This window comes from Hymenobacter fodinae (assembly GCF_004745825.1).
GTDB classification, from domain to species: domain Bacteria; phylum Bacteroidota; class Bacteroidia; order Cytophagales; family Hymenobacteraceae; genus Hymenobacter; species Hymenobacter fodinae.
This window is the reverse complement of the sequence record NZ_SRLA01000002.1, coordinates 285,032-342,702: the sequence shown is the minus strand read 5'-3', so window position 1 is coordinate 342,702 and position 57,671 is coordinate 285,032. Positions and strand designations below refer to the sequence as shown.

The following is a 57,671-nucleotide window of genomic DNA, read 5'->3' as shown; positions in this document are numbered from 1 at the left end:
ACTGCACTGTCAGGGCATATCTACGAATAGTCTTCATAATGCGGTTTTGTCTTTTTGAAATATTTTTAACTATTGACGAGTTTGATTGAAATAATTTTATCTTAAAAGGCTAAATACTACCATATAAGCAATACAAAGCTTCGCCTAACAATTTGCTCTCCTGACAGTCGCTGGCATGAGTAGCTCGTTATTTTTGCTTTGCTTGATGAGCAGCACAGTTATTAGGTAGCCGGTATATTTGAGTGTATGAACCGGCGTATCATTTCGCGTGGCCTAGCGGCCCTAGGCCTCGTGCTGCTGCTGTTGCTAGGCCTGGATTGGTGGTTTCCGCTGCCAGCCGCGCCGCAGTACTCGCCTATTGTGCTGGCCGCTGACGGCACCGTGCTGCACGCCTACCTCAACCCCACCCAGAAGTGGCGGATGAAAACCGAGCTGCGCGAGATTACGCCGGTGCTACGCAAGGCCATTCTGGAAAAAGAAGACCGGTGGTTCCGTTGGCATTGGGGCGTGAATCCCGTAGCCCTGGTGCAAGCAGCGGGGCGCAACCTGTTTGGCTCGGGCCGCACCACGGGGGCCAGTACCATCACCATGCAGGTGGCCCGACTGCTGGAGCCCAAGGAGCGCACTGTTGGTAATAAGCTGCTGGAAATGCTGCGAGCCACACAGCTAGAACTGCATTACAGCAAGGATGAAATTCTGCAGCTCTACCTGAACTTAGTGCCCTACGGCGGCAACGTGGAAGGCGTCAAGTCAGTGGCGCTGCTCTACTTCCAGCAAACCCCCGACTACCTCTCTCTGGCCCAGACCGTCACGCTGGCCATCATCCCGAACAGGCCTAGGGGCTTGGTGCTGGGCAAAAACAATGCGGCCGTGCTGCAGGAGCGCAACCGCTGGCTCCGGCGCTTCGGCGAGGCGGGCTTGTTTCCGAAACAGGACGTGGCAGATGCCCTGCTGGAACCCTTGGATGTGCAGCGCCACGCCGCTCCGGCCCTGGCACCTCATCTCTCGCGGCGGCTGGTGCGGCAGTACCCCCGGCAGGCCATCATCCGGAGTGGCCTAGAACGCAGCAAGCAAGCCAAGGCCGAAGACCTGACCCTGGGCTACGTGCGCCGCCTCTATGAGCTGGGCATCACGCAGGCGGCCGTGCTGGTTGTGAACAACCGCACCCGGCAGGTAGAGGCCTACGTGGGCTCGGCCGACTTCCGCGACTTTGCCAGCCGGGGGCAGAACGATGGCGTGCTGGCCGTCCGCTCGCCGGGCAGTACCCTCAAGCCCTTCTTGTATGCGCTGGCTATGGACAGAGGCCTAGTTACGCCCAAACAACTGCTGCCCGATGTGCCCACCAACTTTCAGGGGTACCGCCCCGAGAACTTCGATAAGCACTGCAACGGGGAAGTGACACTGGAGCGCGCCCTGGCCTACTCGCTTAATATCCCAGCGGTACGTGTGCTCAATCAGCTGGGCGTGCCCACCTTCACCGATAAACTCCACCAGGCTGGTTTCCAGAGTGTGACGCGCAACCGTACGCGGCTGGGGCTCAGTAGCATTTTGGGCGGCTGTGGGGCCAGCCTGGAGGAACTGACCAACCTGTACGTGACGCTGGCTGACGGGGGGCAATATGAGCGGTTACAACTCGTCTCGCCCTCAACCTCCCTCTCCAGAAAAGGAGGAAACCAAAATGAAACGCCCGGTCAACAACTTCTTTCACCCTCCGCCGCATTTCTCGTTACCGAAATCCTGAGCCAACTCACGCGGCCCGACCTGCCCATCAACGCGGCCAGCAGCATGCGCCTGCCTAAAGTGGCCTGGAAAACCGGTACCAGCTACGGCCGTCGCGACGCCTGGAGCATTGGCTACAACAAGCAATACACCATTGGGGTGTGGGTGGGCAATTTCAGCGGGCAGGGCAGCCCGGCGCTTACGGGTGCCGACGTGGCTACGCCCTTGCTTTTTGACCTGTTTAATACCCTAGCCTACAACTCACCCAACGACTGGTTTGTGCCCCCGGCCGCGCTCGACTTCCGGCTGGTATGCGCCGAGAGTGGCCTAGTGCCGGGCGAAAATTGCCCAAATCAGGTAATCGATTACTTCCTGCCCAACGTGAGCAACGGGCAGCGCTGCCAGCACACGCGGGAAGTGTTGGTTTCGGCAGATGGGAGTTTCACCTACTGCCGGGCCTGTGCGCCAGCCGCTGGGTATCGGCGTGAGTTATACCCTAATTTATTGCCAGAAGTAGCGGCCTATAAGGAAGCACAGGGCATTCCGTACCGCCGCCTGCCTCCCCACAACCCGCAATGCCAGCTGGTGCGTGGAGGGCAGGAGCGCGCGCCATCTATCACTTCGCCCACTGCCAACACCGAGTACGTGCTCAACCGCCACGACAAGCAGCAGCTGCTACTCACCTGCACCACCGACAATGAGGTGCGCCAAGTGTTCTGGTATGTCAACGACAAATTCCTGCGCGCCGCCACCGCCACCGAGCGCGTGTTCATTCAGCCGCCGCCCGGTCCGCTGAAAATTTCCTGCGCCGATGACCACGGTCGCAATACCGATGTACTGATCACGGTGACGGAGCTCGACTAGGCCTGTAATAGAGCTGCCCACACCCCTCTCCTAGTGGGTCGGGTGAGGACAAAGGGCACACAAGACGGTGTAATAACTCTGCTTCCACACCTGAAGCACGAGTGACCTGGCTATGCTATGTCCAGCGCTTCGGTCAGCTAGGCCACTTTGGCGACAGGCAGATACCAGGGGCCATGAACGCTAGGCAAAGCCTTGTACCACCTCCGACTATTTACTCTGCTACCTGGCAGTATCCCTCCCTGTGGCATCCTGAAAACATACAGCTGTTAGTTAAAATCATTTTAATGCAGGTATAACCTTTTAGCAAGATGCTGGTTTACCAGCCTTGTAATCCTACCCAGGAGAAGTATCCAGTCCTAAAAAAGCTTAATCGGATACTAACCTGACTATCAAGAGGTGCGCAAGTTTTTGAAATTAAAATAACGGTTGTGGGCAGCGTGCGGGCCAGTAAGAGTGTCCTTGCGCGTGATGTCTGGAACGAGGACTGGCCTACGCGTTGGCCAGCGAGATTTGAGCTACGCAGTGCAGTAGCTGCTTTTACTAGAATATGAAACATATGAAACGGGCGCTTCGGCTACTGCTGGGTCTACTTCTGTTAGCCCCAGCCTGGTCGTGGGCACAGCCTACGGCCCCTCCTCCCCCCAATGGCCAGCTTACGCTGGAGCAGTGCTTGCAAGTTGCCCTGCAAAATCAACCCGTATTGCGGCAGGCCCGCATTGATGAGGAAACCAACGAAGCCAACATCCGCATTGGTCTGGCCGCCTGGCTTCCGCAAATCAACCTCAACGCCACCGGCCAACATTATTTTCAGTTGCCTTACACCGTGTTTCCGAATGCGGAAGGCGTGAGCGTACCCCGGCAAATTGGTCTTAAGAACACCTCTACCGTAGGCCTAGCTGGCACCCAGGCTCTCTATAATAACGATGTGCTCCTGGCTCTGCGCAGTGCCCGCCCCTCGCGGCAGTTTTACCAGCAGAACACTATCGGGGTGCGCATTGATGTGGTGAGCGACGTGAGCAAGGCCTTCTACGACGTACTGCTCTCCCAGCGCCAGCTCGATGTGCTAAATGAGGACATTGTGCGGCTGCAGCGTAGCCTGAAGGATGCCAAAGCCCGCTACGATGCCGGCATCGTGGACAAAACCGATTATAAGCAGGCCGAAATTCTACTGAACAACTCCGTGGCAGCGCGCAAGCAGGCCATTGAGGCCATCAAAGCCAAGTCGGCGTACCTGAAGGAACTGATGGGTGTAGCGGGCAACCAGCCCATGACTTTACAGTACGACACCTTGAAGTTGATGCGCGAGGCCATTTTGGATACTACGGTGGCCCTCGACCCCACCAACCGCATTGAGCTGCAGCAACTGCAAACTCAGAAAGTGCTGCAGGAGGCCCAGATCAGCTACTACCGCTACGGGTTTCTGCCTTCGCTCTCGGCGTTTGGCAACTACAATGCGGTATTCCAGAACAACAACTTCCGCGACCTGTATAGCCAGCGTTTCCCCAACTCCTACGCGGGCCTGCAGCTGAGCTTGCCCATTTTTCAGGGCACCCGGCGCCTCCAGAACCTGCGGCGCGTACGCCTCCTCGATCAGCGCATCGACCAGGATATCATTGCCGCGCGTAACCGCATCAACACCGAGTTTGAGCAGGCGCTATCTACCTACAAAGGCTATTACACCGACTACCTCATTGGGCAGCGCAACCTCGCCTTGTCGAAAGAAGTGTACTCGGTGGTGGACTTGCAGTACCGGGAAGGCATCAAGACCTATCTCGACGTGATTGTGGCCCAGACTACGCTGCGCACGGCCCAGCTCAACTATTACAGCGCCCTTTTCCAGGTACTCAGCAGCAAAGTTGATTTGCTGCGCGCCCAGGGCAATTTGCCCACTTCCTTCTAAGCCTCCGCTGCCTCCCGTATGTATATGAAGAAGACCCTTATTGCCCTTTCGTACGCCGCCGGTCTGTTTGCCGCGGCTAGCTGTGGCAAAAAAGAAGATGAAAAAGCGGCTGGTCCGCCGCCCGCTACACCCGTTACGCTGGTAGAAGCCAAAGCCACCGACGCCGTATACTACGACGAGTACCCGTCTACGGTAGTAGCCATTAACAATGTGGAGCTGCGCAGCCAGGTGGCGGGCTTCATCACTAATATCTTCTTCAAGGAAGGAGATGTGGTGCAGAAGGGCAAAACGCTCTACGAAATTGACCGCCGCAAGTACCAGGCTGCGTACCAGCAGGCCCTGGCAGGCCTACGCAGCACCCAGGCCACCGTGCAGAACGCCCAGGTTAACCTGAACCGCTACGAGCGCCTGCTGGAGCAAGACGCCGTAGCCCGCCAGATTGTGGACAACGCCCGCACGAACTACGCCACGGCGCAGGCGCAGGTAGGCGTGGCTCAGGCCAACGTAGCCGCCGCCCGCACCGACCTCGACTACTCCCTGATTAAAGCGCCTTTCTCGGGCCGCATCGGCATCTCGCAGGTGCGCCTGGGCTCCCAGGTTAGCCCCGGTTCTACCCTGCTCAACACCATCAGCGCTGAGGACCCCATGGGCGTTGACTTCGTAATTACGGAGGCTGACCTGAACCGCTTTGCCGATTTGCAGCGCCAGGGCGGCGGAAAAGGCGACTCTACTTTCCGCCTCGTTCTGCCCGACGGCACGGCCTATAACGAGCCGGGACGCATCCTCGCCATCGACCGCGGCGTAAACCAGCAGACGGGTACCGTGCAGATTCGGGTGCAGTTCGCCAATCCCAAGCGCCAGCTGAAAGATGGTATGAGCACCGTGCTGCGCGTGCTTAACCGGCAGTCGGGCCGCCGGGTGGTAGTGCCCTTCAAGGCCGTGGTAGAGCAAATGGGCGAAAACTTCATTTTCGTGGCCGGCGACAGCAGCAAGGCTCACCAGCGCAAAGTGCAGCTGGGCCCGCGCCTGCGCGACCAGATTGTGGTAATGGAAGGCATTAAGGCCGGCGACCAAGTAGTAACAGAGGGTCTGCAGCGCTTGCGCGACGGCGGCCAGATTCAGACCGGCGCTCCGGCTGGAGCCAACACCCAGGGCACGGGCACCGGCAACGGTACTCCCCCGGCGGGCGGCAGCGCCAAATAAGAAAGAAGTTATAGGTCGTCTGGTTGAGCCCGCGGCACCGCAAGCTTGCATCCAAAATACCTTGGGTGCTGCGGCCAAAGCCTTCTGTTCCGCTTGTGCAACAGCCACTTTGGCCAAGCTCAGCCAGACGTTCTGAATTCGCTGATTGCAAACTGCCCTCAGCTAACCGCTCAGATATATGATTGCAGAAACCTTTATCCGGCGCCCCGTTACTGCCATTGTCACCTCCCTGGTGATAGTGATGGTGGGGGTGCTGGCCATCCTGAACTTGCCCGTAGGCCAGTATCCGGAAATTACGCCGCCCACGGTATCGGTGAGCGGCACCTACACCGGCGCCGATGCCCAAACCGTGGAGCAAACGGTGGCCACGCCCGTGGAAGTGCAGGTAAACGGCACACCCGGCATGACCTATCTGCAAAGCAATAGCACCAGCAACGGGCAGATGAGCATGACGGTGAACTTTGAGGTAGGCACCGACATCAACATTGCCGCCCTCGACGTGCAGAACCGCGTGGGCATTGCCCTGCCCACCCTGCCCCAGGAGGTGCAGCGCCTAGGCCTGGTAGTGCGTAAACGGAACCCCAGCATTCTGATGCTGGTGGCCCTGTACGCGCCCAACGGCACGCACAACACCACCTTCCTCGACAACTACGCCAACGTCTTCATTAAGGACGCTTTGCTGCGTACTAAGGGCGTGGGTGATATTGTATCGCGCGCCGATGACTTCTCGATGCGCGTGTGGCTCAACCCCGATAAGCTTTCTCAGCTGGGCGTAACGGCCCAGGAGGTAACGGCCGCCATTCAGGAGCAAAACGCCCAGATTGCAGCCGGCTCCATTGGGGCCCCTCCTGCCCAGCGCGGCCAGACGTTTGAATACATCGTGTTCGTGAAAGGCCGCCTCACCGATACCGAGGAGTTTGGCAACGTGGTGGTAAAAACCCGGCCCGAAGACGGCTCGGTAGTGTACCTGAAGGATGTGGCTCGCCTGGAGCTCGGCAAGTTCAACTACGCCAACAACTCCTTCGTGGACGGCAAACGGGCCGCTTATCTGCTCGTGTACCAGGCTCCCGGCGCCAACGCTCTGGAGACTTACGAGAATGTAAACAACACCATGGAGCAGCTCAAGAAGCAGTTCCCCGCCGACTTGGCCTACGTGGTGCCGTTTGAGGCGGCTTCGGTAGTAAAAGTGTCAATCGAGGAAGTGCTGCACACGCTGGTTGAAGCCCTGGTGCTGGTAATTATTGTAGTGTTCCTGTTCCTGCAGAGCTGGAGGTCCACGCTCATTCCGGTGCTGGCTATTCCGGTTTCTATCATCGGCACGTTCATCATGTTTATCCCGCTGGGTTTCACCATCAATACCCTCACCATGTTCGGCTTTGTGCTGGCCATTGGTATTGTGGTGGACGACGCCATTGTGGTGGTGGAGGCCGTGGAGCACAACATGAACGAGCGAGGCATGAACCCGCTGGATGCGACCCTAACGGCCATGCGCGAAATCTCGGCCCCGGTTATTGCCATTGCCCTGATTCTGGCGGCCGTGTTCGTGCCGGTAGGTTTCATTCCGGGCATCACGGGTCGCCTGTATCAGCAGTTCGCCATCACCATTGCCATTTCGGTGATTATCTCGGCTTTCGTAGCCTTGTCGCTCACGCCGGCTTTGTGCGTGCTGCTGCTCAAGCCCCACAAGCGCGGTGAGAACTCTAAGGGCCTCGACAAGCTGTTTTACAAGTTCAACACCTGGTTTGACAAGGTGACGAACAAGTACGGTAACGGTGTGCAGCGCGGCATCAAGCACTCCCGCTTTGTAGTCATCATCCTGATCTGCATTGTGGCGGGTACTGGCCTACTGTTCGCTAAGAAGCCCGGCGGCTTTATCCCAACGGAAGATGAAGGCCGTATCATCGTTACCTTCAACCTGCCCGAGGCCGCCTCTACCGAGCGCACAGTGAGCACGCTGAACGAGGTGATGAAAGAGCTGAGCCAGATCAAAGGCATTCGGCACTACGCGGGTCTGGGCGGTCTGAACGCCGTTAACTTCTCCTCCAAATCGAACAGCGGTACCGTGTTTTGCCAGCTCGAGCCTTGGGAAGAGCGCAAGGACAAAGAGTTGCAGCTGCAGAGCCTGATTGCTACCGTGCAGCAGCGCCTAAGCCGCCTGCGGGAAGCCAACATCGTGGTTATTTCGCCCCCCGCTATTCCGGGCCTGGGTAACACGGGAGGTTTCTCCTTCGTGCTGCAAGAGCGTGAGGCCGGCGGCGACATTAAGAACTTCGATGCCCAGCTCCAGAACTTCCTGGGCGCCCTGCGGAAGCGGCCCGAAATTGCGGCTCCCTTCTCGTTCTTCACCGCCAACACGCCCGGTTATCAGCTCACCATCGACCGGGAAAAGGCCAAGAAGCTGGGTGTATCCATCTCCGATATTGGTACTTCCCTGCGCACCTACCTGGGTAGTGCCTACGTGAACGACTTCACGGTGTACGGCCGCAACTTTAGGGTTGTAACCCAGGCCGACTCCATGTACCGCGCCGATATTAGCAACCTAGGCCAGTATTACGTGCGCAACAGCTCCGGTGGCATGGTGCCGCTCAGCACGCTCACCAGCTACCAGCGCACCGAATCGGCTCCGCTTATTTCGCACTATAACTTGTTCCGGTCAGCGGAAATCAACGGTAACGCCGCCCCTGGCTACAGCTCCGGTGATGCCATCAAGGCCCTGCAGGAAACGGCTGCTCAGTCGTTGCCCGCCGGCTACGGATTTGAGTTTTCGGGCCTGACCCGTGAAGAATTGCTGGCCGGCGGCCAAACGGTGTACATTTTTGCCCTGTCGTTGGCCTTCGTGTTCTTGTTCCTGGCGGCCCTGTATGAAAGCTGGTCGGTGCCGTTCTCGGTGCTGCTGGCAGTGCCGGTGGGTGCCTTCGGGGCTATTCTGGCGCTTACCTTCCTGCCCAAGCTCACCAACAACGTGTACGCGCAGATTGGTCTGATCACGCTTATTGGTTTGTCAGCTAAAAACGCCATTCTGATTATCGAATTCGCTAAGGAGCGGGTAGACAAAGGCATGCCGCTGGTAGATGCCACCTTAGAAGCCGTGCGCCTGCGCTTGCGCCCCATCGTCATGACCTCGCTGGCCTTCATTCTGGGTGTATTGCCGCTGGTATTCGCATCTGGCGCTGGTGCCCAGAGCCGCCAAACCATTGGCTGGACGGTGCTGGGTGGTATGCTGTCGGCTACGCTGCTGGCCATCTTCATCGTGCCGGTGCTGTACGTGCTCATCACGCGCTTTGCCTACGGTAAAGAGAAGCTAGCTGAGCTAGAAGCCAATTATAAGCCCGACGAAGAGCACGGCGGCCCGAAAGAAGAAGGCGCCGGTGAAGGCGACCACTCCGCCGTGCCCAGCCCCGCCTAGGCCTGTACCATAGCCACGGCACCTAGTTGCCCGTAGCCGGAAAGCCCCAGTGGCCGATACTGCTCCAGTTGAGCTGTCGGTGCCATTGGGGCTTTTTCGTGGGCGTGGGTGGCGACTGGCCTACAGTGGTCCAGCACATTTTCCCTTGTACACTAAGGGTTATTTGAACCCACCGCAGCGCTTAATTTAGCGTATTATCACTGTCATATATTCTACTAACCTAAATAGCCATTTCGTAGAAAATAGCATAAACATTATGCTAATAAAATTAGTATAAACCATCGAGAATACCGAACTTGAGGTCATCAAACTACCCTACTTCGCATGTCTGATTTCGCTTATGCTTACGCCCGCCCTTCTGCGCTGGAAGCCCGCCCGGAAGGCAATTCGTTGTTATTATCTGCTTTTGCCGAAGAGGCCGTCGAGTCTGATGCTTCCTGTTTTTTCTGGGGTAGACTGCGTAACTCCTGGCTGGCGGCTCGCGGGCTAAGTACTTTAGCCAAAGTGGTAGCCTCGCGGTTCGTACCCCAAAGCGCCGCCCTCCGCGACCCAATTGTAACGGCGGGAGCAGGCTTGCTGCGTTTTGAGGCCTTTTCTTCGTGCAACGGCGTGTACGCCCGCCTAGATTTAGGCCCCGATGCCTTGGACGGCGAGTTCCTGAGTAGCGGCACCACCAACGTCGATTTCAACGAGCCCATGGTAAATGCCCTGGCCCGGATTTCACGCACTGAGCCGGTGCTACTGTCGGTAGGTGAGAAGGAGGTGGTGCTGGAGCGGGCTGAGGGCCGCGTAACGGAGCGCAAAGTAGCCCTGCCCGAACGCTGGATTAAAGGCCTCACGGCGGTGCAAGCCTACCTGGCTCTGATGGAGGAAAAGATGCGCCTGACCCGCGTGCAAGCTGTGCAGTTGGTGCAGGGCCTCCCAGCGGGTGCCGCTAAAGCCGATGTGTTTCTGGTGCTGCGCGGCCCGCGGCCCAGCTTTTCGCCGGTGGCTACGGCGGGCTCGGTGCGGGTAGGCGGCGCGCACCGGCTACGGCTGCTGGAAGGCCTGCTGCCCCTCTGCGAAGCTTTGCGCGTGTACGCCACCCCCGACGGGCAGGCCTCGGCGTTTGTGCTGGAGCTGGGCGGCGGGCAACAGTTTGTGCTTGCATTGTCGGCGGATGTGTGGCGCGGATTTTCGGGGGAAGGCAACCAGCTAGATGCCCTGATGGAGGAACTACCCACCGAGTGGATTGCCGGCGCCAACAACCTGTTCCGAGGCAACGAAACCTTCAACCCTACCCTCTTCGCTCACGAAAACGGCCTCGACCCGGCCACCGTGGATAAGCTCTGCGCCAGCCTTTCGGCCATGGGCCTGCTGGGCTTCGATTTGGTTGATAACCACTATTTCTACCGCCGCCTCCCCTTCAAAACGCAACGGATTCTGAGCTTGAACCCGCGCCTAAAGAATGCCCGGGCCCTGCTGGCCGCCGCCGACGGGGTGCAGCTGGTGGGAGTAGGTGAAAATGGGCGCACCCAGGCTCAGGTGCGCGGCAGCGGGGTGTGGCACACCGTGCTGGTAGGTGTGAGCCAGCCTCCGCAGTGCACCTGCACTTGGTTCAGTGAGCACCAAGGGCAGCGTGGCCCGTGCAAGCACATTCTGGCCGCCCAACTACAGTTCGCCTAGGCCACTGCCCCCTAGTATTATCTATTCGTAAGGCCGCACGAACTGCGGCGCAAGTCCTGCTAGTGAATGACTACTGTTGAAACCTTCGAGCATATAATTCGCCACCAGAGCGGCCGGGAACTGGTGCCGTTCCTGAGCACCCTCGGCAAGTCTGATATTGTGCCGGTACGGCAAAAAACCAAGAGCCTGTTGCGGGAGCTGGACCGCTATGTGCACACGGAGGTGAAGCCGGGCCAATGGGAGTACCGGCACCAGATCACCCACGAGCAGCAGATGATGTTGTTTCTTAGTGGCCTAGCTACCTACTCGCGCAAGGAGGCCCAGGCCCGTAGCTTCTTGTTGCCCTGGACCCTCTCCGACCGGGGCCCGGACCCGCAGGGCCATCAGCAGCAATTTATGGCGGTGCTGGAGCTAGCCCGGCCCGAGTGGCTGCAGGAATGGCTGATTCGCCTGACCCGCGCTAACCAGTGGGCGGTTATTTCCTACAAACAGCTGCGGGAGCTGGAAGACCGGGGCCTGCTGGCTCACGACCCGTGGCTGTTTACGCAGTCGGTAGCCCATCAGCTTACCCGCTACAACTGGCTGCGCAACCAGCACAAGAAAAGCGATATTGAAGACTACGACCAGCAAATTCTGCGTCAGCTGCAGAACGACACCACCTTGCTAGAACGAGACCTGCTGCAGGTGTTCGACTATGACAGCATGGTGGATTCCGACAGCACGTTTAGTGGAAAGGACCGGGAGCTGGTTAACTGGCTGACACTGTTGCCGCAGTTGGTCGCGTCAGGGCATCTGAGTCGTCCGGAGGTACTTACCCGCTGCCTGCTGGCTCTGCGCCGCGACTTCCGCCGCCCCCTCCTGACCTGGTTCAAGAACCTGTTTCTGGCACTGCAGCCCACGCCCGAAGAGCGCTCGGCCCGGCAGACGCAGCTGATAGATTTGCTGGCTCACCCGCTGCCGTTGGTTATCAACTTTGCGCTAGATCAGCTGAAAGAGCTATGGACGCAGCCGGAGTTTGATACCGCCTCGCTGCTGCTCTACGCCGATGCCTTGGTTATTCGCCAAGACCTGAAGACTGGCCTCCGGACGCTGTTTGGTGGCCTAGAGAAGCTCCTGAAGCAACACCCTACCCTGGCGGCCACCCTCAGCCGGCTCAGTACCACGGCTCTTACCAACGCCGATGCCAGCGTGCAGGAGCGGGCGGGTAAGCTGCTGAAAGCTATTCTTGGCGCTAAGAAGCCGTTGCTGACTACGGAGGAGGCAGCTGAAACCACCGATACTATCGGGCTGTACGCCGACCTGCTGACCCCTGCTACCCGCACCTTACTGGCGCCGTTTTTACCGGCACTTCCCGCCACCGAGGACGTTGTCCTGCAGGCTGCTGTCTACACACCAACCTCCAACTTCACGCCCGATATTTCAGAAGCCACCGCCATTGTGCCCGTGCGCGACTGGCACGAGCTGTTATTCCTGACCGGTGAGGTGCTACAACATAATGACCCCGCCAGCGTGGAGCGGTGGCTCGATGGACTAGGCCACCTGCGCGGCCACTACCCCACCGACTATGCGCACCAATTGCGGCCGTATTTGGTGCGGTTTTCCTCGGATCTGAAGAACAAGACCGATGATGAAATTCAGGAATATTTCCGCGTGTACAATTTCAACGGAATACGGCAGGGCCGCCGGGAGTTGTTGTCGGCGCTGCTGATTAGCTGGTTTCAGGGATTTTCGCACAACAACGTTCCGCTTGTAATGCTAAAGCCCCAGCAATACAGCGCCCCCGACCCGCTGCTGCGCGTGGAGCAGGCGCGTCTGGCGGAGCTTGAGCGTCGGCTGCAAACCGAAGGTCCCACACTACCCCTGCTCAGCACCCCAAGCCATGCCCCGTACTGGGTGGCCCCTACCGTACTGGTGCAGCGCCTACTGGCCTACCAATCAGCTGGCATAGAGCCCGCCACTGCTGACCTCGCTATGACGCTAGCCCGCACCGCCGTAACTGCCCCCGACGATGCCGCCGCTGCCCGCCTGCTGCTTCCTCAGCTTCAGCACCCCGAGCTTCGTGCCCTCCTGGAGTGGTATCTGGCGCCACATCCTGCGTTATCAGCCCTGCCGCTACCTACCCCTCCAACCACGGACAAACCCGTGGCTCGCGAATTCACGGAGCGCTTAAGCAAGCTGATTCCGTTTCTGAAACGCACGCCTACCCCCGAGGCCCCCCTGGCCCTGGCTGATGCGCTGCCCTGGCTGTGGGTAGTAGCGGCCCGTACGCGCTTCCCCTATCAAGAGCTGCCGGAGCTAGCCGCGTTGGCCAACTACCCTGGTGTGGCGAAACCCTGGCTCCCTGAATGGCACTTCGAGCAGAAAACCCACACCTACAAACAAAGCTGGAACAAGCAGCAGCCCGAAATAACCAATACCTGGCAGGAGCTGACGGTGCATACTCCTCCGGTACCGCGTGGGCTTCCTAGTTCATTACTGTTGTACTCTCATTACGTACAGCCCCCAAAATCAACGACCGATTGGTATTCGGTTTTGTCGCTGCAAGTCGAGCTGCCTTTCCTGCTTTCCCTGTTCCCGCTCAACCCCGACCCACTGTATTGGCACCTGATTCGGTTTAGCTGCCGCACCGATGAGTCGGACTCAACGGACAGGGAGGCGGTCCAAACAGCGCTGCATTCCCTACTGGCGCCCGGACCAGTGTTTAGCGAGCCGGCAACGCTGCTGTTGGCCATAGGGCTCACGCACGCTACGCCGGCAGGCAGAGCCATAGCCTTGGAAGCTCTGCTGGCGTCTGTTGATGCAGGCCGACTAGTACCCGAGGTATTGGGGCAAATGTTGGGCAAACTGCTCTACGCAGGCTTTGTGCCAGTGCAGCGCCTCAGTGATACCTTGGCCCAGGCCCGCGCCATTAGCCCACTGGTTGATGATGCCGTGCGCCAGTTGCTGGAAACCCTATTACCGCTACTGCCCACTGCCGCGCCCCTGCGCAACACCCGCAAGCTAATAGAGGCCTACGCCGATGTGCAGAGCCGTACCAGCCAACCCGTGCCAGCCGCTGTAGCCCAACAACTTCACGCCTGGAGCCAGTCGGCAGCACTGAAAAAGGCAGCCAGCAGTTTACTTGCAGTGTAATTCATCGTACTTACCCCCTCCTTCCATGCGAACCTTTCTGCTCACGGCATTACTCAGCCTTTTCCTTACTCCCCTGATGGCGCAAAACCAGCCGGTTATTCCGCTTTACTCTGGCTCGGTGCCCAATGCAAAAGCCACCAAAGGGCAAGAAACCAACGTTACCCGGCCCGACGGGAGCACCCGCGTTTCGCAAGTGGTGCAGCCCACTCTCACGGTGTATAAAGCAGCCAAGCCCAATGGCTCGGCGGTAATTGTTTGTCCGGGTGGGGCCTACGCCATGCTGGCTATGGACCACGAAGGCCACGACGTAGCCCGGCGCTTCAACGAAATGGGCATCACGGCCTTCGTACTGAAATACCGCCTGCCCAACGACCAAACTCAGCTAGATAAATCTATTACGCCGCTGCTGGATGCGCAGCAGGCCATTCGGTTGGTGCGGCAGCGCGCAGCCGAGTTCGGCATTACCCCCACCCGCGTAGGCCTGATGGGCTTTTCGGCGGGTGGGCACCTGGCCTCTACGGCGGGCACGCACTTCGCTAAGCCAGTGGGCACTACCAAAGACCAGACCTCTGTGCGGCCCGACTTTCTTATGCTGATTTACCCCGTCATCAGCCTCTCGGATAGCCTAATGCACAAGGGCTCCCGCGACAACCTGATCGGTAACAATCCCTCGGCGGAACAAACCAAGCTGTACTCCAACGAGCTACAGGTAACGGCTCAATCGCCACCCACCTTTCTGGTGCACGCCCAAGACGACAAAGTGGTGAAAGTGCAGAACAGCCTCGTATTCTATGAGGCCTGCCTGCACCACAACGTGCCGGTAGAAATGCACTTATACCCGCTGGGTGGCCACGGTTTTGGCATGAACAACAAAACCACCAAAGACAACTGGACCGACCGCCTACAGAACTGGCTGGATGCCGGTGGCTGGCTGAAATAGTGGCCTAGAGTGCCGTGGCCCTTAATCCGTCGGTCTCGGCCTTAGTGCAATACTCCAGCCTGGCGGGCGGCAGCAATCAGGGAGGGCGCATTCTTGACGGTAGCCAGCACAAAGCGTTTCGCCGATTCCTTTACTTCATCCTTGGTGACTTCGCGGGCTTCCTCGCGTACGAATTCGCCCAGCATATGAAAAGCCTCTGCTACGGCTCTGTGCTTCGGCTGCTCCAACTTCAGCTGCGCCCGCACAATTGCTAGTTGAGTACTGATCTTCTCCCGGCGCGAGCTGAACACTGAGTCATTCTCTAAGTGAGGCTGAATTTTTTCCAGCAACTCAAACAGGGGGCGCAGCTTAGTAGCCGTAGAAACCAGTTTTATGGCCAGCTTATCGCGCTTGCCGGGCACAGTCGGGAGCTCGGCCGCGGATGATTGTAAGGCTTCCCAGGAAACTTGCTTGACAGCGCCCGGCTCGGAAATGCTGTCAGCCTGCTTTTCTGAATACATAAGAAGTAACTACAAGACACAGATACTCCCCTAAGATACTGGGAAAGTCGGGTAAACCGAGCTACCCTCAGCGGGCTTGTGCCTGTAGGCGCACGTTGCACTGAGCAGGCAGCCGTGGCGGGGCAGTTCAGACCAAGAGGGCTACCTAGCTACGCTGGGCACAGGCGGGCGCAACTGTGTGACACGGCCCCTACCTTCGTGGCGTGGGCGCAGCACCGCTGCTGGCAGCCCTCTTTTACCCTCTACGCATGTCCGTTCCACCTCGCCGCTTCTCCCTACCGCCATTACCAGCCGTTTTGCTTGCCATTGTAAGTGTGCAGGGCGGGGCGGCTATTGCGAAAGGACTGTTTCCGGTACTTGGGGCGGCCGGTACCGCCAGCATACGCATCGGGTTTTCGGCGCTGCTGTTGCTGATAGTGGTGCGGCCCCGACTAGGCCAGTTGCAGCGGGCACAGTGGCACGCAGTGGTGCCCTATGGCCTCGCGTTGGGGAGCATGAATTTTTTATTCTACTGCGCACTGGCTCGCATTCCGCTAGGCCTAGCCGTGACGCTGGAATTTGTGGGGCCGTTGGCGGTGGCCCTGGCAGGCTCACGCCGATGGACGGATATCATTTGGGTGGTACTAGCTGGGGCGGGCATCGCGCTTATTGCACCTTGGAGTGGGCATGGGCTTGATATGCTAGGCCTCGTGTTTGCTTTGGCGGCCGGTGCGGCTTGGGCTCTGTATATCGTGTTGAGCCAACGCACGGCCGCCGTGCTGCCAGGCTCCGTGGCCGTGAGCGTGGGGATGCTGGTGGCCGCGCTGCTTATTCTACCGTTTGGCTTAGGCAGCGGTCAGCTTTTGCACTTAACGCCCCACTGGCTTTTGCTCGGAAGCCTGCTAGCCGTATTCTCCAGCGTACTGCCCTTCACGCTGGAAATGCAGGCCCTTAAAGCAATGCCCACCCGCACATTCAGCATTTTGATGAGCCTGGAGCCGGTGGCGGCCGCTATTTCAGGCTGGATCTTGCTTGATGAGCAACTAACCCACAGCCAGTGGCTGGCCGTGGGACTTATTGTGCTGGCTAGTGCCGGGGCCACTCTTACCTCTGCTCAGGAGCAAACGGCCGTCGGTAATGAGTAACCGGCCCCATAACTGGCCTAGCGCTTCAGCGGCAATTTTCTAAGCCTAGTAGTACTTAAGGCCTCCTAGTTAGTGCGTTTGGCAGCCGCTCTCGGAGCGGGACGAGATGCCGCTTTTTTACGGTTTGCCGAAGCTGGTTTGCTCGGCCGCCGCTTACTCGTCGCTGTCTTCCGTGCGGGCCGTTTAGCAGGTGCTGCTTTCTTGACCGGGGCAGTCTTACCAGGCTTGGCCTTAGTGGGTGCAGTTGAAGTAAGCGTGGGCTCGGCCCCGTATTTAACCTGAGCTGCACTGGGGTTGCCAGTCAGGTACAGGTCAAACTCGACGCGGCGGTTTTGTGCCCGGCCGGCCTCAGTCTCATTTGAGGCAAGTGGCTGCTGGGCACCGTATCCCCGCAGTTCCACCCTGTTGTCGGCTATTCCTTGCGTAAGTATATATTGGCGGGCCGTGGCCGCCCGCTCCCGCGAGAGGCGCAAGTTAAACGCCGCCGGGCCGCGGCTATCGGTGTGACCGGCAATGCTGAGGGAGTAGTCGGGGTACTCGTTGAGAATGCGGGTCAGCGTATCAAGAGTTGGGTAAGAAGCTTGCAACAAGGTGGTCTTGTTCAGCTCAAAGCCAATGAGCTTAGTGGCTTCCTGCAGGCGGCGGCGCGTGGCCGCATTCACCTCGGGGCACCCTTGGTTAGCTGCCGGGCCTGGGCGCTCCGGGCAGCGGTCTTCAGCATTCGGCACTCCGTCGCCATCAGTATCTTCTGGAGCAGCTGGCGCCGTTACAACCGCCGTTGGGCAACCGTTGCCGTCTACATCTACGCCAGTGGGCGTATCTGGGCACTTATCATCCTGGTCTGCAATGCCGTCGTTATCAGTGTCGGGGCAGCCGTGTAGCTCCGGCTTGCCAGGTACTTCGGGGCAGACATCGTCGGTGTCGTCTACACCATCATTATCGGTGTCGGGGCAGCCGTTGGTGGCGGCAGTACCGGCTTGGTCAGGGCACTGGTCCTGGTAGTTTGGCACGCCATCTTCGTCATCATCGAGGGGGCAGCCGTGCTCATTCACGTCTACATCACGCGAGGTATTCGGGCATTTATCCTTGGCGTCGGGCACACCATCCTCATCCTGGTCGGGCAACTGGCCTAGGTTGAATGTGAGGCCTACCGTGTGCTGCAAAAAGCGGTCAGACCAGCGGGGCGTGCTGGCCTCCCGCGACCCATCGAGGTTAGCGCGCAAGGGCGTATGCTGGCTGCTTTGCACAAATAGGCTTAGCCCACCCCCGAGGCGCAAGTTGATACCCGCTCCCAGCAATACATCCAGATAGCCGTGGTTTTCCTCGAAGCGGTTGCTGTCGGGCTGCCCGGCCCGCGTGGCGAAAGTCCAGCCGCCGCCAGCCAGCACGTATGGTTGAATCGGAAATCTCTCCTTGAGCGCCCAGCCATTGTTAAGCTTCAGCTTAAGGCCCAGATTGGCATTCACCAGCGTGGTGCTGAAGCGCGTGGTAGGTGTAGTTTGCCCCGATAACTCTCCGTAAAACAACTGAGCATTCAGATCGAGACCTCGGGTCAAGTACTGGTTCAGTGCCACACCCGGAGCGTATTGCTTATTGCTGGTAAACTTCCAGTAATCGGAGCCAAAGTTGCCTTTGTATTGCAGCACACTGGTATTGATACCGATGCTGGTACGACGCTCTGCGGTTTGGGCTAGGCTACCAAGAGGCGCAACAGCCTGCAGCACCAACAGCAATACAAAAATCTGAAAAGCAAGTAGAGGTTTCTTCATCAAAATACGGCCCATGACCAAGCTACTGAACCACTAAGATAGTCCTACTTTACGGTTCACAAAAATCGAATATCACCAATACGCCCGCACAGGCCATTCTAGCCCATAATCACATAATTATACTCATAATCAAGCCACTACTACTTCCTAAATACAACAAACCCCTCCTCGTATCAACACAAAATAATCCTCTTAAAAGCCATTTGCGATTTCAATCAATCTGCTGCGCTTACCACCAGTTGGCTTCCTCACCAGTCCACCACACTTGGGTGCCCACGGGCGGGGCTATGGCTCCTTCTTGCGTGAGCATCAGTACTCGTTCAGCCGCCGACAAGCCGACTTCGCTATTGGGGCGCGTAATTTCTTCCACGGAGGCAACGGCGTTTTCAGCTAGGCCACTGGGGTAGCGCAGGTGCAGGTGCAATGCCGTGTGCAGGGGGAAGCGGTTTAACCCTGGAGCTTCCGCCGCCGGTAATAGTAAAATGCCCAATCCCGTGAGGCTTACACTTTCTCGCACTTGTAACAATAGCAGGTCACTCATAAAGTTATATACGCCTGAAAGCCCGTTTCCAGTTCACCAGAGCCGTTTTTACTAGCCTAGCATAACATTGCGAGGAGCGCGGACGCTCTCAACCTCAAGCGCAGAGCCTGCGTATTGGCATGGTGCTTGTAAATGCAATCTTCGTAGTTAAACACAAGCCTCCTGAACCCTAAAGTATTTAGTCATGAAAAAGGTCAGTGTAATTTTCGCCTTTGTGATTCTCTTCACCACTATCTTCAGTGGTTACGCGCAAGCACAGAATAGAATAAGCTCTAGCGCTAAAGGCGCCGTAATTGGTGGTATTGGTGGCGCCGCTGCCGGTGCCCTCATCAACAAGAAGAACCGCGTAGTGGGTGGCGCCGTAGGTGGCGTGGCCGGGGGTGGCCTAGGATATGCCATCGGTCGGAACGCCGACAACAAGCGCCGGGCTGAGGCTGCCCGCGTAGCTGCCGCCCGTCGGGCCGAGCAGCAGCGTGCTGCCGCCTACCGTAAAGGCCTGGCCCAGGGTGCTGCTCGTGCTAAATCCAACACTGCTCTGGCTGCTGCGCCCGTAACAGCCGCTCCGGCTGCTGCAGCTGCTCCGGCCATGATGAACAGCTTCTCGGCTGCTGGTGCTCCTAGCACGTTTGCCATGGGCTCGGCTTACCTGCCTAACCCTGGCTTCGGTCAGCGCGATGCGGCTTATCCTTCTTCGGAGGTGCGTCGTAAGAGCTGGTAATCTCAGTTTAAGCTAGTTGCCCAAAGCCCAGGTACATTACACCTGGGCTTTGTGTTACTTAGCATTTTCTTTTCTCGTTCTGCTCTCATACCAAACCCTTGTTTCCATGAAACCCTTTCTTGGCCTCCTGCTTGGAGGCGCCTTGCTAGCTTCTTGCTCTGGTCAGAAAACCGATGCCCCGGCGGTAAACGTGCAAACGCTCAATCAGCAGTTTATTGGGGCCTGGAACGCCAAAAACACGGCGGCGCTTGATACACTACTGGCCGACGACGTGCAGTATGCCCAGGGCGAAACGCGCTTCAACGGCAAATCGGAAGTATCGGACAAATGGGTGCGCGCCACTATGGGTACCATCTCCGACCTGAAGACCTATACCACCAGCACGGGCACCGATGCTAATACGGCGTACGAGGCGGGTACTTTCTCCACAGATGTGCTACCTGAAGCCCCCGGTCAGCCCCACGGGGAAGGTGAAGGCAACTTTATCCTGCTCTGGAAAAAGCAGAAGAACAACAGCTGGAAGCTGAGCTACGTGCAGCTCGAAGGCTTGCCCGTGAAGGTGCAAAATTAGGCCTAGGCCACTGTAGTCCCCCAACAAAAAGAGGCCTGGCAATATTGCCAGGCCTCTTTTTGTTGATAAGGGGCAGCTTACTCAGCAGAGCCGCCGCTGCCGCTCAAGGTGCCTTTGATTTTGTCGGTAACCGTGCCAATTACAGTATCGGCAGTGGTCATTTGCTCCTTCTGGGCGTGGCCTTCAGGTACTGGAGGCGCCAGTTTGGGCTCGCCGCCGAGAGGGGCCGCTTTCTTTAGGTGGAACTCGCCTTTGCCATCAATAGATGTGCCTTGCGTCCAGCGGCCGCCTTCGGTGGTTTTGTCACCAATGTAGGTGCTCACGAAGGCGTAATTGAAGTCTTTTACTTCTTCGCTTTGCGGGAAGGAGTTGGGGATGGGGTGCACACTATGGAGGCCGCCCAGCTCTTCCAGCACCGCCAGCCACTGGTTTTGGTGCATAGTGTCGCGAGCAATCAGGAACGACAGCATGTCTTTCATGCCAGGGTCGTCGGTCATCTCCCACAGGCGGGTCGCCAATACCCGGCCGGTGCTTTCGGCCATTACATTGGCGTACATATCGGCGGCCAAGTTGCCGCTGCCTACTACCCAGGATCCATTAAACGGCACCCCGTTAGCATCAACGGCCATTGCCGCCATTCCCGAAGACAGGATGTGACGGGGGTCCATGCCGCCAAGCACAGCGCCTACTACTTTATCTTTAGCAAACTCGTCTTGCATGCTGGTAGGCGCCCCTTCTAAGTTGAGGGCGACGGCCGTTGCCAGCATCTCGATGTGCGAAATTTCCTCAGTACCAGTTTCCAGCAGCATGTCGCGGTACTTTACTGGGCCACGGGCACCCCAGGCCTGAAACATATACTGTAGGCACACGCGAATTTCCCCTTCAATGCCACCAATAGCCTGTTGGAGCATGCGTGCGAAAGCGGGGTTGGGCTTGTCTACCCGAACTTTGTACTGGAGTTCTCGGTCGTGATAAAACATGAGGTGGTAAGGTGATGGGTGAAAGGAATAGTAGATAGGCCACTAGTAGTTGTGGACCAGTCTATTGCTATACGCCCTCCTTCATGCTTCTTACCGATGGGTAAATACGGGTTTTCCTCCGTGCTAATACGGTTTTGCCTCCGTACATTGTACTACAAACTCAACTGTTTAACTAGCCCCAGTTACTCAATCGGCAGGCCGGTTCACGTACTCTTCCCCATCGTACACGGGCGCCATGTTCTGCTCTTCATCCTGAGTGAACAGGCGTGAGCGAATCAGGAACCGCACACCCAGCGGTATCTCAAGGGAGAAGCTCGCGCCCCGGCCTTTGGTCACGTCAATGGTTAGTTGCGTGTGCTTCCAATAGTCAAACTGCGCGGCGCTCATGAAAAAGTCGCAGCCGTGAATCTGGCCTAGCCACACGTCGTTGGCGCCTACCCGGAACTCTCCGGCCGCAAAGCACATGGGCGAAGAACCGTCGCAGCAACCTCCGCTCTGGTGAAACATGAGAGGGCCGTGCTCGTCGCGCAGCAGGTCAATGGTAGCTTCGGCGGCGGGCGTAACCAGCACGCGTGGGGTGGGTTCAGCAGACATATGCATATGGGATGAGAAATACATAAATACACAAGGGGGCAGATAGTAGCCTAGGCCACTGCCTGCCCCTTTGTGTACTGACCACTGGCCTAGAAGAAGCCGAGCTTCTGCTGGCTGTAGCTGATGAGCATGTTCTTGTTTTGGCGGTAGTGCGAGAGCATCATCTTGTGATTCTCTCGCCCAAAGCCCGACGATTTATAGCCACCGAAGGGCGCGCCGGCGGGGTAGTCGTGGTAGCAGTTTACCCACACGCGGCCGGCCTGAATGGCACGGGGCACTTGGTACAGCTCGTGGGCATCGCGGGTCCAGACGCCGGCGCCTAGGCCATAAAGCGTGTCGTTGGCAATGGCAATGGCTTCCTCGGTGGTTTTGAAGGTGGTTACCGACAGCACCGGCCCAAATATTTCTTCCTGAAAGATGCGCATTTTGTTGTGGCCGCGGAACACAGTGGGCTGAATGTAGTAGCCCTCGGCCAGGGCCCCGTCTTCCTGCTGGTAGGCGTCGCCGCCGGTCAGCACTTCGGCGCCTTCGGCCTTGCCAATCTCCAGGTAGCTCAGGATTTTCTCGAACTGGTCGTTGCTGGCCTGGGCGCCCATCATGGTTTCCATATCCAAGGGGTTGCCTAACCGGATGGCCTTCACGCGCTCAATCACGCGGGGCATCAGCTCGTCGTAAATGTCTTCGTGCACCAGCATGCGCGAGGGGCAAGTGCAGATTTCGCCCTGGTTGAGGGCAAACATCACGGCGCCTTCAATAGCTTTATCGAGGAAGTCGTCGTCGGCATCCATCACCGATTTAAAGAAGATGTTCGGCGACTTGCCGCCCAGCTCCATGGTCACGGGGATGATGTTTTCGGAAGCGTACTGCATAATCAGGCGGCCTGTGGTGGTTTCGCCGGTAAACGACACCTTCTGAATTCGCGGCGACGAAGCCAGCGGCTTGCCCGCTTCCAGCCCGAAGCCATTCACTACGTTTACCACACCGGCCGGCAGCAGGTCCTGAATCAGCTCCATGAGTACCATGATGGAGGCGGGCGTCTGCTCGGCGGGCTTCATCACCACGCAGCAGCCGGCGGCCAGGGCCGGGGCCAGTTTCCAGGTAGCCATCAGCAGCGGGAAGTTCCAGGGAATAATCTGGCCTACCACGCCCAAGGGCTCGTTGATGTTTAAAGAGAGCGTGGTTTCGTTCAGCTCGGTAGCGGAGCCTTCTTCGGCCCGAATAACGCTGGCGAAATACCGGAAGTGGTCTACTACCAGCGGCAGGTCGGCGTTGAGGGTTTCGCGGATGGCTTTGCCGTTTTCCACGCACTCCACGGCGGCTAGGTGCTGCAGATTTTGCTCAATCACGTCGGCAATCTTCATCAGCATATTGCTGCGCGTAGTGGCCGAAGAGTGCTTCCAGGTTTCGAAGGCTTTATGCGCCGCATCCAGGGCCAGCTCAATATCTTCCTTGGTACTGCGGGCCACTTTGCAAAAAGCCTTGCCGTCGATGGGCGAAGGGTTTTCGAAGTACTGGCCTTTCACCGGGGCCACCCATTTGCCGCCGATGAAGTTGTCGTAGTGTGACTTGAACTTGGGCCGGTCAACGAGCGTGATGGGTTTTTCTAGGGTTTCCATGGTGCGAGTAGGCGGTTAGGTTTAGATAGCCCAAGCTAGGCCTCTTTCGGTCGGCTACGGTTCACCTATTCTCTCACAAAAGCCACCTATCGTCGCAAGTTGGTGGCGTACTAAGTGAGGACTTACTATCTTGTAGTAGTTGCGCGTTCATCCTGGCAAGTACGTTTTCAGAACAGCCCATGCCTCACTCCCACCTGCCCGCTCCCATTGCTCTGCACCACCCTGAAAAGCTGACTAGCCTGGTGGAAAATCGCACGGTGTACTCCTTGGAAGCCTTTGAGCTGAACGTGTTTGAAACCCACCAAGCGGCGCACCAAGTACCACTAAGTATGGGCAACTTAGTGCTTACGACCATGCTGCGCGGCAAGAAAGTGATGTACCTGGCGGGCCAGCCGGCGTTTGAGTACTTGCCCGGCGAGTCGGTGATTGTGGGCGAGAACCAGACCATGGTGATTGACTTTCCGGATGCCGACGAAGCTCACCCCACCCAGTGCCTGGCCGTGGCCATTCCTACCGACACCATCCGGCAAACCGTGGACCTGCTCAACGAGGAGCACCCCCGCGCCGAGGAGCACCTGCCCTGGCAGCTAGATACTACGGAGCACGCCCACTTCCAGAACACGCCCGAGCTGACGGGCACCCTGGAGCGCCTAGTGCAGCTCTCCCGCGACACGGGCCGCGTAAAAGATGTGCTGGCGGGCTTTACAATTCAGGAAATGCTGGTGCGCCTGATGCAAACTCAGGCCCGGCAGCTGCTCTTCCACAATTACGCCCAGCACCTCACCTCCCACCGCTTTGCGCACGTGGTGCAGTACATCAAGCAGCACCTCACGGAGCAGCTCACCGTGGAAAAGCTCAGTGAACTAGCGTGCATGAGCAAAGCCACTTTCTTTCGGGTGTTCAAGCGCGAGCTAGGCCTCACTCCCGTCGAGTATATCATTCAAGAGCGGCTGGCTGAAGCCAAGCGCTTGCTCCGCAATCCGCTCTCCACCGTGGCCGACGTGTGTTTTCGGGCAGGCTTCAACAACACGGCGTATTTCCAGAAGTTGTTTAAGCAATACGAGGGCATGACGCCGGGCCTGTATAAAAAGCAGTATGGCCTATAAGGTTAAGGACTGACTCCCTTCGTTAGTGCCGCTAGGCCTGTCCGCTACCTCTGCCTGCGGGTTTTGGCACAACCTTCTGTATCAAAACTCTGTTACCTGAGGCCACGTAGGCCGCTGGCCCATTTGCAGCGGCTCTAATTTACCTCATGAAAGAAGTAGCAGCGGCTGATGTTCAGCCAGTGATGGAGGACGTTCGTCCTACCTCTTCCACCCCTCTCGCCCCGGCGTTGGTTTGGCTAATGGCCATCACCTGCGGGCTGGTAGTAGCTAATATTTATTACAACCAGCCCCTGCTAGCCGAGATCGGACGTACGTTCGGCTTGTCGGAGAGTCGCGTCAGCCTGATTGCCACCATTACACAGGTTGGCTATACGCTAGGCCTGTTGTTTGTGGTGCCACTAGGCGACAAGCGCGAACGAAAAAGCCTGACGCTGCTGCTGCTGCTGTGTGCTGCAATTTGCATGGCCGGAGCAGCCATTGCCCCCACGTTTGCCTTGCTGGCTGCGGCTAGCCTGCTCATTGGGCTCTTTTCGGCCGTGCCGCAGCTCCTGATTCCGATGGCTGCTTCCCTGGCCAGCGACGAGGAGCGCGGCCGAGTAGTGGGCAAGGTAATGAGTGGCCTACTGATTGGGATTTTGCTCTCGCGCACCATCAGTGGCTACGTGGGGGCCCACTTTGGGTGGCGCACTATGTTCTGGGCCGGTGCCGGCGTAATGGTAGTATTAACGGCTATTCTGGCCCGCATGCTGCCGCGTAATCAACCACAGTTTGCCGGAAGCTACAGTAGTCTGCTCCGATCATTGGGCACGCTCACGACGGAGTTGCCGGTACTGCGCCGCTCGGCGCTAGTGGGCGCGTGCATGTTTGCCGGCTTCAGCGCCTTCTGGACCACCCTGGTCTTCTTCCTGGAAAGCCCTGCCTACCGCTACGGCAGCGACATTGCCGGTCTGTTTGGGCTAATTGGTGCCAGCGGAGCCTTTGCGGCCTCGTTTGCCGGCAAAAGCGCTGATAGCAAAGGAGCCGACTACGCCCTCAACCTCGGGATTTTGCTGTTTCTAGGTGCGTACGTGCTGCTAGGCTTTGGTGGTTATTATCTGCTAGGCCTCATCGTGGGGGTTATCATCCTCGATGTAGGCCAGCAGATGACTCACATTTCCAACCAGGCCCGCATTTTCACGTTGCGCCCCGAGGCCCGCAGCCGCCTCAACACGGTGTACATGACAGCCTGTTTCATTGGCGCCTCCATGGGCTCTTTCTTGGGCGGCATTGCCTGGGACCATTTTCACTGGCCGGGCGTATGCGGCGTAGGCCTAGCCTTTGTTATACTGGCTTACCTGCTAAACCGCTTCTACGGCCACACCTCTAGCAGCACGGTGGCCTAGGGAAAGCTTAGGTAAAAAAAGACGGAAAGAAGTTTCTGTTCAGGTAACATAGCCTCAGCCGCTTGGTTGAGGCTGTGTTATGTTTAGGATTTACTTGCTACACATATGATTTATAATCAATTAAACACGAACCCCTTATACCACCCGCATTACTGGAACCAGATCAGAACAATTTCATGAATCTATACCAATCAGGACCTTTATAGGTACCGTTGGGGTTAGAACAGATACCTTTATTTTTCTTTTAGTGGCCAAGGCAGTGCGCATTGCTTTAGCGTAGCACTGTTTTCGATGACCAAGCCCCTCAAATTTCTTAATGCCAACCGCTCTACCTTTTTCGCCACGGTGCGCGAGCGAGTTGATGTCTACTTCCAAAGCCAGGACCTCTCCCGGCACGCTAACGGGGCCATGTGGGCCAAGACCGTTCTTTTTCTGGTAGCTTTTGCGGGACTTTATGGGTTGATTATCTCCGGGCAGTTTGGCCCTTGGGTAATGTTGCTCTTAGCCGGTCTGCTAGGCGCCTGTTGCGCTTTTATCGGCTTCAACATCTGTCACGATGCCCTCCACGGCGCCTTTTCAGCCAACAAACGGGTAAACAAAGGCTTTAGCTTGCTCTTCAATCTGATTGGCGCCAACCCCTACGTGTGGACGATTACCCACAACATCGTTCACCACACCTATACCAACATTCCGGGCCACGACGAGGATATCGAGGTAGCCCCCGGACTAATTCGGTTATCAGAGGAAGAGCCCGTGCGGCCCTGGCAGCGCTTTCAGCACCTGTATGCTTTTCCGCTGTACGGGCTGGCTTCCCTTTCCTGGGTGCTGCGCAAAGACTACATCAAGTTTTTCAGGCCAAAAATCGGGCAGCACCCCACCCCGCAACACCCGCGTAAGGAATATGTGAATCTGTTCGTTTACAAGGCGCTCTACTACCTGCTGTTTATTGTGTTGCCGCTAGTAGTACTGGATATCACCTGGTGGCAATTTATCATCGGCTTTCTAACTCTGCATTTGGTAGAAGGATTTGTGCTAGGCCTGGTGTTTCAGTTAGCCCATGTGGTAGAAGGCACGGCTTTCCCCTCGCCTGATGAAACCGGCGACGTGCAAGAAGCCTGGGCCGTGCATCAGCTCCGGACTACGGCCAACTTTGCACCCCGCAGCGCAATTGCCAGCTTCCTGTGCGGCGGCCTAAACCGGCAGATTGAGCACCACTTATTTCCGCGTATCTGCCACATTCACTATCCGGCTCTAGCCAAGATTGTGCAGCAAACTGCCTTAGAGTTCGAGCTTCCCTACCTGGAAAACCCTTCGTTCTTCCTGGCTTTACGTTCTCACTACCGCATGCTGCGCCAGTTTGGCCGAACCGCCTAAAGATTATTTCTCTAGAAGATTTGCTAGGCCACAACTAGCTTGAATAGCAAAAGCCCCGACCTAATGGCCGGGGCTTTTGGTTATTATTTATCTTGAAGTTGACTAGGCCTCCAAGCGGCTAAGGCATAGTTCTAAGCTGTCGCGCCAGTGCGGAATGGCTACGCCCAGCTGTGCTTTGGCCTTCGACTTGTCCATAACGGAGTAGGCTGGGCGGGTAGCTTTAGTAGGGTATTCAGCGGTGCGAATGGGCAGCGTCCGGACGGTGGTGTTGCTCAGCTCGAAGATGGCTTTGGCGAAGTCGTACCACGAAGTCAGACCCTCGTTGCTGTAGTGATAGATGCCGTACTGCTGGTTTTGGGTTTCAATGATGGTGAGAATGCAGCCTGCCAGATCGATGGCATAAGTGGGCGTACCTACCTGGTCCCAGATAACTTTCATCTCATCCCGCTCACGTCCGTACTTCAGCATCGTCTTCACGAAGTTGTTGGCGTATTCTGAGTACAGCCAGCTGGTGCGCAGAACAAAGAACTTCTCGGTGTACTCTGATATTACCTGCTCGCCTTCCAGCTTCGTTAGGCCGTACACGCTGATGGGCGCGGCCTCGTCGGTTTCCGTCAGGGGCTGATTGCCGGTGCCGGCAAACACGAAATCGGTGGAAATTTGGATGAGCGTGGTACCAAACTCCGCGCACTGCTTGCTCAGGTTCGCCACGCCGTCGCGGTTGACTTTACGGGCTACTTCTACGTCATCTTCCGCCTTGTCAACAGCGGTATAGGCAGCACAATTGATGCAATAGGCTGGCTGGTACTGGGCAAAAGCGGCGTGTAGTACCTCCGGCTTTAGAATATCTGCTTGCTCCTCGGGCAGAAACACGATATCGGTGATGCCTTTCTCCCGTGCCACGTGCTGCAAGCACTGTCCTAACTGGCCAGACGCACCAAATACAATTATTTTACTCATTACTGCGGAGAGATTTAGGGTGAGCGTGGCCTAGACTAATGGCGCAGCCACCTGCTGTAGTTTCGGCCGCAATTTAGGGTTTTCGCCTATCGACCATCCAGCAAATTTTTACTCTCCTTGTTATGCTTGTGTTTGCAACGCAGCTAGGCCACCCCTGTCAGTAGAAATAGTCAATTACCGCTGTCGTAACAACACCGTCTCTCTCGCCTACTGGCCTAGCGCTGCTTGCCCGCCGGGTGGGCGCTTGTTTTTAATGGGCTCAAAGCGCTGCTCCCGGGGCTGCTTTTCACTGAGGTAGCGCCAGTAGCGCAAGGGCATGTGGCGGCGGTGCAGCTTCATATTCTTGCGCTCCGGAATGTTCACGTGGTCGAAGTACGACTGCCAGAGCAGCTTGAACAGCGGCTCCCGTTCGTCAAGCACGGTAGCCGAAATATCGGTGGTGCGCTGGGGCGCGGTGCTTTCAAATTCCACCACATCGGTGCGCGTGAGGTCGTAGTAAAGACCGTAGCGGCGGCGCTTGTCGAAAATCAGCCAGCGCTGGTCGGCGTAACGCTTGGTGAAGTGTGGCGCAATGAGCGGCAGCACGTCAAAATCAGGGTCGATAGTAGCATGAAAAAGCTCGTCGCTGGTTTTCTCAAAGCGCACGAAAGCCTCCATCCGGTGCTTTTCGCGGTACATCTGCTGGGCAATGTGGGCCACGCGGCGCACATCGTCATCGGCGTAGTTCTCGGAGATGTCGCGGCCGGTGCGCATGGCCAAGTCGGCGTAGCGGAAGATGAGCAGTTCCCGGTCGGGCTGCTCACCCAGGAATACGTGAAACAAGCGGGTGCGTGCCTCCTCGTCCATGTGACGCAGCAGGCCATCCCACACGCGGGCCGCCGTGGCTTCATCGGTGTCAACCTGCACGGGCTGCGCAAAGAGGCCACCTTGCACTGAGCCTAGCGGCTGAATAGTGTTGGGCGCGGCCTTGCGGTCGTATATGGCAAACAACACCGAGAGCAGCCCCTCAAACGAGCCATCGTACACGTAATCCAGCGGCGGGTTGCTGAGCGCAGCCACCTTAGGGCGGGCTCCGGCGGCCCCTACTGCAGCAGACGCTGGGGCTGGTTTACGACGAGGTGGGGTGAGGGAACGGCTCATGCAGGCTAGTTCAAGTAGAGGAAGAAGTAGGGTCAGCCGCCAGAAATTCTAGGAGCAGCTTATTCACGGCCGCCGGCTCCTCCTGGTGCAGCCAATGGGTGGCCTTGTCGAAATAAGTCAGCTCGGCATGGTCACACTGGCTTACACTAAGCTGAGCCAACTCGGGCTCCAGAAACGCATCCTTTCGGCCCCACAGAATGCGGACGGGAATACTGATGCGCCCAACCTGACCTACGCGTTTGGCTTTGCGGAAAGCAGCGCGGTACCAGTTGATCATGGCAGTAAGGGCCCCATGTCGGGCCCATGCCGCCACGTATTGCTTCAGGTCTTCACGGGTGAAAGTGCCGGGGCGACTGGTACCCCGCAGAGCGCGCCGACCAAACTGAAACTGATGGCGTCGGAACAGCCGCTCGGGCAGCCAGGGTAGCTGAAAAAAGAAGATGTACCAGCTTTTAACCAGTTGCCCAGGTGCCCGGCGCAACGCCTGGCCTAGCACTGCTGGGTGCGGTACATTCAGAATGGCCACGCGCTTCAGCCGCTCGGGGTGGTGCGCGGCCAGCCACCACGTGACGGCCGCGCCCCAGTCGTGCCCAATTATAAATGCCTGCTGTTCACCCGCTGCATCCAACAGGCCTAGAACGTCAGCCCCTAACTGATCTATGCGGTAGGCAGCCACGCCCGCCGGCTTGTCGGAGAGATTGTAGCCACGCTGATCGGGGACCCACACACGGTAGCCGGCCGCAGCCAGCGCCTCAATCTGGTGACGCCAGCCGTACCAAAACTCCGGAAACCCGTGCAGCAACACTACCAACGGCCCCTCTGCAGGGCCGCACTGCACCACGTGAAGCGTCAGGCCATTGGTGCGGACGAAGGTATACTCAAGTTCATACGTCACCTTCCCTCCTACCGCTCCACCCAGCGTGGGGTTGCGCTGCTAGGCCAGTTTCTAAGCCGCCTCTGAGCGTCGCCCCTGCTTAGCAGCATGAGCCCGGGCAGCTTCTTGATGCAACTGCTGCACCAAAGGGAGTAAGTCAGCAAGTTTACAGCAACAGGCAATCCGGGCTACTTTCATAGGTTTAGCAACTTCAGTAGTGGTAGCCGACGCGTCGGCTGCGCGATGGGAGATAGTCATGGAAGTGGTGTTTACTGGATGAGCTATGGGTTAAGAATGTTGGTTTACTGTAGTATTCCTGTGGCTGCATTTCTCTTCCACCGCTCATCTCACTAGCAGCACATTGCCGGCAACTCAGCTGGCCTGGGCAAACAAATCAAGTTGTTGAGTAACCAGCGCCGAGCGTACGGAGCCAGCTCCGAACAGAATCTGACGACGGATGGTCTGCTCGTCATAGTCACGCTTCTCCAATGCCTGGCCGCGGCAGGTAATGAAGTAGCGGGCGCGCTTAAGCACCACGCCAAACTTCTGCAGGTGATCGAGGGTGATGGGGGCAAACCGGCGGGCCGCCACAATGCGCTTGGCTGAGCGGGCCCCTACGCCCGGAATGCGCAGAATCATCTCGTAGTCGGCGGTATTGATGTCTACCGGAAACACGTGGCGGTTGCGCAGGGCCCAGGCCAGCTTGGGGTCCACTTCCAGGTCGAGGAAGGGGTGCTCAGGGTCCAGAATTTCATCGGCCTGAAAACCGTAGAAGCGCATGAGCCAGTCGGTTTGGTACAGGCGGTGCTCCCGAATTAGGGGCGGCTGCGTGAGCTGGGGCAGGCGGGCGTCATCGGTGATGGGGATATAGCCCGAGTAGTACACCCGCTTCAGGCCGTAGCCTTTGTAGAGCGAGTCGGTGAGCTGAATGATTTGATGGTCATTCTCGGCGGAGGCGCCCACAATAAGCTGAGTGCTCTGGCCGGCCGTGGCAAACTGAGGCACCTTCTTAAATAGCGCCTTCTCCTCCTTATTCTGCTGAATCCCGTCACGAATCTGGGCCATGGGCGTCAGAATCTCCTCGTAGTTCTTCTCCGGAGCCAGATTTTGTAAGCTCATCTCCGAAGGCAGCTCAATATTCACACTCAGGCGGTCGGCGTACAGGCCGGCTTCCTGAATCAGCTCTTCCGAAGCACCCGGAATGGCTTTCACGTGAATGTAGCCATTGAACTTATGCTCGGTGCGGAGCTTTTTGATGATGCGCACGAGGCGCTCCATGGTATAATCGGGCGAGGAAAAGATGCCACTGCTCAGGAACAAGCCCTCGATGTAGTTGCGGCGGTAGAAGTTCATGGTCAGGTCTACCACTTCATCTACTGTGAAGGCGGCACGCTTCACATCGTTGCTCTTCCGCGACACGCAGTAGGCGCAGTCGAAGATGCAATGGTTGGTCAGCAGGATCTTCAGCAGGCTCACGCACCGACCGTCCTCGGTGTAGCTGTGGCAGATGCCCATCCCTTCGGCATTGCCCAGGCCCTTGTTCTCGTTTTTGCGCTTACCACCGCTGCTGGAGCACGATACATCGTACTTCGCGGCATCTGCCAAAATACTTAGCTTTTCCTGGATACGCTCGTTCATACGGGGCGGTTTGTCGGCTTAAAAATAGCAGCTTGCGCCGGATTGCGCAATATATCTTAAGACTAATTTCCTTAGAAATGTTCCCGCAACCTCTTCCTTTCTCTTGGGTTTTGTTCGTGTTTTTTAGCGCCCACGCGGCGCTAGGCCACTGCAGGAAATCAAGCATAAAAGCGGCGTAAGCTGTACCTTGCAAGAGGCTAGCCGCGGGCTACTGTTGACCTATGAAGTATCTGGTATGTTTGGGCGTCTTGTGGGGGCTGATAGGCCTAGGCCTGACCGCACCCGCGGTGGCCCAAACCACACCCGCAGCGGCACCCGCGGATACTATTACGCGGCCCGCGGCCCGGCGCGACTCCCTGCGGCGGCGCTTTGATGAGGAGCGTATGCTCAACAGCTTAAAGGCCTACACCAAGCGCAAGACCATTGCGGGTAAGATTACGTCGGCGCTGTTCAACTTCACGGAGCGCCGCGAGGACAAAGCCGGGCTCGACGCCGTGTTGCTAGACCGACAGTTTGATCAGCACAGCTACAAGATTGTGCGCAGCATCAACATCCGCACGCTCGATGCCTTCGGCTTCAGCATTACCGACTCAACGCGCATTCCGCGCAACATTCTGGAGAAAACGGGCAACACGTTCCACATCAAAACCACCCGTTCGCGCATCCGGCAGGTACTGCTGTTCCGGGTGGGCGACGAGCTGGAGCCGCAGGATTTGTCGGAGTCGGAGCGTTTGCTGCGCCAAACTTCTGAGATTCTGGATGCGCGCGTGTTCGTGAATGAGCGCACTGCCACCGCCGACAGCGTAGATATTCAGGTCATCACGAAGGACGTGTTCAGCATCAGTGGCTCCTTTCAGCTGCGCGATGTGGGCGCCGGCGGCATTGGCCTACGCGACATTAACTTCCTAGGCCAGGGCCACCAAATTCGGAACCGCCTCGACTATGGCCGCACCGATACGGGTCCCGGTGCCCAGAGCTGGCGCTACATTGGCAGCTACCTAGTGCCCTTCCGTAACTTCTTCTATGGGCAGGCGCTCTACCGCAACGAAACCCGCAATGAAGAAACTACGCTACGCTTCAGCCGCGACTTTTACTCCGTAAACACGCGCTACGCCGGGGCCCTGAGCTACCAACGCCGCAATGGTATCGTGGCTACCTCCGGCGACGGCTCCGCCGAAGACCCGTACGTGTTCACGCCCCAGCGCTACAACGTGCAAGATGCCTGGCTGGGTCGGGCGTTTCATTTACGCAGCTATGATCTGGGCTACGAGAACCCCGGCCGCCTGATTGTCTCAGCTCGTAACATCCGTACCAGCTTCGATAAGCGCGCCTACCCGAACGATTACAACTCCAACCTCTTCCTGGGTACCGTGGGCTACAGCGTGCGGCGTTATTATAAGGATAAGTACCTATTTGGCTTTGGACGGACCGAAGACATTCCGACGGGTACCCTGGCCAGCTTTACCACGGGCTACGAGTTTAACGAGCGAAGCAACCGCCGCTACTACGGAGCCCGCTTGGCCTACGCCCGCTACAACCCCCAGCACGGCTACTTATATGTGAATGCCGAAGTAGGCAGCTACCAGCGTGTGTACGATCAAGATTGGCAACAGGGCTCGTTGGGCCTGGAAATGCTGTTTTTCACGCGCCTTTACCATACAGGCAACTACCAGTGGCGCCACTTTCTCTGGACGCGCAACATTATTGGGCTTAACCGGCAGGAGGGCGAGCGGCCCCTGAGCATTGAGGGAGAGCATGGGTTGCGGGGGTTCCGGCCCGGCGAATTGCTGCTGGGAACTAGTCGCGTGGTCCTCAATTACGAGACGACCATGTTCACGCCGGTATCGTTTCTGGGGTTCCGGATGGCGGCCATTGCCTTTGCGGACGTAGCCTGGCTGAACGCCGACGCCCCCAATCGGCCGCTGCCGCTCTACCGGGCCCCATATACGGGCTTTGGACTGGGGCTTCGCTTCCGCAACGAGTATGCCGCCCTGCGCACTATTCAGATTTCGTTTGGATTTTACCCGCGGGGTATGAGTACCCCCAACGGCATTCGCATCTTCGAGAACTCGCGGCCGTATTACGACTTCAGCGACTTTAGCTTCGGTCAGCCTGGGGCGGTGCGTTATCAGTAAGGCGGGTAGCCCCACCGCCCTGGTATGGCAGAGTCTAGGCCACCCGTTTGGGGTGGGCTGCTTTCCTCATTTTCAAAGGTACCTTTGTCTCCCGGCTTGGGCTGCGAGTAGTCGCCGAGCAATGGGGCACTAATTGGAGAACTATGAATCTTGGTGATTTCAACGAACTGGAAGTAGCCCGCGAGGTCGACTTCGGCATGTACCTCACTTCCGACGATGGCGACCTGCTGTTGCCGCGCAAATACATTCCGGAAGGCACCCAAGTGGGTGATGTGCTGCGCGTGTTTGTGTACCGCGACTCCGAAGACCGCCTGATTGCCACCACGCTGGAGCCCTACGCCCGCGTAGGCCAGTTCGCGGCTCTCACCGTCCGCGACGTTACCTCCACTGGTGCTTTCCTCGATTGGGGCCTGGAGAAAGACCTACTGCTGCCCTACAGCAACTTGCGCCGCAACCTGCGCCCCGGCGAGCGGGCCACCGTATTTGTGTACCTCGACGAAAACTCTGACCGCATTGTGGCCTCGGCAAAGTGGGAATGGTTTCTCAGCGACGCCCCCTTCCCAGGCAAAGAAGGTGATGCCGCCGACCTGTTTGTGGCCGAAGAAACCGACTTAGGCTACAAAGTAATTGTTGATGGCACCCACCAGGGCTTGCTCTACCACAATGAGGTATTTAAGCCCCTGCGCTTGGGCGACGTGCACACCGGCTACATCCGCCAGATCCGGCCCGATGGCAAGCTCGACCTCAGCCTCCAGCGCCCCGGCTACGATGAGGCCCTGGCCGCCGCCGATACGTTACTGGAGGCTCTGCGCCAGGCCGGTGGCACCTTGCCCCTCGGTGACAAAAGTGAGCCCGAAGACGTGTACCGCCGCCTGGGCATGAGCAAAAAAGTGTTTAAAAAAGCGCTCGGGACGCTCTACAAGCGCGGACAGGTACAGCTGGAGCCCGAGCAAACACGGTTAGTTGCGGGTCAGTAAAGCGCCCATTTCTTGCAAAAAAGCCCTCTACAGCGTTACGTTTACTGGCCTAGCCAGCACAATTCGTAACGCTGTAGAGGGCTTTTCTGTAGGAAACCGATCCTATTCATATAACCTGCCGTTCATTATTTAGGCAACGTAGCAGCGGCTTTTTGTATCTGGCGTACTGGTGGCGCACCGTTCAGAAACGGTTTACGTATTGCTGTTGATGCGCCGGCTCCCTCCTCTCTCAACCTCGCCGTGCCCGAGTTATCATGCAGAAAACCGCACTTATTGCCGGTGCTAGTGGCCTAGTGGGCAGTCAGCTGCTGCCGTTGCTGCTGGCTTCTGACCGGTATGCCCGCGTTATTGCCGTTGGCCGTCGTCCTCTCCCGATAGTGCACCCCAAGCTGGAGCAGCGCATCTTCGATCTTGAACAACTAGAAGAACACCGGCTTCAGCTCATTGCAGATGATGTGTATTGTTGCCTGGGCACCACGCTCCGGCAGGCAGGTAGCAAGGAAGCATTTTACCGGGTTGATTTTTTGTACGTGGTGAAGCTGGCCGCACTTACCGCCGCCAACTTTGCCGCCCAATTTATGCTGGTCTCGGCTATGGGAGCCGATGCATCCTCGCGCTTCTACTACAACCGTGTGAAAGGCGAAATGGAGGAAGCCGTGCGCGAGGCTCCTTTCCGGGCAATCCATATTTTTCGTCCATCCTTATTGCTGGGCCAGCGCGCAGAAAAGCGCCTGGGTGAGCAGATTGGAGCTGTGCTACTCCGGGCCCTACGCCCCGTATTAGTGGGTCCGCTACGCCCCTACCGCGCTATTGAGGCCAATACAGTGGCCCGGGCTATGCTCTCCGCTGCCCAAGACGAGGGAGGTGGCATCCGGGTGCACTCTTCTGAGGCCATTGCTCAGGCTGGTAACCGATTAATAAAGTAAGGAAGTAAAATTCGAAGGCAACTTGTACTTTTGCCGGACGTTTACCTTTCTTCCTTATTTGTTTACGCATGAAGCGTCTGGTTTTAGTTTTGATGTTCCTAGTCCTGCTAGGTAGTGTTGGCGCCTCTGCGCAGAGCAAGAAAAAAAGCAGTGGCGGCGGGTCCGGCTACAGCACCGGCATAGGACTACGCGGCGGTGGCTGGTCGTCGGGCCTGACCGTGAAGCACTTTCTGAGCGGTAAAAACAATGTCGCCTTCGAGGGACTCCTGACGCGTGAGTACGCTGCCCGCGGCGGTCGTTTAACACTGCTTCTAGAGAAGCACCTGCCGGTATCTGACTTTAAAGGCCTGCAGTTTTATTACGGGGCCGGTGCCCACATTGGCTCTTACCAAGGTCGTTACTACTTCGAGGATGTGCGCTTCCGCCGTGGCAAGCGCTACGACTACTACCGCACGTACTGGTACGATGAGACCAACTACATAGTGGGTGGTGCCGACCTGATCCTGGGTCTAGAGTATAAAATGGAAGACCTGCCCTTCGTTATCGGCGTCGATTACAAACCTTTCTTTGAGGTGTTCGATGGGTACACCGGTTTCTACAACGATGCCGCCGTTAGCCTGCGCTTCGTATTCTAGGCCTCTTTAGTAGCTACAATTCCAACAAAAAGCCCTCCTGCTTTCACAGGAGGGCTTTTTGTTGGAATACATTTACCGCTTATCGTACACGGTACAAGCGGTGCGGCCGCATATTGTAGCTGTTGTAGTAGGGCCGCTGGGTAGGTACTAACACTGGTCGGCGTGGCTGCACTATTACTGGCCTACGCGGCTCAACTACCATCACACGGGCCGGGCGGGGGCGGTAGTACGGTCTAGGCCTGTACGGATACCCATAGCCATAATACGGATAAGGCGCGGGGGCCGGGCTTACTACCACCCCAGGCTGAGCCGTAGCCACACAGCCCGTAAGCGTAGCAGCTGATACCAACAGAGCTAAGAAGAAAATCGAATGTTTCAGGTAAGTTTTCATATGTCAGAGGTGCCACGTATCAGCGGCTGATTTATCCATTAGACCCCGGAAAGTCCCTGAGGTTTAATGGGTATTCTTCTTCTGCCTCTTATGCTCCTGGTACATTTCAACTAGCTAATAAGTAAAATAACCTGCTATACCCCTGCGCACTGTTTATACAGCTTGCAGTATATAGTGCCTTAAGTGTGATATAGGCCTGTTTAAGCAGCAATTTGCCTAGTAATAATTTTCAACTTATTAACTATCAAACTATTATACACACAATAAATACATATATCTGAGTCTATATTATGCAATAAGCCGAGGCCTACAGCGCATGTAAACCTCGGCTTATATATGAAAAGCGACGAGTAGGAAGCCTTACTTCTTTTTGGTGCTGTATTCCGTGTTAAGGTGTTTGAGCACTGGGGTAGTAATGTCCAGATCCTTGCGCCCGTAGGCAATGGTGCCGCTGGGAGCCGCAATCAGGATGAGGCGGTACCCATTCTGCTTGCCGTACACTTCCACCTGCTTGTTGATGCGCTCCAGTACCTGCTGGGTCATTTTGGCTTCTTCTTCCTGAGCCTGGCGCTGCAGCTTCTCCTGCTCTTGCGCTACCTGCACTTGACGGCCCTGCAGCTGCTGCTCAGTAGTAGCCCGCTGCTCGGCAGTCATGCCGGCGGCTTGCTGCTGGTACTTCTGCACGGCACTCTGGAAGCCTTGCACCAGGTTTTTGTTTTGCGCCTCCCACCGTTTGGCCTTGGCCTCAAAGCTCCGGCGGGCATCTTTCATACCTTGGTAGCCATCCAGCAGTTTGCCCGATTCAACGTAGGCCACCTTGTCGGTGTCGGCTACGGCGGTGAGGTCGGCGGGTTCTTTGGTGGCCACGGCAGCCGTGGTTGAGTCGGTGGATTTTACGGCGGCTACAGGCTTGCGAGCGGGGGCAGCGGCGGGCTTATTGGCGAAATGCAGATAAAAGAGAACCGCGACGGCCAGGACCAGAATCGCGTTAATTACCAGTTGAAGCGAGTTTTTCATTCGAGAGATAAGAGAGAAAGAAAGCTGCTCAGTGAACAGCGGCGGTCAAAGAAACGAAAAAAGCCTCGCTGATTGTACTAGGCCACCGTTTCATTGAGGGCTCTACTAGGAGGTTTAGACTTCCTCGTCGTCCGTGTCCTCTACCTCCAGCGGCTTCATGGGCTTTTCCTCATAGGGCACGGCCAGATCTACCCGACTCGGCGCTAAATCAGTGCGCCCTACGTGCACCAGGGCATCCCCCTGATTCACGACGGGCATGTGATTGAGGCCAATAATATAGCCTGCCACCGGCGACTCTAGCCGCACGGAGTTTTCGCCGTAGGGGTCGGCCACTGAGCCGTACACCTGCCCTTTCTCAATATAGTCGCCCAGGTGCACGTCGCTGCGGAAAAGGCCGGCGTAGCGGGCCCGCAGCCACGTAGAGCGCATACACACTACGCTGGCGGTAGCGGCGGGCGGGGCGCTTTCGGCCATGCCTAGGTGGCGGAGCACCCGAAACGTGCCGGCAATGGCCAAGTCAATGCCAGGCTCATCTAGCCGCAACGACTCTCCCGTTTCATACACAATAATGCGGCGCCCCTCCTGCATGGCGGTTTCGCGAAGGGAACCGGGGCGCAAGGGGGCGTGCAGCGTAAACGGAGCCGCAAATGCGGCCGCCAAGGCGTCGGTTTCTTCATCTTGGTGCAGCAGGCAGCGTACCTGCGGCATGTTGGCCCGGGCCGCGCCGCCCGTATGAAAATCAATGCCATAATCAATCAGCGGCATGATTTCGCGCATGAAGCGGTGGGCAACCCGGCTGGCCAAGGAGCCCCGCGGATTTCCCGGAAACGAGCGGTTCACATCTTTGCCATCGGGCACCTCCCGGGAGAAGTTCAGGAAACCGTAGATATTGAGAATGGGAATGGCAATGATGGTACCGCACAGGGGCCGCAGCAGGTCGCGCCGAATCATGCGCCGAATGGTTTCGATACCGTTCACCTCGTCGCCGTGCATGCCCGCCATCAGCAGCACCGTCGGTCCTGGCTTCGTGGAACGAAACACGTGTACCGGAATATCAATGACGGTTCCCGAAGGCAGGCGCGAGATGACCAGCCGCGTAAGCACCCGTTCTCCTGGCTTGATGAGCAAATCATTTAACCATAAATCAGCTGGTGGAACGGCGGAGTTGGTAAGCAAGGCAGGCAGGGACTAGGTGGGCAACGCGGTTCGAACTGGCTGCGGTAAAGAAGCCGAACGGTTCAGAAACAGCGACTTTAGCGTCAATTATCGTTCCAACCGAATATAGGCCTAGCGTGTTGCACATGGCAGACAAGGCTCCTCACTCCCTTACTGCTCAACTAAACGCCCGCTATTCTGAGCTTGATCAAGTTTCGCTTCAACTTATATCAGCATTAACAAACTACTGAGGTGAAAATGCGAAACCCTCTCGCGGGCTCAGAATAACGGGCTATAGCAATGAGAAAACACGTAACGCTACAGGCCTAGCCGAATGATTAATCTGGCTGAGAATCTGGCATTGCGCCGGGGGCCGCTGACTTCGCAGCCTTGGCTTTAGACTTTTTCTTCTGAGAAAGCTGCTCAGTGTACTCAATGATTTTGCCGGCAATATTGAGGCCGGTGGCTTTTTCAATGCCTTCTAGGCCAGGCGAGGAGTTTACCTCCAGCACTAACGGGCCGCGCTTGCTTTGCAGCATATCCACGCCGGCAATGCCCAGGCCCAGCGCTTTGGTAGCAAGCAGGGCGGCGGCTTTTTCGGCGCGGGAAAGTTTCACGAGTGTGCCCGAGCCGCCGCGGTGCAGGTTTGAGCGAAATTCGCCCTCCTTGCCCTGGCGCTTCATGGCACCTACTACTTCGCCGTTTACCACAAAGGCCCGTAGGTCGGCGCCCTTGCTCTCGGCAATAAACTCCTGCACAATAATGCGAGCTTTCAGATTGTGGAATGCCTCAATTACCGACTGGGCTGCCTTCGCCGACTCAGCCAGTACCACACCCAGGCCCTGGGTGCCTTCCAGGAGTTTGATGATGACCGGCGCGCCGCCCACCTGCTGAATCATGGCGGGCACTTCATCGGAGTAGTTGGTGAAGGCGGTTTTGGGCATGCCTACGCCGGCGCGGGCCAGAATTTGCATGGAGCGGAGCTTGTCGCGGCTGCGCACAATGGCCTGGCTTTCCACAGCCGTGCGCACCTTCATCATTTCAAACTGTCGCACCACGGCGCAGCCATAAAACGTTACAGAAGCCCCAATACGGGGAATTATGGCATCGAAGCCTTCGAGCTTCTGCCCTTCGTATATGATGCCCGGCTGGCCTTTTTCCAGCACCAGGTTACAGTGCAAATGGTCGAGCACCACTGCTTCGTGGCCGCGTTGTTCAGCGGCTTCCACGAGGCGCGTTGTCGAGTATAGCTTCGGCTCACGCGAGAGAATCGCCAGTTTCATTGGATAGATGCTTGGAGGAGGATAGTAGAGCAGAAGCGCGCAGCAAAGATATGGGCTGCCCGCTAGCGGCACGGCGTCTAGCCGGCAGCTATTTGACTTTTGTATGACTGATTGAGCCGGGCCACATCTACTACCAACCGGGCCTGACGCAGTAACACCCGGCCAATCAGCACCGGATACTTCATATCGGAGCGGTCGGAGAGGGAAAACTCCGTGTCGAAGTCTTGCCCAAACAGCCGGATAGCCGCCCGAATTACGTACCGTTTCTGGATTTCCCCGTTGGAGCTCCGGATGTCGCGCAACGAGAAATCGGCAAACGTCATGGGCTTGCCATCAAAGTCCGGATGGGAAGCATCGAGCAGCCGCACATGCAAGTGGCGCTGCCCGTCGGGCCGGGTTTCAACATGGATATTGGAGCAGTGAATGGCTCCAGTGTAGGCACCAGTATCTACCTTGGCCTCTACCCCCCACAACTGAAAAGCCGGAAAATCAACCAGTTCCCGCCGTCCTACCAGCCGCTTTGGCTCACGTTGCTTTTTCATGAGCGGCAAGTAAGGGGGAAAAGGTGAAATTGTGAAGTGACGGAATGGTGAATAAGTGATTAAGCGAAGTGGCCTAGCGGGTCGCATAGATAGCCTAGGCGGGGCGACACCTAATCGTTCAACGGATAGTGTCGCCCCGCTAGGCCACTTCACTCATTCAGTCATTCACTCAATTACCACTAGCCCTTGTAGCTGATGCGGTACACGGCGTCGTTCTGGTCATCGGAAACAAGCAGGGAGCCATCGGGCAGTACCAGCAGGCACACGGGGCGGCCCCAGGCTTGTTGGCCCTGCAGCCAGCCTTCGGCGAAAGTCTCATAGCTCTGGGCTTGTTTCCCGGTGGCGTCCAGCCGCACCAGCGTGATGCGGTAGCCTAGCTTATTGGTTCGGTTCCAGGAGCCGTGCTCAGGAATGAAAATCTGGTTGCGGTATTGGGCCGGAAACTTCTTCCCTGTGTAAAACTTCATGCCCAGTGCGGCTACGTGTGGTCCCAGCTTGCGGGCCGGCTTCACATACGTAGCCGCCGATTTGCCCTTGCCCAATTCGGGGTCCTGCACGTCGCCGGCAAAGAAGTAAGGAAAGCCAAAGTGCAGCCCCGGCTTGGCGGCCCGGTTAAGCTCATCGGCAGGCAGGTTGTCGCCGAGCATGTCGCGGCCATTATCGGTAAACCAGAGCGCCTTGTCCTGAGGGCTCCAATCGAAGCCCACCGTGTTGCGCACCCCATAAGCAAAGGTCTCTAGGCCAGTACCATCGGGGTTAAGGCGGTTGATGGTAGCGTAAATGGGCTCTTCGGGCGGGCAGCTGTTGCAGGGTGCCCCTACTGGTACGTAGAGCTTCCCGTCGGGCCCGAAGGCAATGTAGCGGTAGCCGTGCCAGTCTTTATTAGGCAGCTTATCATACACCACCGCCGGCTTAGGCTTCTGCTTCAGGCGTTGGGCAATATTGTCGTAGCGCAGGATGCGGTTGATTTCGGCTACGTACAGCGCGCCATTGCGCACGGCCACGCCATTAGGCGAGTTCAGACCCGTAGCAATGGTTACTACTTCATCGGCCCGTCCGTCTTTGTTGCGGTCGGGCAGAGCGTACACTTTATCATCTTTGGTGCCTACGTACACCGTGCCATCGGGGCCAACGGCTAGCTCTCGGGCGCTTTTCACGTTTTGAGCGAAGTAGCTAATCGTGAAGCCAGCCGGCAGCTTGATCTTGCTCAGGTTTGCATCGGCGGCGGGCGGAGCAGGCGTTAAAGCCACGGCGGTAAGGGCCAGCGGAGCCAGCAGCAACAGAAAGAAACGGCGCGTTATCGTCATACAACCCCAACTATTGCCTTCACCGGAAGGTTGCACTACCCTGGAGTTTTACGCCCCAGGCACACCAGAGCCCGCCCCTATTGTACGGTGCGGGCCCTACATTCGAGTATTACCAATTTCTACAGCCGGTCGGTGCGTTGGCGCACTAGCTTTTCGTACTCACGCTCCGAAAGCTGCGAGCGGTCGAAGCCTCCGTACACGCCTATGCCATTCAAAAACACCCCGATTCCCCAGAACACCGTCGACCAGATAGGCCAGGGAATACCGTTGGTGTCCCGATCTGTCAGGGCCCATATTACCCACAGCAGGGCGTTTACGGCCACGTACGTGAATAAATGAGACTTGAACTTAGCGCGCTGTTTGGCCATACGCCAGAGCTGAGGGTCGCGGGCAGGAGTTTCCATGACAGAGAAGTTGTAGTGGTTGAATACTCAAACCTATACTTTCTGCCTTTATTCCAAAATTCATATGTAACCAAGCAGCATTACTGGCGCCTGAAGTGCAGAAAAAGAGGGTTGAACCGTGGAAACGCGACCTTAACCAACGCTAATTGTCCCGTCGTATATGGCTACGCACCCTCATCTGCCCCCTATGCCTACTCCCTCCCCCACTACTGCCTGGCGCAACCAGGCACGCTCCTTCGGCCGCATTCTGCTGTACCGCGGCGACATTACCCGCATCGATACCGAGGCCATTGTGAATGCGGCTAATTCTAGTTTGCTGGGTGGCGGAGGCGTTGATGGGGCTATTCATCGGGCCGGGGGGCCCGAGATACTGGAGGCATGTCGGAAGTTACGCGCCAGTCACTACGGGAGTGGCCTAGCTACCGGCAAAGCCGTGCTTACTATCGCCGGCCGCTTGCCCGCGCGCTACGTGATTCATACGGTAGGGCCCGTGTGGAACGGCGGCCACAAGCACGAGCCAGAGCTGCTTGCCAACTGCTACCGCAATAGCCTACAACTAGCCGAACAGCACGGAATAGCCAGCATCGCTTTTCCTGGCATCAGCACGGGCATTTATGGCTACCCCAAGGCCGCAGCGGCAACCATTGCGGTGCAGGAAGTCCGGCAGTTTTTGGAGCAGCACGCCCAGCCTCAGGAAGTCGTATTTGTGGTCTTCGACGAGGATAGCTTCGCTCTGTATGAGCGTACGCTGCAGTAACTAATGGGCTCGTTTTCACTACTTTCTTTACCCAGAAAGTGGTAACTTTAGAAACCACCCATTTTCCACCCTCTTACTTTCTAGCGCCATGGAACTCTCCAATCAGCACCTAATGGCCGAACGCAAATCCCGCAACAGCGCCAGCAACCCCGTCTGGATGGATGGCTTGCGCATTCTGCTAGGCCTGTTCCTGTTCATCAAGGGCGTTTCCTTCCTGAATAATTCCAGCGACGTATTTTACCTCCTGAGTCAGCAGGAAAGCTTGGCACATCTCAAAAAAGCGTCTCTTTTCTTCAGCACGTTTCACATCATCGGCGGCCTGATGATTGCGTTCGGGTTCCTGACTCGTTTCGCCCTGCTCATTCAAATTCCTATTCTGATTGGCGCTGTTTTCATTGTAAACACCCAGAACGGCCTGTCGTTAGGCAACAGTGAGTTGTGGGTATCTACCGCCGTACTGGCCCTCATGTTGTTCTTCATGATTGTAGGCCCCGGCCGCTATTCCGTTGACCATCGGCTGCTCCGACACAAACCCAGCGACCTATAATGGCCCTAGGCCTATAAATTGCGCCGACTGGCAGGATGCTGGCGCAGGTAGGCTGTCACGTCATAAATAAGGCCCGCGTGCCCGGTATCGAGCAAAATAGTATCAGCCTGCGGCAATAGAGCAGCAAATTGCTGAATGCCCGCAGGTGGTATCACCCGGTCGTGGCGGCCCAGAAAAAACGTAACCGGTACCGCGTGTTGGTTGAGCACGCGAGCTAGGCGCTTCAAATCAAACGTGAGGCCCCGAAAGGCCGTCCAGCTGCGGTAGATGCGCAGGCGCTTTTCCCGACTATCGAGCTGCCACTGGGCAAAGTGCACGAGGTTAGGATCGAGCAGGCGGCGCTGCCGCAGGGTATTCAGGAAGCGTAACAGCCGCTGCGGGCGCAGTACGGCCCGGCCCAGCAAGCCCCGCATCCATGGCGGTCGGGTAGCTAGCGTATACCACAGTTGAGAACCAATGCCATCCGGGGCAATCAGCCACATGCCTTTTACTCGCTCCGGAAAGTGCTCGGCGGCCGTTAAAGCAAACTTGGCGCCCATGCTAAAGGCCAGCAAGCTAAAGTTCTCAATGCCTTGTTCCGTCAGGAACGTTTGCAGCAACTCCGCTAACCGCAGTTTGGTAAGCGGCGAATCTTGCTTGGCCAAACGGCTGCCGCCGTGGTAAAACAGATCGAAGGCGTATACCGTTACCTCGGGGCCCAGGAGTTGAATCAAGCCCCGCCAGTGTCCTTCACTTTGCCCGTACCCGTGGAAGGCCAACACTACCTTGGGGCCGGTGCCGTATTTACGATAATTGAGGTGCGTTTTCAATACCAAACAAACACCTTAGCCACGCGGTAAGTGCCCGCAAAACTCACGTGACACCGGCTAACAAGAACCAACAGAAGAGCTTCTAGGCCACTCTTCAGCTCTCTCCTTGTTACCCAAAAGCACGGTTTACACTGGCCTAGCTAGGTTAGGCGCGACACGCCGCCCGACACAATGAACTTCATAACTTCACTGCTGGGCAAGTCGAGATACGTCACGTGAGTGGGCGGCACCAGCACCAGCTCGCCGGAGAAGTTATAGGAGTGCGGAAAGTACACGGCCAGTAGGTCTTCGCGGTGAATAGCCGCCATGGTGGCCTGGGTCACAAAGCCCATTTTAAAGGTTTGCTCCGTTGCGCTCATGCGCACCAATACGGGGCGGTTGAACTTCTGATTGTCGCCCACAAAGGCATCAAACAGGTCTTTCAGGCTGGAGTAGATGATGCTGACCAGTGGCGTACGGTGCAGCAGCCGCTCCATAATAATCAGGAAGGGCCGCACCAGGAAAGACTTTGCCACGAACCCTACCAGCGTAATCAGCACGATGGCTACTACTAGGCCTAGGCCAGGTACATCAAAGCTCAACCCCGCGAACAGGTCGTTGAGCCAGCGCAGCAGGGCATACAGAATGTAGAGCGTGAGGCCTACCGGCGCCACCACCAAAAACCCGTTAAGAAAGTAGTTGAACAGACGACTCATGAGCAAAGCTAAGGGCTTACGCAGCGGGCGTGAGCCGAGCACCGCAAGTTACCCCGGCTGGCTTAAAAGAGCAGCGGCCCACCCAGATTTTCCGGATGAGCCGCTGCTCTAGGGTAGCTGACTGCAGCGCTACTAGGCCAGCTTCATTTCGGTTATTTCCTCAATGCGGTCTTTCACGCGCTGCATTAGCCACATAGGGGTACTGGTGGCGCCACAAATACCTACTGACTCCATGCCCTGAAACCACTCATCCTGCAGCTCTTGCTCGTTTTCCACGAAGTAGCTGCGTGGGTTGGTTTTGTTTACCACCGAGAAAAGGGCTTTCCCGTTGGAGCTTTTGCGCCCGCTCACGAAAACAATAACGTCGTGCTGCACGGCGAACTTGGCCAAGGCTGGCTCGCGGTTGCTTACCTGCCGGCAGATGCTATCGTTGGCATCAAACGACTCTAGAGAGCCTCCGGCCGCGGCAATACGCTCCTCTATCACTTGCTTCATGTGGTAGAAGCCAGCGGTGCTCTTAGTGGTTTGGCTGAACAAAGTAACCGGGCGGGCAAAGTCGATCTGATCCAGGTCGGCTTCCGTCATCACAATCAAGGCCTGATTGCGTGTTTGGCCAGTGAGGCCAATAACCTCGGCGTGGCCGGGCTGCCCGTAAATCACTACCTGGCCATTCTGGCGCGTGGTGGCATCAAAGGCATGCTTTACGCGGTTTTGGAGCTTCAGCACCACTGGGCACGAGGCGTCAATGAGCTCAATGTTATTGCGCAGGGCCAAGGCATACGTCTCCGGCGGTTCGCCGTGGGCCCGTATCAGGACTTTGGCGTCGTGCAATTCCTCCAGCTGTTCCCGATCGATGATACGTAGGCCTAGCGCGTGCAGGCGCTCTACCTCCATGCGGTTGTGCACAATATCGCCGAGGCAATACAAGGTATCGTCGTGGGCCAGTTCGTCTTCGGCCATCTGAATGGCAAACTCAACGCCGAAACAGTAGCCAGAATTTTTATCGATGGTGACGTTCATGTGTTCTCTTAACAAAGCAACCGCCGAACAGGTGCAATTATCGGGCCCTACTCCTTAACAACCGCCTCGCCACCATTCCGTTCGGAGCTATCCGCGTCGGAGCTAACGGCCAGGGTAAACAGCTTAGCCGAAACCCGCTCCAACACAAAATCAACTTGCTCGTCGATCATCATGTGGGTGGTATCCAACAACACAGCATCGGCGGCGCGTCGCAAGGGGCTCTCCGTGCGAGTAGAGTCAATGTGGTCGCGCTTGCGCAGGTTTTCCACAATATCATCTACGGGCACGTGCTCATCCTTCAGGGCCAGCTCCTCCTGCCGGCGGTATGCGCGCGTGAGTACATCGGCGGTCATAAACACCTTTACCTCCGCATCCGGAAACACGGTGGTACCAATATCACGGCCATCCATTACTACGCCGCGCTTACGGCCCATGCGCTGCTGCTGGCGTACCAAGGCGTGGCGCACCGCCGGAATCACGGATACCTCACTCACGGAGTTGGAAATACGCATCTGCCGAATTTCATCCTCCCGAATTTCGCCGTCGAGGCAGAGCTCGTTACGCCCGGTTTTGCGGTTGCGCTTGAACGAGATGTGCATATCGTGCAGGGCCTGCTCAATACGGGGCAAATCGTCGAAATTGATGTTGTGCTCCAGCAGGTAAAGCGTCACGGCCCGGTACATGGCACCGGTATCAATATAGGCGTAGCCCAGCTCAGCGGCCACCGCCTTCGCCGTGGTGCTTTTGCCGCACGAAGAGTAGCCATCAATGGCAATGACGATTTTCCGCATGACAAAGTCGTTGGGTACGGTTATGCTTAAAGGGCTCACGAAATCCAGTTTTTGCGCACCGGCTTAAGAGCCAGTCGCTCAGGAATGCCCGCGAAGAATTTCACAACCGACTCGGCTTCACCCTTAGCCAGCTGCTCGCTCACGCGGAAGAATGGGTTAAAAAAGTAGGCGCGGTTGATGCCCACGCCAGTGGTTTTGTCGGGGCCCTGGGCCCAGGTGCCGCCGTAGGTATCTACCAGGCACTGGCCTAGAAAGCACCCCAGCGCCGTCACTACACCTTGCTTCTCGGAGTCTTTAATGCTCGGGCGCTGCTGCTCAATAAAGTCAGAGAGCCGTTGCACAGCCGCGGCATCAAAGGCATTTACCTGGAGCTGCTGGCGCACACCTTCGGCGGCGGCACGAAGAGAGGCAAGAGGCGATTCTGAAGGCATAGGCTACTATCTAATTAAGGGCGTGTTGAACCAGCAATTTGCATTTGCTGCGTCACGCGGGCGTCAGCGTATTGAGTAAGCAAGCGGGTGGCATCCTGCCCCGGACGCGGACGGCCGGTTTTGAGTTCCGTTACCACCGCCGCATCATCGGCCAGCAGCGTCAGGAACAATTGCTGAAACGCGCTTTTCGACCGGGGCACCTCCTGCCAGGGGCCACCAGCTTGCCTAACCACCAGCGTAGGCGCTCCAACCAAGCGCTCCAGCAGGCTGCGTCGGGTATAGCGGTAATCAACCAGTTGCAAACCAGCACCCCGGAACTGCTGCTGACCAAACACGCCTCCCCCGAGCTTGGAGTGGCTGGCTAGGCCAGTTAGGGCCACCAGCGTATCGCCGGGATATTTCACGAAGGCCTTTATCTCGCGCGGCACAACTGCTTGGTAGTTAGTGCCGCCGGTGTTCATGTATACTTTGTAGGCAGTGTACTCCCCTATTTGCGCCGCGTGCCAATGGCCTTCCAGATCCTGAAAAGCGCCGGCTTGCCCTCCGCCCTGGCGCACCTGCGAGGGGTCGGGCGTCAGGTGATCATAAGTACCTGGGGCCGGAAAACCCGCCGGCTTTGTTTGCGCAACTGCAGTAGTTGCTGCTGCCCCAACTCCTGCCATCATCAACAAGCTAACCAGCAAAGTTTTTTTCACGTGCTTGAAGGATAGATGATGGTTCGTGTGGCAAGTAGCCCGGCTGCTTTCAGCGGGGATTAGTGGCTTTCGCAAGGGCAGGGCATTTTGCCCAGCTTTGCTTTTCGCTTAAGCGCCGACGTTTTTTTCTGCTGAGGAGTGCGGCTGGCACAGCCCGTTGAAGCTAGGCCAGTGCCTCCAAGTAAGGCAGCTAATAGCAAAGTCACAATCTTTCTCACAGCGCAGATTTTCGGCAAATATACGGTTCTTTACCCGTTACCCGCCTGCCCAACTCAACTTTACCTCCGCATTTCTCCTGCCCTATGTCCGCTGATTTTCAACTTCAGGCCAACGTTATTGACCTGTTTGCCAATACCATAACCCCCGCCACGCTGCACGTAGCCGACCGACGCATTCAGCGCATTACCCCCACAGGTGCTACCGCCCCCGACCCTACTCTGCCGTATGCCCTGCCAGGCTTCGTAGATGCGCACGTGCATGTAGAAAGCTCGTTGCTGGTGCCCTCCGAGTTTGCACGCCTAGCCGTGGTACACGGCACTGTGGCCACCGTGTCTGACCCCCACGAAATTGGCAACGTGCTAGGCGTGACCGGCGTGAAATACATGCTGGAAAGTGGGGCGCAGGTACCCTTCAAATTCTGCTTTGGCGCCCCTTCCTGCGTACCTGCCACACCTTTTGAGACGGCCGGCGCCGAAATAACCGCCGCTGATATTGAGGCACTGTTCCAGGAGCACCCCGAAATTGGATACCTGGCCGAGATGATGAACTGGCCCGGCGTGCTCCAACGCGACGCCGACGTAATGGAGAAAATCAGGTTGGCCCAGCAGTACAGTCGCCCGGTAGATGGCCACGCCCCTGGCCTACGCGGCGAAGATGCTCGCCAATATGCGGCTACCGGCATCAGCACCGACCACGAGTGCTTCACGGCGGAAGAAGCCCTGGATAAACTGGCCGTGGGCATGAAGATTCTGGTGCGCGAGGGCTCGGCGGCCCGCAACTTCGAGGCCCTGATTGACCTGCTCCCGGAGCACTACAAGCACATGATGTTCTGCTCCGACGATAAGCACCCCGATACCCTCGTGCTAGGCCACATCAACCAGCTGGTGCAACGGGCCGTTTCCCGCGGCCAAGATGTGCTGAAGGTGCTTCGCGTAGCCTGCCGCAACCCCGTAGAGCACTATAACCTGCCTGTAGGCCTCTTGCGCGAAGGCGACCCCGCCGACTTTATCGTGGTAGATAATCTCACCGATTTCAGTGTACAGCAAACCTACCTGAATGGAGAACTGGTAGCAGAGAAGGGCCAGACGCTGATTCCGGCCGTGCCCGTAGTAGTAGTAAATAACTTCCATACCACCCCTGTACATCCCTCCGATTTTCAGGTAGTAGCGCCTCAGGCTGCGGCCACGGTGCGCGTTATCGAGTGCTTTGATGGGCAGCTCATCACGGCCCGCCATGACTTGCCGGCCCGCGTGGAGAATGGCCTAATACTGCCTGATCTGGCGCAGGATGTGTTGAAGCTGACGGTAGTAAACCGCTACCAGCCAGCCGCCCCAGCCGTTTCGTTCATTCAAGGCTTCGGCCTGAAGCGGGGTGCCCTAGCCAGCAGCGTCGGCCACGACTCGCACAACATCACGGCCGTGGGCTGCGATGATGAAAGTCTGGCCCGCGCCGTGAACCTGGTGATTGCGGCGCAAGGTGGCCTAGCCGTTGTATCACCTGATGGCGAGGAACTAGTGCTGCCCCTGCCCGTGGCCGGCTTGATGTCGGACCAAGAAGGTTACCACGTGGCAGAGGCCTACGCCGCCATAGATGCCCTATCGAAGCAGCTTGGCTCGCCCCTGCAGGCTCCGTTCATGACGCTTTCCTTCATGGCCCTGCTGGTTATTCCCAGCCTCAAGCTCAGCGACAAAGGCCTGTTTGATGGCGAAGCCTTCCGGTTTGTAGAGGCGGTGGTGTAGCTTAGGTTATCAACTAGGCCACCTTAACAGCAAAAAGCCCCGTTACCTGAATTGGCAACGGGGCTTTTATATGGAAGCGTGTGCTTCTAGTTATTCACGAAACGCTTTTCCAGCAGCTTCTGCATTTTTTCTTCCGTGAGGGGCTTTGCCAGGTACTCTACTCCTTCGTACTGCGCAACACGGGCGGTGTCGGCGGCATGCATGGAGGTAGTGAGCACGGCCATCACGGTTTTTTCGCGGGAGCTGGCGGGGAGCTCGTTGTAGAGCTTCAGGAATTCAAACCCGTCCATGCCAGGCATTTTCAGATCCACGAATACCAATTCCGGTACGTCTTTCGTTGGGTTGTCGGCGGGGTTTTCGCCCCACAGAAACTGAAATGCCTGATCCGCTTTGGAGAAGGTGTGCACCTGATCGGCTACGTTGAGCCGGCTCAACAAGCGGTTATTCAGGAAGCTGGTAGTTTCGTTGTCGTCTACCAGTACAACATTACGCAGTTTGCGAGCCATGGCTTTCGGAATTAAAGAAGCGCAAGTGTAACTGGCCTAGAGCCAGCCTTGTTCGCGCATCCAGTCGTCGTTATAGATTTTACCTAAGTAGCGAGTGCCGTGGTCAGGCAGGATGATGACCATCGTATCGTCTTCTTTCAGATGCTCCTTCGCATATTCCAAGGCCCCGAATACTGCCGACCCACAAGACCAGCCTACGAATAAGCCTTCTTCTTTGGCCAACCGCCGCGTCATGACGGCAGCATCCTTGTCGGACACTTTGATGAAAAGATCAATGAGGTCAAAGTTAACATTCTTAGGCAGAATGTCTTCGCCTATTCCCTCGGTTTTATAGGGGTAGATTTCGTTTTCGTCGAAAATACCGGTCTCCTTGTACTTCTTAAATACCGAGCCGTAAGTATCGAGGCCTACCGTTACGAGGTTGGGGTTTTGCTCTTTGAGGTACTTGGCCGTGCCGCAAATGGTGCCGCCGGTACCTACGCCCGCCGCGAAGTGGGTAATTTTGCCTTCGGTCTGAGCCCACAGCTCGGGGCCAGTGGTTTCGTAGTGCGCCGCCGAGTTTGAGAGGTTGTCGTACTGGTTTGGGTAGAGTGAGTTCGGGATTTCAGCGTTCAGCTTGCGGGCCACTGAGTAGTAGCTGCGCGGGTCGTCGGGGGCCACGTTGGTGGGGCACACGATTACCTCAGCGCCTACGGCTTTCAGGATATCCTGCTTCTCCTTGCTTTGCTTGTCGCTCATCGTGAAGATGCACTTGTAGCCCTTCGCAATGGCAGCCAGCGCCAGACCCATGCCGGTGTTGCCGGAAGTGCCCTCGATGATGGTGCCGCCGGGCTGAATCAGGCCAGCTTTCTCTGCATCCTCAATCATCTTCAACGCCATCCGGTCTTTTACCGAGTTGCCGGGGTTGAAGTATTCTACTTTCACCAATACGGTGCCTTTTATGCCTTCGGCCAGCTTGTTGAGCTTCACCAAGGGCGTATTGCCAATGGCCTCAACGATGTTGTTCAAGTACATGGGGTGGGGTATGCGGTTTGTGAGAGAGGACCACAAAGGTACGCATTTCGATTGGGAGGCTTAAGCAGTTGCCTACATTCCTTCCAACCACTTACCCATTTGGTTAGAAGTTTGCGGCTTGCTGCAAGGGAATCGTGAAGGGGCCGGGAGTTGGGGCTGCAGCTCGTCCGCCGGTGGTGTTGAGGGGGTGCAGGGCCTGGGTTTGGTCCGTGAACAGAAAAGCATCGTAGCGGTTGGGCAAGTCGCTCTGCACGTAGTTGCCAGCTTTCTGACCAGGATCATATACCACTCCAATAGCCCGGTGCCCCCATTTATTCGTTAGCGCCTCCTCATTGCGCCAGGCTTGCAGCAGAATTAGCTTGTTACGAGGTTCCTGCTTATGCAGAGCTGCTTCCCAAGAGTCGGGCATGGCAGCTGGCACGGGCATAACCGTAGTGGCGCCGCCCCAATATGGCGAAGCCACCACCGTGCCCTGATAGCTTCCCTGACCTACAATGAATACACCTTCGGCGGCGTGCTGCTCACGCGTGAGTTGGCCTACATTCACTTCCCCGTACTGTGCCATGTCGGTGTAGCGGGCATCACCTACGTGGGTGTTGTGCTCCCACATAATGATTTTGGCTTCCGGCCCATGGAAGCTCATCAGCCGGTTGATGGTTTCCATCATGTGCCGGTCGCGGATATTCCAGGATTCGGCGTTGCTGCGCACGGCCGAGCGGTAGTAGCGCTCGGCATTGACGGCAATCAGCGCATTCTGCTCGGCGTTGAAGGCTCCGGCGTGGGCGGCGGGCAAACTTTTCATCCGATTTCGCACGGCCGTTAGCACGTTGTTTATTTCCGCGGCACACGCGGCGCCCTGCAGGGTAGCTCTGCCGTAGGCCTCTTCATTACGGTTGTAGGGCTGGACATGCCAAGGTTTCATCAACTGCACTTAGTGTTGCCTGATCGGCTTCGGCAAAATCAGTCCGGATTCTTTCTAATGAAGGCCACAAGCTGTACACATCTAGGCCATATATGCCTACCTGACGAGCGGCAGGCTGGGTTTTGTTATACGAGCGGAGCCATTCGACAAGGTCGGCCACTTCCTGGTTTGCCCACAGCCACGTAGGCCACCGGTCAAACCGCTCTAGCACTTGCCTTGTCGAAGTAGCGGTACTCGCCCCTTTCACGTAGCGGTTCAGCTCGTACAAGTCGGGCCAGTCGCCTTCCACGGCAATTATAGTGAAGCCCTTTTCCTGTATCAGGCGCTTGCTTAGGGCTGCCCGCCACGTATAGAACTCGGCGGTGCCGTGGGAGGCCTCGCCCAGTAGGGCATAGCGGGCAGTTCCCATCTGATTGAGCAGTGGATCCAGATCCTGGGCAGTTTCCAGGCGTGACACTCCCACCGCTGGTATAGTCAGAGAATTGCTTGGCGACTCAGAATTTTTGTCGGAGCAAGCTGCCAAACACCACCAGAAGCTCAACAGCAGCGCGAACCGTAACGTTTTCATGATGTATGTATCGGTAAAGCTTGATCCGTTTTTTCAGCACAGAAATCCGCCCGGCAATTCGTCGTGCGCTCGTCAGCAAGTAGCCAGTAAGCCTTGTTCTCTTTCCCAGAATGCTTCGTCAGCTTCTTCCCGAAACTCAACTCAATAAAAAAAGTTATAGATGAGCAATGTAAAATCCTATACTGTGGAGTATCAGTGCATTGCCCGTATTGGGGTAATACAAGCCGGCAGAGGCCTAGGCCTGTCAGTACATAGCTCGAAACAGTAACAGGCTTGCCTCCGCCCCAAAAAAGGCTACTTTTGCACACCGCTAGCCTCCGGCTGGCGGGCATACCCCACCCTCAACCCGCATCTTCCTCTAACTCTTCTTCTATGAGTGTTCTGGTTAACAAGGATTCCAAAGTGATTGTGCAGGGCTTCACCGGCTCGGAAGGGTCGTTCCACGCCCAGCAGATGATTGAGTACGGCACCAACGTGGTTGGCGGCGTAACGCCCGGCAAAGGCGGCACCCAGCACCTCGACCGTCCCGTGTTCAACACCGTAGCCGAAGCAGTAGAGCAGGCGGGTGCTGACACCAGCATCATCTTCGTGCCCCCAGCTTTCGCGGCCGACGCCATCATGGAAGCCGCCGACGCGGGCATCAAAGTTATTGTGACCATCACCGAGGGCATCCCTACCAAGGACATGATTGCGGTGAAAGAGTACCTGAAGGGCCGTGAGGGTCTGCGCATGATCGGGCCTAACTGCCCCGGCGTAATGACCGCTGGCGAGTGCAAAGTGGGCATCATGCCTGGCTTTATCTTCCAGAAAGGCAAAATTGGTATCGTTTCGAAGTCGGGTACCCTGACCTACGAAGCCGTTGACCAGCTCACCAAGGCAGGCCTAGGCCAGACCACGGCTATCGGCATCGGCGGTGACCCCATCATTGGCACCACCACCAAAGAAGCCGTTGAACTGCTCATGAACGACCCCGAAACCGAAGGCATCGTGATGATCGGTGAAATTGGGGGCGGTATGGAAGCCGAAGCTGCTCGCTGGATTAAAGAAACTGGCAACAAGAAGCCCGTAGTAGGCTTCATTGCTGGCCAGACCGCTCCTCCCGGCCGCCGCATGGGCCACGCGGGTGCTATCGTAGGCGGCGCCGACGATACGGCTGCTGCTAAAATGGCCATCATGCGCGAGTGCGGTATCCACGTAGTAGACTCCCCCGCCGAAATTGGCGACACCATGCTGCGCGTACTGGGCGGCAAGTAATTGCTAGCTTACTATCAGATACAAAAAAGCCCCGACGCAAGTCGGGGCTTTTTTGTTGGTTCAGTGTTACCGGCCCATATTTGGCTCTTATTGCTCAGTTCACTATCCCGTACATCTTATGCATAGTACTACTAAATTATTACTCGCCATCATCGGGGTTGCCAGCGCAACGGCGTGTACCAAAGAGGTTGAAAAAATTGTGGTGCAAGAACCCACCTACAGTTGGTCGGAGGTAAAGCAACTCAGCGGCAGCCAAAAAATCATCATCCAGCTCACCACGGATAAGAAGACACTTTACTTGCAGCAGCCAGGTATTTTCGGCCATATTACACCGCTGGCGAGCGTTCCTAGGCCACCTGATCAGGGCTACTTTCAGATTAAGTCGTACTTAACCGATCCACTGCCTTACGACATCAAGAACCGCTTACCCATGAACGCCAGCTTATTTCTGAAGCCGACACAGGTAGGCGACTCTGTTTTGAATGTGTACACTACGGCGAACCCGCCGTTTTCCAACTTTATATCAGAGATTCGTTTGCGACGAATCGATAAAACGGCGGATAGATTCGTCAACAACCGTTATAGCCCTTATGCTGCTTTCGGAGCCATTAGCAGCAACAATTATTCATTAGTTGGCTATACCACTATTTCTGGAGATAGATCTCTGCATTTTGTTCTCAGCAAGCTCACGTTACCGGCCCAAACCAGGCTCGCCGTCGAAGTCACATCGCGCACGGTTACTATACCACTTGATAATACCAGCGACTTCTATACAATTTCAGCTATCGATGATTATTTCCTGGTTTCTAATGCGAATGATGGAATCTATAAAATTCGCGAAAACGGGACAGTACGGAAAGTGGTCAATTCCCCACAAACGTTTACCACTGCCTATTACAAAGACCGTGGTACTCTCTATGCCATACAGGGTGATTATCAGTACAGCATTTTGATCTCAACGGATGACGGGGAGACTTGGCAACGAAGTACGGGACTACCTGATTTTTTTCGCGTTAGTACATTTTACCCCGTCGGGGATAGCATAGTGGGTGTTTCGCATGGAATAGCCAACAACGCATTATACACTCTCCGCTGGCAGGGCGCTAGATATCGGGTGCGCTTTCTGAAAAGCGACGGACTAAACCAAGCTGATTTCACTGATCTGGTTCAACTAGGCGATACGGTTTACCTAGGCACCACAAACGGGCTATTTAGGCAGCCTCTTAAAACATTCTTCGAGAGCAAACCTAAGCAGTAAGCTAATTTATGGGCATTGGGAACCCTATTCATCCCCTAAGCATCTCTGCCATCAGTTCGTCTAGGCCAGTAGTTTGAACGACAAGCTCCAGCAAAAGCTGGGGCTTGTCGCTAAGTTGCTTTACACTGGGCTTTGGGCTGATTTCGCTTCCAAAAGAGGTGGGGCCGCACCACTATTACCAGCACGGTGGTGGGGGTAATAATGCCCCGGTCTTGCTTCTGTGGCTCTACCTGACAGGGCATCGAGAACCTGAGGTACACCACGCTTACACCACTCCCTCGCCAAGGCGCATGAAACAGGTAGGCTCTGTAGACTTCTAAAAATTGTGTACCTAACTAATGGTTGCCCTATGTTCTAGGCCTAGTTGCAACTTGCCGCCGCATACTTGGCTCTACGCTGCATGCAGTCCCGGATCTTACTCACTGGCCTAGCCCTAATTTTTGCCCGCGTCGGCTATTCGCAAGCCGAACCAAATCTTGCGCCCATTATGGTGCTACCTGACGTAGAGATTCATGACAGGATTAACCGGTTAGTGGTAGCATCTGGCCGAGAAGAACGCAAGCGTTGGCATCTCATGGCTCCAGGCGGTGCCACGGCCGTTCGGTTTCACGCGCCCCGGGCGCAGTATCACGAGCTACGCCAACTCCGCCTGCACTTGCACCATGTAGGCCACCTGCGCGAAGGGCAGCTACAGATCCGCGTAGCATCGGTATCAGCCACCGGTGCGCCATCCGACAACAACCTATTGCCAGACGATGTATTACTCACAACCACTGACCTGCGGCGTGCCAACCGACACCTGACGTTGGAGTGGCCTACAGCGCACCTGCTGGTACCCGCGGGTGGCTTCTTTATTGTGATAGAGTGTCTAGGCCAGTCAACTGATGAGTACAGCAGTCGGCTGCTACCACCCGGAAAGGATGGCATCCTTCGCTACGAAATCAGCCACCAAGCGCATCCTCAATCCCCTACTCGCCTAGCAGAAGCCCGCAACTTTCCGGCATTGCAGACCGCGCAACTCAACCCCAGCACCGCCGAAAGTTGGTACCGCGATACTGTAACCCAGGAGTGGCGCCGTAACCACCCAGGTCAAGCCGTGATTCTGGTTGAAGCAGTATTTGAATAACTACTTTTTACCCTCCTGCCCACCTACGTTCACGACAAGCCCGAATTGAAACACAGAGTTAGCCGCCTTCAGGTACTTGCGGTGACGTAGCCCAAAGTTGCTGCCGCTGATAATCTGAAACTGTACCGGGCCCGCTAACTGAATGCGGGTATAAGTAATGGGTTCCAAGAACACGTTGTCTTCGGGCGCATGTGCTTGGCCATCGAGCCGGAATTTATCCAGCTGCATGTAGCTGATGCGCAAGGCCGTACCATAGTTAACGGGCCAGTCGCGTCCTAGCACGTGGAAGCTCTTATGATCTTTAGACGTGTAGTTGGCCTGCAAGAAATATTTAGTCAGGTTGCCTTCCAGAGTGCGAGTTACGCCTTCGGTGGGGGTGCGCTCTACCCGTTTTGTTTTGCCGGCGCCTATACCTCCGTAAAACTCGAGCACCCGGGTATCGCGGATGCGTGTGTAGTACCCTAGGCCTAGCTCACCAAAGTCATGGTCTTCGGCTCGTTTTTTCTTGTCGGTGTGCAGAAAGGAGGCTGAGCCCATTATTCCCAGGTGGTTGGTGGCGGCATAGGCTCCTTGCACGCTGGTATTCTGACTGAAGTTGGTTTGCAAACTACCACTCCACTCGCCCTGCTGGGTTAATAAGGGTACTTGAGGTGGGGGCGGGAAGTACAGGGAGGAGCAGGCCCCCAGGCACGGCAACACGCATAAGAACAACAGGCGTAAGTAACGCGAAGCAAGCATAGGCTGAAAAAGACCGGTAATCAGGGGCAGAACGGCAAGTGAGCAGTTTCGTTGTATAGTCATCGGGGCGGCCCGGCCGTATAGCTGGAAACTG

The 57,671-nt window shown here is 56.8% G+C and carries 49 protein-coding genes and 1 pseudogene; 23 read left to right on the top strand and 27 right to left on the bottom strand.

The genetic code is table 11. From position 1 onward, the window contains the following. Positions 1–246 precede the first annotated feature (246 nt). The 7 genes from pbpC (at position 247) to EU556_RS08695 (ending at position 14,829) form a co-directional block, all read left to right on the top strand. Complete coding sequence (pbpC, locus tag EU556_RS08725; RefSeq protein ID WP_135433273.1) at positions 247–2,583, top strand: penicillin-binding protein 1C; 2,337 nt, start codon at positions 247–249, stop codon at positions 2,581–2,583. A 547-nt stretch (positions 2,584–3,130) separates the two neighbouring features. Further along, on the top strand, positions 3,131–4,483 hold the full coding sequence (locus tag EU556_RS08720) for a TolC family protein (RefSeq protein WP_135433271.1): 1,353 nt from the start codon (positions 3,131–3,133) through the stop codon (positions 4,481–4,483). Between the two features lie 24 nt (positions 4,484–4,507). Further along, complete coding sequence (locus EU556_RS08715; protein WP_135433269.1) at positions 4,508–5,686, top strand: efflux RND transporter periplasmic adaptor subunit; 1,179 nt, start codon at positions 4,508–4,510, stop codon at positions 5,684–5,686. A gap of 178 nt (positions 5,687–5,864) precedes the next feature. Continuing rightward, a complete protein-coding gene (locus EU556_RS08710) occupies positions 5,865–9,092 on the top strand; it encodes an efflux RND transporter permease subunit (RefSeq protein ID WP_135433267.1) in 3,228 nt (1,075 codons plus the stop codon). Between the two features lie 324 nt (positions 9,093–9,416). Further along, positions 9,417–10,757: an SWIM zinc finger family protein gene (locus EU556_RS08705; protein WP_135433265.1), complete on the top strand. Its 1,341-nt coding sequence runs from the start codon at positions 9,417–9,419 to the stop codon at positions 10,755–10,757. 66 nt (positions 10,758–10,823) lie between these two features. Then, complete coding sequence (locus EU556_RS08700) at positions 10,824–13,889, top strand: DUF6493 family protein (RefSeq protein ID WP_135433263.1); 3,066 nt, start codon at positions 10,824–10,826, stop codon at positions 13,887–13,889. A gap of 25 nt (positions 13,890–13,914) precedes the next feature. Continuing rightward, positions 13,915–14,829: an alpha/beta hydrolase gene (locus EU556_RS08695; RefSeq protein WP_135433261.1), complete on the top strand. Its 915-nt coding sequence runs from the start codon at positions 13,915–13,917 to the stop codon at positions 14,827–14,829. Positions 14,830–14,870: 41 nt separating this feature from the next. On the opposite strand, the gene EU556_RS08690 is transcribed toward EU556_RS08695, so the two are convergent. Continuing rightward, positions 14,871–15,329 carry a hypothetical protein gene (locus EU556_RS08690; protein ID WP_135433260.1) on the bottom strand — a complete coding sequence of 153 codons (459 nt, stop codon included), beginning with the start codon at positions 15,327–15,329 and terminating at the stop codon, positions 14,871–14,873. A gap of 248 nt (positions 15,330–15,577) precedes the next feature. On the opposite strand from EU556_RS08690, the gene EU556_RS08685 reads away from it, so the two are divergent. Next, a complete protein-coding gene (locus EU556_RS08685) occupies positions 15,578–16,453 on the top strand; it encodes an EamA family transporter (protein ID WP_135433258.1) in 876 nt (291 codons plus the stop codon). A 65-nt stretch (positions 16,454–16,518) separates the two neighbouring features. On the opposite strand, the gene EU556_RS08680 is transcribed toward EU556_RS08685, so the two are convergent. Both EU556_RS08680 and EU556_RS08675 read right to left on the bottom strand, forming a co-directional pair. After that, positions 16,519–18,222, bottom strand: a complete 1,704-nt coding sequence (locus tag EU556_RS08680; protein WP_135433257.1) for an OmpA family protein — start codon at positions 18,220–18,222, stop codon at positions 16,519–16,521. A 229-nt stretch (positions 18,223–18,451) separates the two neighbouring features. Beyond that, entirely contained in the window at positions 18,452–18,763 is a 312-nt protein-coding gene (locus tag EU556_RS08675; protein WP_135433255.1) for a hypothetical protein, read from the bottom strand. Between the two features lie 184 nt (positions 18,764–18,947). Between EU556_RS08675 and EU556_RS08670 the strand changes: the two genes are divergently transcribed. Beyond that, entirely contained in the window at positions 18,948–19,481 is a 534-nt protein-coding gene (locus EU556_RS08670) for a glycine zipper 2TM domain-containing protein (protein WP_135433253.1), read from the top strand. A gap of 106 nt (positions 19,482–19,587) precedes the next feature. Beyond that, a complete protein-coding gene (locus EU556_RS08665; RefSeq protein ID WP_135433251.1) occupies positions 19,588–20,052 on the top strand; it encodes a YybH family protein in 465 nt (154 codons plus the stop codon). A gap of 77 nt (positions 20,053–20,129) precedes the next feature. Here the strand turns inward: EU556_RS08665 and EU556_RS08660 are convergent, their stop codons facing one another. The 3 genes from EU556_RS08660 to EU556_RS08650 all read right to left on the bottom strand — a co-directional run bounded on the left by EU556_RS08660 (position 20,130) and on the right by EU556_RS08650 (position 23,242). Beyond that, a complete protein-coding gene (locus EU556_RS08660) occupies positions 20,130–21,032 on the bottom strand; it encodes a manganese catalase family protein (protein WP_135433249.1) in 903 nt (300 codons plus the stop codon). Positions 21,033–21,218: 186 nt separating this feature from the next. Beyond that, positions 21,219–21,626, bottom strand: coding sequence for a DUF779 domain-containing protein (locus EU556_RS08655; protein ID WP_135433247.1), 408 nt, complete (start codon positions 21,624–21,626; stop codon positions 21,219–21,221). An 89-nt stretch (positions 21,627–21,715) separates the two neighbouring features. Beyond that, entirely contained in the window at positions 21,716–23,242 is a 1,527-nt protein-coding gene (locus EU556_RS08650) for an aldehyde dehydrogenase family protein (RefSeq protein ID WP_135433245.1), read from the bottom strand. A 179-nt stretch (positions 23,243–23,421) separates the two neighbouring features. Between EU556_RS08650 and EU556_RS08645 the strand changes: the two genes are divergently transcribed. The 3 genes from EU556_RS08645 to EU556_RS08635 all read left to right on the top strand — a co-directional run bounded on the left by EU556_RS08645 (position 23,422) and on the right by EU556_RS08635 (position 27,104). Beyond that, positions 23,422–24,348: an AraC family transcriptional regulator gene (locus tag EU556_RS08645; RefSeq protein WP_135433243.1), complete on the top strand. Its 927-nt coding sequence runs from the start codon at positions 23,422–23,424 to the stop codon at positions 24,346–24,348. A gap of 146 nt (positions 24,349–24,494) precedes the next feature. Beyond that, on the top strand, positions 24,495–25,730 hold the full coding sequence (locus tag EU556_RS08640; protein ID WP_245327531.1) for an MFS transporter: 1,236 nt from the start codon (positions 24,495–24,497) through the stop codon (positions 25,728–25,730). A 291-nt stretch (positions 25,731–26,021) separates the two neighbouring features. Then, complete coding sequence (locus tag EU556_RS08635; protein WP_135433241.1) at positions 26,022–27,104, top strand: fatty acid desaturase family protein; 1,083 nt, start codon at positions 26,022–26,024, stop codon at positions 27,102–27,104. 102 nt (positions 27,105–27,206) lie between these two features. Here EU556_RS08635 and rfbD read toward each other — a convergent pair whose 3' ends face one another. The 4 genes from rfbD to EU556_RS08615 all read right to left on the bottom strand — a co-directional run bounded on the left by rfbD (position 27,207) and on the right by EU556_RS08615 (position 31,716). Next, positions 27,207–28,064, bottom strand: coding sequence for a dTDP-4-dehydrorhamnose reductase (gene rfbD / locus EU556_RS08630; RefSeq protein ID WP_135433239.1), 858 nt, complete (start codon positions 28,062–28,064; stop codon positions 27,207–27,209). 207 nt (positions 28,065–28,271) lie between these two features. Next, positions 28,272–29,204, bottom strand: coding sequence for a TIGR03915 family putative DNA repair protein (locus EU556_RS08625; RefSeq protein ID WP_135433237.1), 933 nt, complete (start codon positions 29,202–29,204; stop codon positions 28,272–28,274). Between the two features lie 10 nt (positions 29,205–29,214). After that, the gene (locus EU556_RS08620) at positions 29,215–30,099 is read right to left on the bottom strand and encodes an alpha/beta fold hydrolase (RefSeq protein WP_135433235.1); all 885 of its coding nucleotides are present in this window, start codon (positions 30,097–30,099) and stop codon (positions 29,215–29,217) included. A gap of 351 nt (positions 30,100–30,450) precedes the next feature. Beyond that, positions 30,451–31,716 (bottom strand): putative DNA modification/repair radical SAM protein, encoded by a 1,266-nt coding sequence (locus EU556_RS08615; RefSeq protein ID WP_135433233.1) that lies wholly within the window; start codon positions 31,714–31,716, stop codon positions 30,451–30,453. 221 nt (positions 31,717–31,937) lie between these two features. On the opposite strand from EU556_RS08615, the gene EU556_RS08610 reads away from it, so the two are divergent. From EU556_RS08610 to EU556_RS08595, 4 genes are all read left to right on the top strand, one after another. Further along, positions 31,938–33,851, top strand: a complete 1,914-nt coding sequence (locus tag EU556_RS08610) for a BamA/TamA family outer membrane protein (protein WP_135433231.1) — start codon at positions 31,938–31,940, stop codon at positions 33,849–33,851. 143 nt (positions 33,852–33,994) lie between these two features. Continuing rightward, positions 33,995–34,828, top strand: a complete 834-nt coding sequence (locus EU556_RS08605; RefSeq protein WP_135433229.1) for a CvfB family protein — start codon at positions 33,995–33,997, stop codon at positions 34,826–34,828. Positions 34,829–35,082: 254 nt separating this feature from the next. Continuing rightward, a complete protein-coding gene (locus EU556_RS08600) occupies positions 35,083–35,754 on the top strand; it encodes an NAD-dependent epimerase/dehydratase family protein (protein WP_135433227.1) in 672 nt (223 codons plus the stop codon). Positions 35,755–35,822: 68 nt separating this feature from the next. Next, the gene (locus EU556_RS08595) at positions 35,823–36,389 is read left to right on the top strand and encodes a hypothetical protein (protein ID WP_135433225.1); all 567 of its coding nucleotides are present in this window, start codon (positions 35,823–35,825) and stop codon (positions 36,387–36,389) included. 751 nt (positions 36,390–37,140) lie between these two features. Here EU556_RS08595 and EU556_RS08590 read toward each other — a convergent pair. The 6 genes from EU556_RS08590 to EU556_RS08565 all read right to left on the bottom strand — a co-directional run bounded on the left by EU556_RS08590 (position 37,141) and on the right by EU556_RS08565 (position 42,488). Further along, a complete protein-coding gene (locus tag EU556_RS08590) occupies positions 37,141–37,797 on the bottom strand; it encodes an OmpH family outer membrane protein (RefSeq protein WP_135433223.1) in 657 nt (218 codons plus the stop codon). Between the two features lie 114 nt (positions 37,798–37,911). Beyond that, positions 37,912–38,973 carry a succinylglutamate desuccinylase/aspartoacylase family protein gene (locus EU556_RS08585; RefSeq protein ID WP_245327530.1) on the bottom strand — a complete coding sequence of 354 codons (1,062 nt, stop codon included), beginning with the start codon at positions 38,971–38,973 and terminating at the stop codon, positions 37,912–37,914. 317 nt (positions 38,974–39,290) lie between these two features. After that, positions 39,291–40,235: a 30S ribosomal protein S6--L-glutamate ligase gene (gene rimK / locus EU556_RS08580; RefSeq protein WP_135433221.1), complete on the bottom strand. Its 945-nt coding sequence runs from the start codon at positions 40,233–40,235 to the stop codon at positions 39,291–39,293. Between the two features lie 77 nt (positions 40,236–40,312). Next, complete coding sequence (locus EU556_RS08575; protein ID WP_135433219.1) at positions 40,313–40,777, bottom strand: ATP-dependent zinc protease family protein; 465 nt, start codon at positions 40,775–40,777, stop codon at positions 40,313–40,315. Positions 40,778–40,956: 179 nt separating this feature from the next. After that, positions 40,957–42,084 (bottom strand): PQQ-dependent sugar dehydrogenase, encoded by a 1,128-nt coding sequence (locus tag EU556_RS08570; RefSeq protein ID WP_135433217.1) that lies wholly within the window; start codon positions 42,082–42,084, stop codon positions 40,957–40,959. Between the two features lie 119 nt (positions 42,085–42,203). Continuing rightward, entirely contained in the window at positions 42,204–42,488 is a 285-nt protein-coding gene (locus EU556_RS08565) for a 2TM domain-containing protein (RefSeq protein WP_135433215.1), read from the bottom strand. A gap of 187 nt (positions 42,489–42,675) precedes the next feature. Here EU556_RS08565 and EU556_RS08560 point away from each other — a divergent pair, with 187 nt between their 5' ends. Further along, the gene (locus tag EU556_RS08560; RefSeq protein WP_135433213.1) at positions 42,676–43,245 is read left to right on the top strand and encodes an O-acetyl-ADP-ribose deacetylase; all 570 of its coding nucleotides are present in this window, start codon (positions 42,676–42,678) and stop codon (positions 43,243–43,245) included. Between the two features lie 88 nt (positions 43,246–43,333). Continuing rightward, positions 43,334–43,792: a DoxX family protein gene (locus EU556_RS08555; protein ID WP_245327529.1), complete on the top strand. Its 459-nt coding sequence runs from the start codon at positions 43,334–43,336 to the stop codon at positions 43,790–43,792. Positions 43,793–43,803: 11 nt separating this feature from the next. Here EU556_RS08555 and EU556_RS08550 read toward each other — a convergent pair whose 3' ends face one another. The 6 genes from EU556_RS08550 to EU556_RS08525 form a co-directional block, all read right to left on the bottom strand. Beyond that, positions 43,804–44,601 (bottom strand): alpha/beta fold hydrolase, encoded by a 798-nt coding sequence (locus EU556_RS08550; protein ID WP_167855513.1) that lies wholly within the window; start codon positions 44,599–44,601, stop codon positions 43,804–43,806. Between the two features lie 140 nt (positions 44,602–44,741). Next, on the bottom strand, positions 44,742–45,296 hold the full coding sequence (locus tag EU556_RS08545; protein WP_135433209.1) for a DUF502 domain-containing protein: 555 nt from the start codon (positions 45,294–45,296) through the stop codon (positions 44,742–44,744). A gap of 132 nt (positions 45,297–45,428) precedes the next feature. After that, positions 45,429–46,316 (bottom strand): 4-hydroxy-3-methylbut-2-enyl diphosphate reductase, encoded by an 888-nt coding sequence (locus EU556_RS08540; protein WP_135433207.1) that lies wholly within the window; start codon positions 46,314–46,316, stop codon positions 45,429–45,431. 47 nt (positions 46,317–46,363) lie between these two features. Next, entirely contained in the window at positions 46,364–47,107 is a 744-nt protein-coding gene (gene cmk, locus EU556_RS08535; protein ID WP_135433205.1) for a (d)CMP kinase, read from the bottom strand. Between the two features lie 35 nt (positions 47,108–47,142). Next, on the bottom strand, positions 47,143–47,538 hold the full coding sequence (locus tag EU556_RS08530) for a hypothetical protein (protein WP_135433203.1): 396 nt from the start codon (positions 47,536–47,538) through the stop codon (positions 47,143–47,145). A gap of 14 nt (positions 47,539–47,552) precedes the next feature. After that, positions 47,553–48,233, bottom strand: a complete 681-nt coding sequence (locus EU556_RS08525) for a hypothetical protein (protein ID WP_135433201.1) — start codon at positions 48,231–48,233, stop codon at positions 47,553–47,555. Positions 48,234–48,535: 302 nt separating this feature from the next. On the opposite strand from EU556_RS08525, the gene ade reads away from it, so the two are divergent. Further along, complete coding sequence (gene ade, locus EU556_RS08520) at positions 48,536–50,191, top strand: adenine deaminase (RefSeq protein WP_135433199.1); 1,656 nt, start codon at positions 48,536–48,538, stop codon at positions 50,189–50,191. 86 nt (positions 50,192–50,277) lie between these two features. Here ade and EU556_RS08515 read toward each other — a convergent pair whose 3' ends face one another. From EU556_RS08515 to EU556_RS26635, 4 genes and pseudogenes are all read right to left on the bottom strand, one after another. Then, positions 50,278–50,697, bottom strand: coding sequence for a response regulator (locus tag EU556_RS08515; protein WP_135433197.1), 420 nt, complete (start codon positions 50,695–50,697; stop codon positions 50,278–50,280). 39 nt (positions 50,698–50,736) lie between these two features. Beyond that, a pseudogene (locus tag EU556_RS08510) lies at positions 50,737–51,711 on the bottom strand (PLP-dependent cysteine synthase family protein); the annotation flags it as partial. A 103-nt stretch (positions 51,712–51,814) separates the two neighbouring features. Further along, positions 51,815–52,633: an erythromycin esterase family protein gene (locus EU556_RS26315; RefSeq protein ID WP_210116249.1), complete on the bottom strand. Its 819-nt coding sequence runs from the start codon at positions 52,631–52,633 to the stop codon at positions 51,815–51,817. Continuing rightward, positions 52,599–53,201 carry an erythromycin esterase family protein gene (locus EU556_RS26635; protein WP_210116248.1) on the bottom strand — a complete coding sequence of 201 codons (603 nt, stop codon included), beginning with the start codon at positions 53,199–53,201 and terminating at the stop codon, positions 52,599–52,601. The genes EU556_RS26315 and EU556_RS26635 overlap by 35 nt, the downstream gene beginning before the upstream one ends. 372 nt (positions 53,202–53,573) lie before the next feature. Between EU556_RS26635 and sucD the strand changes: the two genes are divergently transcribed. From sucD to EU556_RS08490, 3 genes are all read left to right on the top strand, one after another. Further along, complete coding sequence (gene sucD, locus EU556_RS08500) at positions 53,574–54,455, top strand: succinate--CoA ligase subunit alpha (RefSeq protein WP_135433193.1); 882 nt, start codon at positions 53,574–53,576, stop codon at positions 54,453–54,455. Positions 54,456–54,573: 118 nt separating this feature from the next. After that, on the top strand, positions 54,574–55,713 hold the full coding sequence (locus EU556_RS08495) for a hypothetical protein (protein WP_135433191.1): 1,140 nt from the start codon (positions 54,574–54,576) through the stop codon (positions 55,711–55,713). A 400-nt stretch (positions 55,714–56,113) separates the two neighbouring features. After that, the gene (locus EU556_RS08490; protein ID WP_135433189.1) at positions 56,114–56,839 is read left to right on the top strand and encodes a hypothetical protein; all 726 of its coding nucleotides are present in this window, start codon (positions 56,114–56,116) and stop codon (positions 56,837–56,839) included. On the opposite strand, the gene EU556_RS08485 is transcribed toward EU556_RS08490, so the two are convergent. After that, a complete protein-coding gene (locus tag EU556_RS08485; protein ID WP_135433187.1) occupies positions 56,840–57,577 on the bottom strand; it encodes a porin family protein in 738 nt (245 codons plus the stop codon). It abuts the gene before it with no gap. Positions 57,578–57,671: the final 94 nt, after the last annotated feature.

Bases quoted from the DNA above. Each gene is read 5' to 3' on its own strand.
- pbpC (WP_135433273.1), top strand. From the start codon at position 247: ATGAACCGGCGTATCATTTCGCGTGGCCTAGCGGCCCTAGGCCTCGTG.
- EU556_RS08720 (WP_135433271.1), top strand. From the start codon at position 3,131: ATGAAACATATGAAACGGGCGCTTCGGCTACTGCTGGGTCTACTTCTG.
- EU556_RS08715 (WP_135433269.1), top strand. From the start codon at position 4,508: ATGAAGAAGACCCTTATTGCCCTTTCGTACGCCGCCGGTCTGTTTGCC.
- EU556_RS08710 (WP_135433267.1), top strand. From the start codon at position 5,865: ATGATTGCAGAAACCTTTATCCGGCGCCCCGTTACTGCCATTGTCACC.
- EU556_RS08705 (WP_135433265.1), top strand. From the start codon at position 9,417: ATGTCTGATTTCGCTTATGCTTACGCCCGCCCTTCTGCGCTGGAAGCC.
- EU556_RS08700 (WP_135433263.1), top strand. From the start codon at position 10,824: ATGACTACTGTTGAAACCTTCGAGCATATAATTCGCCACCAGAGCGGC.
- EU556_RS08695 (WP_135433261.1), top strand. From the start codon at position 13,915: ATGCGAACCTTTCTGCTCACGGCATTACTCAGCCTTTTCCTTACTCCC.
- EU556_RS08690 (WP_135433260.1), bottom strand. From the start codon at position 15,329: ATGTATTCAGAAAAGCAGGCTGACAGCATTTCCGAGCCGGGCGCTGTC.
- EU556_RS08685 (WP_135433258.1), top strand. From the start codon at position 15,578: ATGTCCGTTCCACCTCGCCGCTTCTCCCTACCGCCATTACCAGCCGTT.
- EU556_RS08680 (WP_135433257.1), bottom strand. From the start codon at position 18,222: ATGAAGAAACCTCTACTTGCTTTTCAGATTTTTGTATTGCTGTTGGTG.
- EU556_RS08675 (WP_135433255.1), bottom strand. From the start codon at position 18,763: ATGAGTGACCTGCTATTGTTACAAGTGCGAGAAAGTGTAAGCCTCACG.
- EU556_RS08670 (WP_135433253.1), top strand. From the start codon at position 18,948: ATGAAAAAGGTCAGTGTAATTTTCGCCTTTGTGATTCTCTTCACCACT.
- EU556_RS08665 (WP_135433251.1), top strand. From the start codon at position 19,588: ATGAAACCCTTTCTTGGCCTCCTGCTTGGAGGCGCCTTGCTAGCTTCT.
- EU556_RS08660 (WP_135433249.1), bottom strand. From the start codon at position 21,032: ATGTTTTATCACGACCGAGAACTCCAGTACAAAGTTCGGGTAGACAAG.
- EU556_RS08655 (WP_135433247.1), bottom strand. From the start codon at position 21,626: ATGTCTGCTGAACCCACCCCACGCGTGCTGGTTACGCCCGCCGCCGAA.
- EU556_RS08650 (WP_135433245.1), bottom strand. From the start codon at position 23,242: ATGGAAACCCTAGAAAAACCCATCACGCTCGTTGACCGGCCCAAGTTC.
- EU556_RS08645 (WP_135433243.1), top strand. From the start codon at position 23,422: ATGCCTCACTCCCACCTGCCCGCTCCCATTGCTCTGCACCACCCTGAA.
- EU556_RS08640 (WP_245327531.1), top strand. From the start codon at position 24,495: ATGAAAGAAGTAGCAGCGGCTGATGTTCAGCCAGTGATGGAGGACGTT.
- EU556_RS08635 (WP_135433241.1), top strand. From the start codon at position 26,022: ATGACCAAGCCCCTCAAATTTCTTAATGCCAACCGCTCTACCTTTTTC.
- rfbD (WP_135433239.1), bottom strand. From the start codon at position 28,064: ATGAGTAAAATAATTGTATTTGGTGCGTCTGGCCAGTTAGGACAGTGC.
- EU556_RS08625 (WP_135433237.1), bottom strand. From the start codon at position 29,204: ATGAGCCGTTCCCTCACCCCACCTCGTCGTAAACCAGCCCCAGCGTCT.
- EU556_RS08615 (WP_135433233.1), bottom strand. From the start codon at position 31,716: ATGAACGAGCGTATCCAGGAAAAGCTAAGTATTTTGGCAGATGCCGCG.
- EU556_RS08610 (WP_135433231.1), top strand. From the start codon at position 31,938: ATGAAGTATCTGGTATGTTTGGGCGTCTTGTGGGGGCTGATAGGCCTA.
- EU556_RS08605 (WP_135433229.1), top strand. From the start codon at position 33,995: ATGAATCTTGGTGATTTCAACGAACTGGAAGTAGCCCGCGAGGTCGAC.
- EU556_RS08600 (WP_135433227.1), top strand. From the start codon at position 35,083: ATGCAGAAAACCGCACTTATTGCCGGTGCTAGTGGCCTAGTGGGCAGT.
- EU556_RS08595 (WP_135433225.1), top strand. From the start codon at position 35,823: ATGAAGCGTCTGGTTTTAGTTTTGATGTTCCTAGTCCTGCTAGGTAGT.
- EU556_RS08590 (WP_135433223.1), bottom strand. From the start codon at position 37,797: ATGAAAAACTCGCTTCAACTGGTAATTAACGCGATTCTGGTCCTGGCC.
- rimK (WP_135433221.1), bottom strand. From the start codon at position 40,235: ATGAAACTGGCGATTCTCTCGCGTGAGCCGAAGCTATACTCGACAACG.
- EU556_RS08575 (WP_135433219.1), bottom strand. From the start codon at position 40,777: ATGAAAAAGCAACGTGAGCCAAAGCGGCTGGTAGGACGGCGGGAACTG.
- EU556_RS08570 (WP_135433217.1), bottom strand. From the start codon at position 42,084: ATGACGATAACGCGCCGTTTCTTTCTGTTGCTGCTGGCTCCGCTGGCC.
- EU556_RS08565 (WP_135433215.1), bottom strand. From the start codon at position 42,488: ATGGAAACTCCTGCCCGCGACCCTCAGCTCTGGCGTATGGCCAAACAG.
- EU556_RS08560 (WP_135433213.1), top strand. From the start codon at position 42,676: ATGCCTACTCCCTCCCCCACTACTGCCTGGCGCAACCAGGCACGCTCC.
- EU556_RS08555 (WP_245327529.1), top strand. From the start codon at position 43,334: ATGGAACTCTCCAATCAGCACCTAATGGCCGAACGCAAATCCCGCAAC.
- EU556_RS08545 (WP_135433209.1), bottom strand. From the start codon at position 45,296: ATGAGTCGTCTGTTCAACTACTTTCTTAACGGGTTTTTGGTGGTGGCG.
- EU556_RS08540 (WP_135433207.1), bottom strand. From the start codon at position 46,316: ATGAACGTCACCATCGATAAAAATTCTGGCTACTGTTTCGGCGTTGAG.
- cmk (WP_135433205.1), bottom strand. From the start codon at position 47,107: ATGCGGAAAATCGTCATTGCCATTGATGGCTACTCTTCGTGCGGCAAA.
- EU556_RS08530 (WP_135433203.1), bottom strand. From the start codon at position 47,538: ATGCCTTCAGAATCGCCTCTTGCCTCTCTTCGTGCCGCCGCCGAAGGT.
- ade (WP_135433199.1), top strand. From the start codon at position 48,536: ATGTCCGCTGATTTTCAACTTCAGGCCAACGTTATTGACCTGTTTGCC.
- EU556_RS08515 (WP_135433197.1), bottom strand. From the start codon at position 50,697: ATGGCTCGCAAACTGCGTAATGTTGTACTGGTAGACGACAACGAAACT.
- EU556_RS26315 (WP_210116249.1), bottom strand. From the start codon at position 52,633: ATGAAACCTTGGCATGTCCAGCCCTACAACCGTAATGAAGAGGCCTAC.
- EU556_RS26635 (WP_210116248.1), bottom strand. From the start codon at position 53,201: ATGAAAACGTTACGGTTCGCGCTGCTGTTGAGCTTCTGGTGGTGTTTG.
- sucD (WP_135433193.1), top strand. From the start codon at position 53,574: ATGAGTGTTCTGGTTAACAAGGATTCCAAAGTGATTGTGCAGGGCTTC.
- EU556_RS08495 (WP_135433191.1), top strand. From the start codon at position 54,574: ATGCATAGTACTACTAAATTATTACTCGCCATCATCGGGGTTGCCAGC.
- EU556_RS08490 (WP_135433189.1), top strand. From the start codon at position 56,114: ATGCAGTCCCGGATCTTACTCACTGGCCTAGCCCTAATTTTTGCCCGC.
- EU556_RS08485 (WP_135433187.1), bottom strand. From the start codon at position 57,577: ATGCTTGCTTCGCGTTACTTACGCCTGTTGTTCTTATGCGTGTTGCCG.